The 57,671-nt window shown below is 40.3% G+C and carries 53 protein-coding genes, 1 tRNA gene and 1 other RNA gene (2 of these 55 cut by a window edge); 33 read left to right on the top strand and 22 right to left on the bottom strand.

All coding sequences use genetic code 11. The features are described 5' to 3' along the window. The 3 genes from LY624_RS05880 to LY624_RS05890 all read right to left on the bottom strand — a co-directional run. Positions 1-275 carry the 5' portion of a DUF3019 domain-containing protein gene (locus LY624_RS05880; protein ID WP_341804109.1) on the bottom strand. The gene continues 109 nt to the left of window position 1, outside the view, so the window shows 275 of its 384 coding nt (coding positions 1-275); its start codon is at positions 273-275; the stop codon falls past the left edge of the window. Continuing rightward, positions 265-1,104: a MipA/OmpV family protein gene (locus LY624_RS05885; RefSeq protein WP_341804110.1), complete on the bottom strand. Its 840-nt coding sequence runs from the start codon at positions 1,102-1,104 to the stop codon at positions 265-267. Before LY624_RS05885 ends, LY624_RS05880 begins: the two co-directional genes overlap by 11 nt. Before the next feature lie 177 nt (positions 1,105-1,281). After that, the gene (locus LY624_RS05890; protein WP_130151284.1) at positions 1,282-2,088 is read right to left on the bottom strand and encodes a hypothetical protein; all 807 of its coding nucleotides are present in this window, start codon (positions 2,086-2,088) and stop codon (positions 1,282-1,284) included. Positions 2,089-2,203: 115 nt separating this feature from the next. Between LY624_RS05890 and LY624_RS05895 the strand changes: the two genes are divergently transcribed. Then, positions 2,204-3,361, top strand: a complete 1,158-nt coding sequence (locus tag LY624_RS05895; protein ID WP_341804111.1) for a serine hydrolase domain-containing protein — start codon at positions 2,204-2,206, stop codon at positions 3,359-3,361. A 66-nt stretch (positions 3,362-3,427) separates the two neighbouring features. Here LY624_RS05895 and yhbY read toward each other — a convergent pair whose 3' ends face one another. Further along, the gene (gene yhbY / locus LY624_RS05900; RefSeq protein ID WP_062570568.1) at positions 3,428-3,724 is read right to left on the bottom strand and encodes a ribosome assembly RNA-binding protein YhbY; all 297 of its coding nucleotides are present in this window, start codon (positions 3,722-3,724) and stop codon (positions 3,428-3,430) included. Between the two features lie 89 nt (positions 3,725-3,813). Here yhbY and rlmE point away from each other — a divergent pair, with 89 nt between their 5' ends. From rlmE to LY624_RS05970, 14 genes are all read left to right on the top strand, one after another. After that, complete coding sequence (gene rlmE / locus LY624_RS05905; RefSeq protein WP_062570569.1) at positions 3,814-4,443, top strand: 23S rRNA (uridine(2552)-2'-O)-methyltransferase RlmE; 630 nt, start codon at positions 3,814-3,816, stop codon at positions 4,441-4,443. A 66-nt stretch (positions 4,444-4,509) separates the two neighbouring features. Beyond that, a complete protein-coding gene (gene ftsH, locus LY624_RS05910; protein WP_445936724.1) occupies positions 4,510-6,450 on the top strand; it encodes an ATP-dependent zinc metalloprotease FtsH in 1,941 nt (646 codons plus the stop codon). Positions 6,451-6,607: 157 nt separating this feature from the next. Further along, the gene (gene folP, locus LY624_RS05915; RefSeq protein WP_237119437.1) at positions 6,608-7,456 is read left to right on the top strand and encodes a dihydropteroate synthase; all 849 of its coding nucleotides are present in this window, start codon (positions 6,608-6,610) and stop codon (positions 7,454-7,456) included. After that, complete coding sequence (gene glmM / locus LY624_RS05920; protein WP_237119436.1) at positions 7,449-8,804, top strand: phosphoglucosamine mutase; 1,356 nt, start codon at positions 7,449-7,451, stop codon at positions 8,802-8,804. Before folP ends, glmM begins: the two co-directional genes overlap by 8 nt. 69 nt (positions 8,805-8,873) lie before the next feature. Then, positions 8,874-9,623, top strand: coding sequence for a triose-phosphate isomerase (gene tpiA, locus LY624_RS05925; RefSeq protein ID WP_341804113.1), 750 nt, complete (start codon positions 8,874-8,876; stop codon positions 9,621-9,623). Between the two features lies 1 nt (position 9,624). Then, positions 9,625-9,972 carry a preprotein translocase subunit SecG gene (gene secG / locus LY624_RS05930; protein ID WP_062570574.1) on the top strand — a complete coding sequence of 116 codons (348 nt, stop codon included), beginning with the start codon at positions 9,625-9,627 and terminating at the stop codon, positions 9,970-9,972. A gap of 76 nt (positions 9,973-10,048) precedes the next feature. Then, positions 10,049-10,133 (top strand) — tRNA-Leu (locus LY624_RS05935). 187 nt (positions 10,134-10,320) lie between these two features. After that, positions 10,321-11,265, top strand: coding sequence for a general glycosylation pathway protein (locus LY624_RS05940; RefSeq protein ID WP_341804114.1), 945 nt, complete (start codon positions 10,321-10,323; stop codon positions 11,263-11,265). Positions 11,266-11,624: 359 nt separating this feature from the next. Continuing rightward, positions 11,625-12,098, top strand: coding sequence for a hypothetical protein (locus tag LY624_RS05945; protein WP_237119432.1), 474 nt, complete (start codon positions 11,625-11,627; stop codon positions 12,096-12,098). Between the two features lie 46 nt (positions 12,099-12,144). Then, complete coding sequence (locus LY624_RS05950) at positions 12,145-12,621, top strand: hypothetical protein (protein ID WP_130151291.1); 477 nt, start codon at positions 12,145-12,147, stop codon at positions 12,619-12,621. Between the two features lie 51 nt (positions 12,622-12,672). After that, entirely contained in the window at positions 12,673-13,371 is a 699-nt protein-coding gene (locus LY624_RS05955; protein WP_237119430.1) for a fimbrial biogenesis chaperone, read from the top strand. Beyond that, entirely contained in the window at positions 13,371-14,069 is a 699-nt protein-coding gene (locus LY624_RS05960; protein ID WP_341804115.1) for a hypothetical protein, read from the top strand. The genes LY624_RS05955 and LY624_RS05960 overlap by 1 nt, the downstream gene beginning before the upstream one ends. Position 14,070: 1 nt before the next feature. After that, positions 14,071-16,479, top strand: coding sequence for a fimbria/pilus outer membrane usher protein (locus LY624_RS05965; protein WP_341804116.1), 2,409 nt, complete (start codon positions 14,071-14,073; stop codon positions 16,477-16,479). Then, the gene (locus LY624_RS05970; protein ID WP_130151295.1) at positions 16,469-17,317 is read left to right on the top strand and encodes a hypothetical protein; all 849 of its coding nucleotides are present in this window, start codon (positions 16,469-16,471) and stop codon (positions 17,315-17,317) included. The genes LY624_RS05965 and LY624_RS05970 overlap by 11 nt, the downstream gene beginning before the upstream one ends. Here LY624_RS05970 and LY624_RS05975 read toward each other — a convergent pair. Then, positions 17,298-17,888: a LuxR C-terminal-related transcriptional regulator gene (locus LY624_RS05975; RefSeq protein ID WP_130151296.1), complete on the bottom strand. Its 591-nt coding sequence runs from the start codon at positions 17,886-17,888 to the stop codon at positions 17,298-17,300. The genes LY624_RS05970 and LY624_RS05975 overlap by 20 nt on opposite strands. 512 nt (positions 17,889-18,400) lie before the next feature. On the opposite strand from LY624_RS05975, the gene LY624_RS05980 reads away from it, so the two are divergent. Further along, entirely contained in the window at positions 18,401-20,623 is a 2,223-nt protein-coding gene (locus LY624_RS05980; RefSeq protein ID WP_237119426.1) for a TonB-dependent receptor, read from the top strand. Between the two features lie 46 nt (positions 20,624-20,669). Here LY624_RS05980 and LY624_RS05985 read toward each other — a convergent pair whose 3' ends face one another. Further along, positions 20,670-21,038: a hypothetical protein gene (locus LY624_RS05985; protein WP_062570582.1), complete on the bottom strand. Its 369-nt coding sequence runs from the start codon at positions 21,036-21,038 to the stop codon at positions 20,670-20,672. A gap of 50 nt (positions 21,039-21,088) precedes the next feature. On the opposite strand from LY624_RS05985, the gene LY624_RS05990 reads away from it, so the two are divergent. Together LY624_RS05990 and ggt are read left to right on the top strand one after the other, a co-directional pair. Next, positions 21,089-21,652: a GNAT family N-acetyltransferase gene (locus LY624_RS05990; RefSeq protein WP_130151298.1), complete on the top strand. Its 564-nt coding sequence runs from the start codon at positions 21,089-21,091 to the stop codon at positions 21,650-21,652. Between the two features lie 100 nt (positions 21,653-21,752). Then, positions 21,753-23,366, top strand: a complete 1,614-nt coding sequence (ggt, locus tag LY624_RS05995) for a gamma-glutamyltransferase (RefSeq protein ID WP_240701249.1) — start codon at positions 21,753-21,755, stop codon at positions 23,364-23,366. Between the two features lie 68 nt (positions 23,367-23,434). On the opposite strand, the gene tyrP is transcribed toward ggt, so the two are convergent. Next, a complete protein-coding gene (tyrP, locus tag LY624_RS06000) occupies positions 23,435-24,637 on the bottom strand; it encodes a tyrosine transporter TyrP (protein WP_205989555.1) in 1,203 nt (400 codons plus the stop codon). Positions 24,638-25,036: 399 nt separating this feature from the next. Between tyrP and LY624_RS06005 the strand changes: the two genes are divergently transcribed. Then, on the top strand, positions 25,037-25,942 hold the full coding sequence (locus tag LY624_RS06005; protein ID WP_130151301.1) for a DMT family transporter: 906 nt from the start codon (positions 25,037-25,039) through the stop codon (positions 25,940-25,942). 25 nt (positions 25,943-25,967) lie between these two features. Here the strand turns inward: LY624_RS06005 and LY624_RS06010 are convergent, their stop codons facing one another. After that, complete coding sequence (locus tag LY624_RS06010; RefSeq protein ID WP_341804389.1) at positions 25,968-26,846, bottom strand: flagellar protein MotY; 879 nt, start codon at positions 26,844-26,846, stop codon at positions 25,968-25,970. A gap of 216 nt (positions 26,847-27,062) precedes the next feature. Here LY624_RS06010 and rnt point away from each other — a divergent pair, with 216 nt between their 5' ends. Further along, positions 27,063-27,734, top strand: a complete 672-nt coding sequence (gene rnt, locus LY624_RS06015; RefSeq protein ID WP_130151302.1) for a ribonuclease T — start codon at positions 27,063-27,065, stop codon at positions 27,732-27,734. Here the strand turns inward: rnt and LY624_RS06020 are convergent. Further along, positions 27,718-29,343, bottom strand: a complete 1,626-nt coding sequence (locus tag LY624_RS06020; RefSeq protein WP_130151303.1) for a DUF342 domain-containing protein — start codon at positions 29,341-29,343, stop codon at positions 27,718-27,720. The two genes, rnt and LY624_RS06020, sit on opposite strands and share 17 nt — an antisense overlap. 276 nt (positions 29,344-29,619) lie before the next feature. On the opposite strand from LY624_RS06020, the gene ssrA reads away from it, so the two are divergent. From ssrA to LY624_RS06035, 3 genes are all read left to right on the top strand, one after another. Further along, positions 29,620-29,977, top strand: a transfer-messenger RNA (tmRNA) gene (ssrA, locus tag LY624_RS06025). A 191-nt stretch (positions 29,978-30,168) separates the two neighbouring features. Continuing rightward, entirely contained in the window at positions 30,169-30,327 is a 159-nt protein-coding gene (locus LY624_RS06030; protein ID WP_165381491.1) for a phage integrase, read from the top strand. Between the two features lie 8 nt (positions 30,328-30,335). Then, complete coding sequence (locus tag LY624_RS06035) at positions 30,336-30,929, top strand: tyrosine-type recombinase/integrase (protein WP_130151304.1); 594 nt, start codon at positions 30,336-30,338, stop codon at positions 30,927-30,929. A gap of 37 nt (positions 30,930-30,966) precedes the next feature. On the opposite strand, the gene LY624_RS06040 is transcribed toward LY624_RS06035, so the two are convergent. The 3 genes from LY624_RS06040 to LY624_RS06050 are packed head-to-tail and all read right to left on the bottom strand — an operon-like array spanning position 30,967 to position 33,123. Further along, positions 30,967-31,746 (bottom strand): hypothetical protein, encoded by a 780-nt coding sequence (locus tag LY624_RS06040; protein ID WP_130151305.1) that lies wholly within the window; start codon positions 31,744-31,746, stop codon positions 30,967-30,969. After that, complete coding sequence (locus LY624_RS06045) at positions 31,746-32,150, bottom strand: hypothetical protein (RefSeq protein WP_130151306.1); 405 nt, start codon at positions 32,148-32,150, stop codon at positions 31,746-31,748. Before LY624_RS06045 ends, LY624_RS06040 begins: the two co-directional genes overlap by 1 nt. Beyond that, on the bottom strand, positions 32,128-33,123 hold the full coding sequence (locus tag LY624_RS06050; RefSeq protein ID WP_130151307.1) for a hypothetical protein: 996 nt from the start codon (positions 33,121-33,123) through the stop codon (positions 32,128-32,130). Before LY624_RS06050 ends, LY624_RS06045 begins: the two co-directional genes overlap by 23 nt. A gap of 452 nt (positions 33,124-33,575) precedes the next feature. Between LY624_RS06050 and LY624_RS21340 the strand changes: the two genes are divergently transcribed. After that, positions 33,576-33,986, top strand: coding sequence for a Tse2 family ADP-ribosyltransferase toxin (locus LY624_RS21340; RefSeq protein ID WP_445936735.1), 411 nt, complete (start codon positions 33,576-33,578; stop codon positions 33,984-33,986). A gap of 477 nt (positions 33,987-34,463) precedes the next feature. Beyond that, positions 34,464-35,069 carry a hypothetical protein gene (locus LY624_RS06055; RefSeq protein ID WP_130151308.1) on the top strand — a complete coding sequence of 202 codons (606 nt, stop codon included), beginning with the start codon at positions 34,464-34,466 and terminating at the stop codon, positions 35,067-35,069. Positions 35,070-35,269: 200 nt separating this feature from the next. Here the strand turns inward: LY624_RS06055 and LY624_RS06060 are convergent, their stop codons facing one another. Then, on the bottom strand, positions 35,270-35,986 hold the full coding sequence (locus LY624_RS06060; protein WP_130151309.1) for an enoyl-CoA hydratase/isomerase family protein: 717 nt from the start codon (positions 35,984-35,986) through the stop codon (positions 35,270-35,272). Between the two features lie 199 nt (positions 35,987-36,185). Here LY624_RS06060 and LY624_RS06065 point away from each other — a divergent pair, with 199 nt between their 5' ends. Then, on the top strand, positions 36,186-36,950 hold the full coding sequence (locus LY624_RS06065) for a sulfite exporter TauE/SafE family protein (RefSeq protein WP_130151330.1): 765 nt from the start codon (positions 36,186-36,188) through the stop codon (positions 36,948-36,950). Here LY624_RS06065 and LY624_RS06070 read toward each other — a convergent pair. Next, complete coding sequence (locus LY624_RS06070) at positions 36,943-37,581, bottom strand: SDR family oxidoreductase (protein ID WP_130151310.1); 639 nt, start codon at positions 37,579-37,581, stop codon at positions 36,943-36,945. The two genes, LY624_RS06065 and LY624_RS06070, sit on opposite strands and share 8 nt — an antisense overlap. Before the next feature lie 156 nt (positions 37,582-37,737). Here LY624_RS06070 and LY624_RS06075 point away from each other — a divergent pair, with 156 nt between their 5' ends. Further along, complete coding sequence (locus LY624_RS06075) at positions 37,738-39,195, top strand: OmpA family protein (protein ID WP_130151311.1); 1,458 nt, start codon at positions 37,738-37,740, stop codon at positions 39,193-39,195. 26 nt (positions 39,196-39,221) lie between these two features. Here the strand turns inward: LY624_RS06075 and mnmC are convergent, their stop codons facing one another. Beyond that, positions 39,222-41,255 carry a bifunctional tRNA (5-methylaminomethyl-2-thiouridine)(34)-methyltransferase MnmD/FAD-dependent 5-carboxymethylaminomethyl-2-thiouridine(34) oxidoreductase MnmC gene (mnmC, locus tag LY624_RS06080; RefSeq protein ID WP_130151312.1) on the bottom strand — a complete coding sequence of 678 codons (2,034 nt, stop codon included), beginning with the start codon at positions 41,253-41,255 and terminating at the stop codon, positions 39,222-39,224. A gap of 180 nt (positions 41,256-41,435) precedes the next feature. On the opposite strand from mnmC, the gene fabB reads away from it, so the two are divergent. The 4 genes from fabB (at position 41,436) to LY624_RS06100 (ending at position 49,473) form a co-directional block, all read left to right on the top strand. Beyond that, positions 41,436-42,650, top strand: coding sequence for a beta-ketoacyl-ACP synthase I (gene fabB, locus LY624_RS06085; RefSeq protein ID WP_062570633.1), 1,215 nt, complete (start codon positions 41,436-41,438; stop codon positions 42,648-42,650). Between the two features lie 161 nt (positions 42,651-42,811). After that, on the top strand, positions 42,812-43,933 hold the full coding sequence (locus LY624_RS06090; RefSeq protein WP_130151313.1) for a 4-phosphoerythronate dehydrogenase: 1,122 nt from the start codon (positions 42,812-42,814) through the stop codon (positions 43,931-43,933). A 31-nt stretch (positions 43,934-43,964) separates the two neighbouring features. Next, positions 43,965-44,981 carry an aspartate-semialdehyde dehydrogenase gene (locus tag LY624_RS06095; RefSeq protein WP_130151314.1) on the top strand — a complete coding sequence of 339 codons (1,017 nt, stop codon included), beginning with the start codon at positions 43,965-43,967 and terminating at the stop codon, positions 44,979-44,981. 322 nt (positions 44,982-45,303) lie between these two features. After that, entirely contained in the window at positions 45,304-49,473 is a 4,170-nt protein-coding gene (locus LY624_RS06100; protein WP_341804117.1) for a FimV/HubP family polar landmark protein, read from the top strand. Positions 49,474-49,941: 468 nt separating this feature from the next. On the opposite strand, the gene LY624_RS06105 is transcribed toward LY624_RS06100, so the two are convergent. After that, on the bottom strand, positions 49,942-51,561 hold the full coding sequence (locus LY624_RS06105) for a M28 family metallopeptidase (protein WP_130151331.1): 1,620 nt from the start codon (positions 51,559-51,561) through the stop codon (positions 49,942-49,944). Positions 51,562-51,688: 127 nt separating this feature from the next. After that, positions 51,689-52,768 (bottom strand): MBL fold metallo-hydrolase, encoded by a 1,080-nt coding sequence (locus LY624_RS06110; RefSeq protein ID WP_130151332.1) that lies wholly within the window; start codon positions 52,766-52,768, stop codon positions 51,689-51,691. A gap of 114 nt (positions 52,769-52,882) precedes the next feature. On the opposite strand from LY624_RS06110, the gene LY624_RS06115 reads away from it, so the two are divergent. Together LY624_RS06115 and LY624_RS06120 are read left to right on the top strand one after the other, a co-directional pair. After that, positions 52,883-53,476 (top strand): TetR/AcrR family transcriptional regulator, encoded by a 594-nt coding sequence (locus LY624_RS06115; RefSeq protein ID WP_130151333.1) that lies wholly within the window; start codon positions 52,883-52,885, stop codon positions 53,474-53,476. A 9-nt stretch (positions 53,477-53,485) separates the two neighbouring features. Next, positions 53,486-53,992, top strand: coding sequence for a YdcF family protein (locus LY624_RS06120; protein ID WP_130151334.1), 507 nt, complete (start codon positions 53,486-53,488; stop codon positions 53,990-53,992). Positions 53,993-54,029: 37 nt separating this feature from the next. Here LY624_RS06120 and lipA read toward each other — a convergent pair whose 3' ends face one another. The 5 genes from lipA to LY624_RS06145 form a co-directional block, all read right to left on the bottom strand. Further along, the gene (lipA, locus tag LY624_RS06125) at positions 54,030-54,995 is read right to left on the bottom strand and encodes a lipoyl synthase (RefSeq protein WP_130151335.1); all 966 of its coding nucleotides are present in this window, start codon (positions 54,993-54,995) and stop codon (positions 54,030-54,032) included. After that, entirely contained in the window at positions 54,992-55,645 is a 654-nt protein-coding gene (gene lipB, locus LY624_RS06130) for a lipoyl(octanoyl) transferase LipB (protein ID WP_130151336.1), read from the bottom strand. The genes lipA and lipB overlap by 4 nt, the downstream gene beginning before the upstream one ends. A 19-nt stretch (positions 55,646-55,664) precedes the next feature. Next, positions 55,665-55,943 carry a DUF493 family protein YbeD gene (gene ybeD, locus LY624_RS06135; protein ID WP_062570642.1) on the bottom strand — a complete coding sequence of 93 codons (279 nt, stop codon included), beginning with the start codon at positions 55,941-55,943 and terminating at the stop codon, positions 55,665-55,667. A 182-nt stretch (positions 55,944-56,125) separates the two neighbouring features. Further along, positions 56,126-57,286 (bottom strand): serine hydrolase, encoded by a 1,161-nt coding sequence (locus LY624_RS06140; RefSeq protein ID WP_062570808.1) that lies wholly within the window; start codon positions 57,284-57,286, stop codon positions 56,126-56,128. A 54-nt stretch (positions 57,287-57,340) separates the two neighbouring features. Further along, positions 57,341-57,671: the end of a septal ring lytic transglycosylase RlpA family protein gene (locus LY624_RS06145; protein WP_130151337.1), read on the bottom strand. The gene runs 437 nt beyond the window's last position; 331 of the gene's 768 nt are visible here — the last part of the coding sequence; its start codon lies off the right edge, out of view; it ends in the stop codon at positions 57,341-57,343.

The raw sequence follows: 57,671 nt of genomic DNA on the forward strand, positions 1-57,671 counted from the left end.
TTGACTGTTTCAGCAGAGTCAAACTGATAGCGAAAAAGGCCAGTTTGTTGCATAAGCCAACACTGCATAATATGTTTTGTGTGACCGTCGCGTAAGCAGTAATTACCCTTTGGTTGATGCCATGATACTTCTACATCGGCATAGCAATTACGTCCTTCACGCAGGGCAACACATGTGTCAGGCAGTGACACAAGGCTTGCCTCTTCATTGGGCTGCTCTTGCACTTTGACACTGACGATAGGGAGCGCTAATAAGAAATAGTATTTAAAAAACATAGCGCAGGCCTACCTTGGCTTTGTGCTGATATTCTTGGGAGACAATTGGGCTTTGATGAATATCATCAGAAAACCATGTTGATAGCCAGCCAGTTAAAAATACCCAGTTTTGGTTTATTGGGTACTCAGCATGAAACTCAAAGATAAGACTGTATGATGTGCTTGGGGTGTATACAGGTCTATTTGAATTGGCTTCAGAAGGAGTAATACCAAAATAATAGTTAGTAAAGTCTTCAGAATAAGCACTTAACCCGATACCCGAACGAAACTCCCAATTACGCCAAGGAATTATTTGACTAAAGAAACTGTTCATCACCCAGCCGTTGTGCGCGCCTGAAATATCATGCAAATACTCAAAAGAGATCTGTGAATTATCAAATCGTCTTGATAGGCGCAGTCCAACATCAAAGTCATAATTTCTGCTTTTAATACCAGCAAGCTCTTCGATTACATCTTCTTCGTAAAAGGCTAAGCCTGTTTCATCAAACCCAGATTGAATATTTGTACCAACTAGGTCCAGTCCCCATTCAAACTTATCAACTATGCTGTAGCCAATAGTTAATCCACCACTTAATTGGCTTTGATCATAATCAAGGTAAAAGTGGTCGTAGGAAAGGGCAAGATGAATGTCTGGCTCAAAGCCGTCATTGTAAGAGTCTATACCGACTAAATAAGAGTCTTCGATATAGTAACCAGCCCCAATTCCCCAATCCCATGCAAAACCTTGGCTGGGTTCTAACGTATTATCAGCGTAGTAACGGTTGCTTGCATGGGTCGATGTTGCCAATAAAGATAAGCAAAAAAATAGTATGGCGCGGCTGGTTTGCAAGTGTGTTATCCTTGTTACAAATAAGTGAAATCATCATTATATACGCAATTAGTATATTGTTAAGGAGTTCCCAAAATCTGTAAAAAAGTGTAGTCGAGTCGTAAAGGTGTTAGGGAAGTGTAGCTTAGAAGTAAGAAATAGGTGTTTGCACTTTTGCTAAGTGCAAACACCAACTTTTTATTGAACTTTAATTTTATCGATTAAGATACTTGTAAGGTAATACTGCATCATAGGCGTAAGAGCACTGATTTCAGTACGATTACATGGGCCTTGCTCTTTTGTTAAAGCACTCATGCGAGAAATTGTTTGATATTGAGGTATCACAATATCGGTATTGTTTATACGCGACATACGCGCTTGTTCCGTATTTTGCTCATTGACGAAGCTGGCAACTTCTAGTTCGTTCTTGATCAATTGCTGTTGCTCAAAGCTATAGATGAGTGGTTCACGGTGAAAGCTTGCACTGTCTATAGATGACTTCGCAAACCATACAACATCGCCTGTTTTTTTATGGGTTAGTCGCATACTCACCTGTGCTTGAATAGTAGCACATTGTTGAGTTGGGAATTGCTCTGCTACTTGATCAAAAAGTGGCAATGGTTTTTCAGGTGTCACTAATTGGTATTCGGTATCGTCAACAAGTTCTAAATCTAGCTGGTGGATTGACAATGTGTAATCTGCTTGTCCATTTTGTACAACTTTTAATTGTTTTTCATTTAATGCTTCTGTTATTTGCGCATATAAAGTATCTGTAACACTCGTTTTATCAGCAACAATTGAAACGGTTTGGTTTGTATTTACTGTATGCGCAGGTAGTTGTACCGATTTAACTTTTGGGGCTGCATGTTCAGTTTTATACTCAATTTGGAAACGTTGGCTTTTAAGCGACGGTTTTTCTGGCATCGCTAATAAAGGCGCCGGCTCTGGTTTTAGGGCGCAACCAGCTGATATAATTGTAAAAAGCAGTACTACAAGTAAGCGCATAAAGAAAAGTCTACCCATAAAAAAGTTAATATTGTGCGTATTGTACGTTAGTCGAAGCAAAAGTTCATGATATTATGTAATGAGAAACTTCCGAAACAGACTAAAACAATAACGAATGAAGTACACGCTCACTTTTATTATCTTTCTTTTTTCTTCTTTTTTTCTCCTTCTTTTCAGTGGGCATGCTGCAGGCAGTGACTCAAATTGGCAGCCCTTCGTTAGCGAGTACAATAAATATTTAAGAGGAAAATTAAGAGCTAAAGGAATTCCGGGTGGTTCTTTGGCTATTGTTAAAGTGGGTGAGGAAGACTTTATCCAAGGTATTGGTCGAACTAAAATATCAAAAGGGCGAAAAGTAGATAAACATACACGATTTCGCTTGGCTTCAGTTTCTAAAACATTTGCAGGGTCATTGACATCAAAGCTTGCGGCTCAGGGAGAGTTCAATATTGATGATCCGATCAGTAAGTTCATTCCTGAATTCAATAATACTGTCTATAAAGATGATTTAAAAATTTATCATATTCTGAGCCATTCAAGCGGTTTAGTGCCAAATGCCTACGACAATTTAATAGAATCAAGAATGAGTTACCCAGACATTGTTAAACAGCTTTTAACTGTCGAACCTATTTGCAAACCGGGTGAGTGCTATGGTTATCAGAATGTTATGTTCAGTCTCATTGATTCAATTATTTATAAAACAACTCAAATGGATTATGCCCATTGGATAGCTGAATATATTTTTGCACCATTAAAAATGACGGATGCGAGTGTAGGCTACGAAGGTATGGTGCGTGACAATAATTATGCTCACCCTCATGTAAGAGGAAGAAAGCGTTGGTACACCTCTCGCTTAAAAAAGAATTACTACAAGGTAGCGGCCGCTGCGGGGGTTAATGCCAGCGCTAGTGATATGGCTATTTGGTTAAATGCGCAGCTAGGCCAGTACCCTGATGTATTGCCGCTGGATGCACTTATAAAACAAACGCGACCATACACCCATACAAAAAAAGAAACACGGCGTCGCGTATGGCGAGGGCATGTAAAAGATGCCTACTACGGCCTTGGTTGGCGAGTATATGATTACGATGGTGAAGTACTCTATTACCATAGTGGTTGGGTACAAGGCTACCGCAGTGACTTAGTTGTTTTTCCACATTTAAATATTGGTTTTAGTTTAGTGCTTAATGCGGAAACCGGGTTGATTAATGAGCTAACAACAGAATTTATCAATCGCACACTGAAATATGCGCGAGAAAGTGAATCGAACTAGTTATATATTTCGGCTAGGCATTAAAAAAGCCAGCAAGCTGGCTTTTTATAGAATTGGCTTTCAATCTTAACCGCGAGGTAATTGAATCTTTTTCTCTTCACTTTGACGGTAAAGAACAATGGTATGGCCAATTGTTTGAAGTTTCACAGCACCGGTTTCGCGAACAATTGCATCGAAAATTAATACTTTTGTTTCACGTTCATCCGTTGGTACTTTTACTTTAATAAGCTCGTGGATATCTAGAGCGCTTTCAATTTCAACTAAAACGCCTTCGGTTAAACCGTTTGCGCCAAGTAATACCACAGGCTTTAAACTGTGTGCTTGACCTTTTAAAAACTGCTTTTGTTTGTTCGATAATTTCATGATGTTACAAATTTTGCTGAATATGGCTTGAATTAAGGGTATTCTAACGCCATCTAGAGAATATTACTAATTAGTTACGTATTAATTTTATGGCAAATAAAAAACATTCAGCTAGTTCTAAGCGATGGCTGAAGGAACATTTTGACGATCCTTATGTTCACGAAGCGCAGAAGAAAGGTTGGCGCTCTCGTGCGGTATTCAAATTAGATGAAATTCAAAATAAAGATAAATTAATTAAACCAGCCATGACTGTGGTTGATTTAGGTGCTGCTCCAGGAAGTTGGTCACAGTATCTTGCTGAAAAGGTGGGTGATAAAGGCCAAGTTGTTGCCTGTGATATCTTGCCAATGGATTCGTTAGCAGGCGTAGACTTTTTGCAAGGTGACTTTCGAGAAGAAGCGGTATTAGATGCGCTATTAACGCGCATTGATGGGAAAAATGTGGATGTTGTATTTTCTGACATGGCTCCCAATATGAGTGGTAATACATCGGTTGATCAGGCAGGAAGCATGTATCTAGTTGAGCTTGCATTAGATATGTGTCACCAAGTTTTGAAGAAAAATGGTGCTTTTTGTGTGAAAGTTTTCCAAGGTGAAGGGTTTGATCAATACTTACAGGACGTACGTAATAGCTTTAAAGCGGTCAAGATCAGAAAGCCTGATGCATCGCGTGCCCGTTCTCGGGAAGTTTATATAGTGGCGACGGGATACAAACTGTAGTACAGTTGTGCTGCGTTAAGTTGAATTTATATTAATTGGATACAAGAGGTTAACCCCTTGAGCGATATGGCGAAAAATCTAATACTCTGGCTGGTCATTGCAGTTGTGCTAATGTCAGTCTTTCAGAGCTTTAATGGTGGCGATCAGGCTGATCGCCAAACAAGTTATACCCAGTTTGTTAGCGATGCACGTAGTGGCGCTATTCAAGAGGTTTCTATTGAAAGTAGTTCAGGTACGATTACCGGCACCAAAACTAATGGTGAGCGCTTTCAAACTATCATGCCGATGTACGATAAAGATATTTTAAATGATCTTTTGAAAAGCAATGTGAATGTAAAGGGTGTAAAACCTGAAGAGCAATCTTTCCTCGCCAGCATTTTAATCTCTTGGTTCCCAATGCTGCTGCTAATTGGTGTGTGGATATTCTTCATGCGTCAAATGCAAGGTGGTGGCGGTAAAGGTGCGATGTCTTTCGGTAAGAGTAAAGCGCGCCTAATGAGCGAAGACCAAGTTAAAACAACCTTTGCTGATGTTGCTGGCTGTGATGAAGCAAAAGAGGACGTTACTGAGCTTGTTGATTTCTTACGTGATCCATCTAAATTCCAAAAATTAGGTGGTAGCATTCCAAAAGGTGTGCTCATGGTAGGTCCTCCAGGTACAGGTAAAACGTTACTAGCCAAAGCCGTTGCTGGTGAAGCAAAAGTGCCGTTTTTCACAATCTCAGGTTCTGATTTCGTAGAAATGTTCGTTGGTGTGGGTGCATCACGTGTACGTGACATGTTCGAGCAAGCTAAAAAAGCAGCGCCTTGTATCATCTTTATTGATGAAATCGATGCCGTTGGCCGTAAACGTGGCGCTGGCATGGGTGGTGGTCACGATGAGCGTGAGCAAACACTTAACCAAATGCTTGTAGAAATGGACGGCTTTGAAGGTAATGAAGGTATTATCGTTATTGCCGCAACTAACCGCCCTGATGTACTCGACCCTGCATTATTACGTCCTGGTCGTTTTGACCGTCAAGTTGTGGTTGGTTTACCTGATATTCGTGGTCGTGAGCAAATTCTTAAAGTGCATATGCGCAAAGTACCATTGGGTGACAACGTAGAAGCAGCAGTTATTGCACGCGGTACACCTGGTTTCTCGGGGGCTGACCTTGCTAACTTAGTAAACGAAGCAGCATTATATGCAGCGCGTGGTAACAAGCGTGTTGTCAGCATGGCGGAATTCGATGCCGCCAAAGATAAAATCATGATGGGCGCTGAACGCAAGACCATGGTGATGAGTGAGCAAGAGAAAGAAATGACTGCTTACCATGAAGCGGGTCACGCGATTGTTGGTCGTATGGTGCCTGAACACGATCCAGTCTATAAAGTGTCTATTATCCCTCGCGGTCGTGCATTGGGTGTAACAATGTACCTACCTGAGCAAGACCGTGTTAGCCACTCTAAAGAGCTTTTAGAGTCAATGATTTCGAGCTTGTATGGTGGTCGTATTGCTGAGGCACTTATATACGGTGAAGATAAAGTGACGACAGGTGCAAGTAACGATATCGAACGTGCTACTGACATCGCTCGTAAAATGGTGACTCAGTGGGGCTTGAGTGAAAAGCTTGGTCCATTACTTTATGCTGAAGACCAAAACGAAATGTACATGGGGGGTGGTGGAAGCCGCTCGATGAGCATGTCGGATGAAACAGCAAAAGTTATTGATAGTGAAGTGCGCTTGTTCTCTGACCGTAACTATGAACGTGCTGAACAAATCTTAAAAGACAATATTGATATCTTACATGCAATGAAAGATGCATTGATGAAATATGAAACCATCGATGCAGGTCAAATAGACGATCTTATGGAACGTAAGCCAGTTCGCGAACCTCGTGATATGCATGATCGCAGATCGGACGAGAAGAAAAGTACAGAAAAGCCGGCTGAGCCAGCCTCACAAGAGCCGAAAAATGATGATTCAGCCAAAAAGGATGAAACAAGCCTTGATGATAAAGCGGAATAATCGTTAAAATAGTATAAGCAAAAGCCCCGAATGCCGGGGCTTTTTTGTAGACAAATTTTAAGATACCGTCTTTGCAATAATATTTATTAGCGAAATAGCTATAACTGTTTACTCAAATGTATCTTAGCCATTGCTATACATGCCGTAAAGGTGATAAATGACCGTTCTTAACTTACCACGAGGTCGCACTTTACACCTCGACTCCCCAGTTGTGATGGGGATTTTAAATGTCACACCCGATTCATTTTCAGACGGCGGCAGCTATTGCCAATTAGACAGCGCTGTCAATCAGGCCAATACACTATTAGAACAAGGCGCCTTAATTATTGATATTGGTGGTGAGTCAACCCGTCCTGGCGCACCAGATGTTTCGTTAGAAGATGAATTAGCAAGAGTTATTCCTCTTGTAAAAGCGCTTCGTGAACACAGTGATTGTGTTATTTCAATTGATACCAGCAAAAGTGAAGTGATGCGCCAAGCTATAGAAGCAGGTGCAGATATTATAAATGATGTGCGAGCTCTTCAAGAGCCTGGTGCGATTGAGGTGCTTGCTCAGTACCCAGATGTGGCAGTGTGCTTAATGCACATGCAAGGGCAGCCTCGCACAATGCAAATGGCCCCGCAATACGATGATTTGTTTGCTGATATCAATAGCTTTTTTGCTGCGCGTATCGAAGCGTGTGAGCAAGCGGGTATTCAGCGAGAGCGAATTATACTAGACCCAGGTTTTGGGTTTGGAAAATCGTTGGCACATAACTATCAAATCCTCGACAAATTCGATGATTTTAATCAATTCAAACTACCTGTTTTGGCGGGCTTATCTCGAAAGTCTATGATAGGTAATTTACTAAATAGAGACACGAGTGAGCGCTTAGCTGGTAGCCTAGCCGGCGCACTTATTGCTGCACAAAATGGCGCAAAGATCATTCGTGTTCATGATGTATTAGAAACTGTTGATGCCTTAACCGTTTGGCAGGCGTGTAATAAAGGATTTTTAAATGAGTAAAACAAGAAAATATTTTGGCACGGATGGTGTTCGCGGTATGGTTGGGGAATACCCAATCACCCCTGAGTTTGCTTTAAAACTAGGTTGGGCTGCAGGACGAGTTTTATCAAAGATTGGCACTAAAAAAGTGATCATTGGTAAAGATACGCGCATCTCAGGCTATATGTTAGAAACGTCTCTTGAGGCAGGCTTAATTGCCGCAGGTATTGATGTGGTTTTACTCGGGCCTATGCCGACTCCAGCTGTTGCATACCTCACACAAACATTCCGTGCTGAAGCGGGTATTGTTATTAGCGCTTCTCATAACCCTTATCATGATAATGGTATTAAATTCTTTTCTAGCCGGGGTTTAAAACTCCCTGATAATGTTGAGCTAGAAATTGAAGCTATGATGGATGAGCCAATGACGTGTGTTGCATCCGATAAACTCGGAAAAGCACGCCGCTTAGAAACGGCCGATGGTCGCTATATTGAGTTCTGTAAGAGCCAGTTCCCGCAAGGATTATCACTTGAAGGGTTAAAAATAGTGCTCGATTGTGCCAACGGTGCTACCTACCACATTGCACCATCCGTGATGCGAGAACTAGGCGCAGAAGTAATTTGTCATGCATGCGAGCCGAATGGAGTAAATATTAACCTTGAGTGTGGTGCCACTCATGTTGAAACACTTAAACGCAAAGTGCTTGAACACAATGCTGATGTAGGTATTGCCTATGATGGTGATGGCGACCGTGTCATGATGGTTGATCACAATGGCCGTGTATTTGATGGTGATGATATTGTTTACATTATTGCTTGCCAAGCTGCAAACGATGACATGCTTGGTGGTGGTGTTGTAGGTACCGTCATGTCTAATATGGGACTTGAAAATGCGCTTAAATCACGCGGTATTGATTTTGCCAGAAGCAAAGTCGGTGACCGCTATGTAATGGAGCTACTACAAGAGAAAGGGTGGAAAATTGGTGGTGAAAGCTCAGGCCATGTATTAAACCTTGATCTAATTAGTACAGGCGATGGCATTATTTCGAGCTTACAAGTGCTTGCAGCAATGGTTGCACAAAATAAAACATTACAAGATCTAGGCGCGGGTTTCACAAAATACCCAATGAAAATGATTAATGTTCGTTATCCTCAAGGAACCGACCCTACACAAGCTCAGGCGGTGATTGACTGTGTGGCTGAGGTTGAAGAAAAACTTGGTAACACTGGGCGTGTATTACTTCGTAAATCAGGCACTGAACCCGTTGTGCGTGTAATGGTCGAAGCTGAGCAAGAGAAAATTGTACTCGATAATGCTCAGAAAATCGCTCAAGTTGTCGAATCTGTGAGCAAACAAACCGAAGCATAACAATAACCTCTTGTAACTTTGGGCAAGTCGAGTTAGTATCTTGCCCGCTTTCTAATGTGGAGTGGAATTATGGCAACACGTAAGCCAATGGTTGCAGGTAATTGGAAAATGAACGGCTCATTAGAGCTCGTTGAACAGTTATCTCAGGCAATTAAAAACGTTCAATCGGATGAACTGGATATTGTGGTTTTTCCACCATTCCCATTGATGAGTAGTTTGCTACAACGTGATGTGCTTGTTGGCTCACAGACTGTATCTGAGAATCAAGCAGGTGCATTTACGGGTGAAGTCGATGCGCAGCTTATAAAAGATTTAGGCGCCACATACACATTAGTTGGTCACTCAGAACGTCGAAGTATTTACGGTGAGTCAGACCAAAGTGTTGCAGAAAAATTCGCCCGTGCGCAAGAAGTAGGCTTAACACCTATCTTATGTGTTGGCGAAAGTGAGCAACAACGCGAAGCAAATGAAACCGAATTAGTGGTTGCAGCACAAATTGATGCTGTAATTGATAAATTAGGTGTAGCAGCACTAAAGAATTCTGTGGTAGCATACGAGCCCGTTTGGGCCATTGGCACAGGTAAAACTGCTTCACCTGAGCAAGCTCAAGCTGTGCACAAATTTATCCGCGAAAAAGTCGCTTCACTGGATAGCGATTTAGCCGCGCAGCTAACCATCTTATATGGTGGTAGCGTGAATGAAAAAAATAGCGAATTATTATTTGCACAACCAGATATAGATGGCGGCCTAATTGGCGGCGCAAGTCTAAAAGCAGACTCATTCACTGCAATCTGTGAGAGTGCAAAAGGGACCGTATAAGATGTACGAAATTTTATTAGTAGTTTATTTAATCGTTGCTTTAGCACTTGTTGGTATGGTTTTAATCCAGCAAGGTAAAGGCGCAGACATGGGCTCATCATTTGGTGCAGGTGCTTCTGCCACTGTGTTTGGTTCATCTGGTGCTGGTAACTTTATGACTAAAACAACGACAATTCTTGCCACAGTATTCTTTGTGTTAAGTATTGTTCTAGGTAACCTTACAGCTGGTCAAATTAAAAAGACTGACGAATGGGAAAATCTAGAAGCTGCGCCAGCTGTTGAAACAGTAACGCCAGCACAAGATGATGTGCCTGTTACTGAAGAGAAAAGCTCTGACGTACCAAACTAATTAGCGTTGCTAAATTAGGTTAAGCAGTTACTTTCCTCAAGTAATAATAACGCTTAACAACATACAAAAATTGTATGCGGATGTGGTGGAATTGGTAGACACGCCATCTTGAGGGGGTGGTGGCTTAGGCCGTGGGGGTTCAAGTCCCCCCATCCGCACCAAATTTGAAAAGCCGTTACTTAACAGTAACGGCTTTTTTCATTTTCTCCCCTCTTTGCACTAGTCTGGTGCTTTTACTTTAGAAAAAGCCTTTCTTATATTTCTAATATTCTGAAAAATAAATAAAATTAATCTTGGAGCTTTCCTTGCTTATATTACCTGTTATTACTTTATAGGCGAGTTTAGAGCATGGCGAGAATGAGTTATTTAAGTGCGATAGAGCGATATGAAGAGCATCAACATCTGATTCATGATTTGTTGCTGTCTATTTTAGCGAGTATTCAAACATCACTTAAAAATCAACAAAATTATCAGCAGCTAGTAGAGCAATATCCATTTCTAGAATTACAATATTGCTTAAATGGGCAAGGGATACAACAAGGTCATAATGTCTGTTTCAAGCGGCAGTATTATAGGGAATTAGCACATAAAGGTGCGGGGCAAGATTTGAGTACACGCCCTTATTTTTTGCTTGCAAGTAGCAACGAAGATGCACATTTTACCTCGCCATATATTTCAACTGCTACGAAACATTTGTGCATATCGGCCGTGAAGTTAATACAAACAGATAATCAAGATAACCACTATCTAGTTGTAGATGTGTGCCTAACTGAATTGATTGAGTTCATCTTAGGGGATACACAGCGCGCAAATATGACGCCTTATTTTAAAGCCGGTTATGGGTTAATTGTTAGTTGTTTATTCTGCCTAGTAATTTACTTACTCTTTAAGGTGTTTGATGGAATGTTTTCTCTTTTGCTAGGAAAACAAGGTCAATCAGATCCAATTCAGCCTTTCACTATCATTATCTTTGTCACCTTGGCTTTAGCTATTTTTGATTTGGGGAAAACTATTTTGGAGGAAGAGATCCTCATGCATAAAGATATTTTTCGCCACAGCTCAACCAGACGAACAATCACACGGTTTATCTCAACGATTTTGATTGCGGTCTCAATAGAGGCATTACTTACTATGTTTAAGGCTGCTCTAGGACAAGTTGAGTACGTAATACCTGCGGTTCTAATGATGTTCGCAGTTGTCGGTTTATTATTAGCATTGGCGGTCTATGTCTACTTAGGCGCAAAGGCAGAAGATGTATTAATGCAAGTTCAACGCCTCAAAACAAAGCAATAAGAGTGAAATTTTTGGTTGTAAACAGGCTTAGATACAGTCATTAATTGTTATGAAGTTTATTTTTGTTTATACAAAATAACTGATTTGTCGTGGTATTTGTTTAAAGCCTATTTATAGCCTTATTTCTAATAGAAGAAGCTGAATATTACCTGAATTTTGAGCTGAATGTTAACTGAATAAGGTGTTGGGCTTAGCCTCTGTGAGTATGAAATTAGCGTTTGTTTAGCCTGTATTGATAAACAGCCTCTGTCTATTTTTTTGGAGCTCATAAATAAGCTAAGCAAATAGCAACAACCTTTCTAGAAAAACTCCTTTACACTTCTTCCGTGTTAACAAACCTGCTCAAAGGATATGGGTGAATGATGAAAAAATGCATGTTATTTCTTTTCATTTTTAGCACTTCTTACAGTGTAGCCTCTGATGATGTGAGTTTAACATTGGAAGGATACATAAAAGCAAAGTGCGGTTTTACAATGCAAGAAAATGATTTGCAATTTCCACATAATGGTTTGATTAGCACTGAGTTAGTTATTAACTGTAACTCACCAATGAGGATGTCATTGCATTCTGAGCATGGCGGATTACTTCATTTACAGGGCAGGAAAGTCAACGGGTACAGGGTAAGCTTATCAGTAGCAGGGCTATCGCTAAGTGAATCATTCTTAGCGCGAAATCTTATTGATTCACATACTCTGAATATTGACCAAATCTTGTTTAAGAAAACGATGAATTTACAGTTAGAGTTAACAGAGCCACTAATATATGCAGGTGAGTATAAGGATATCTTGCGTATAGAGATGACGCCAGCCGCCAGTTCAGGTGGGATTTGGTAAGTCATTAAGAAACAATGCTTAAATAACATGGATAAGGAATAAACTAATGAAAAAATTAATCACACTTTCAGCAATCGCTGTTCTTACTTCTGGTACTGCTTTAGCGGAAAACCTAAACGTTGGTGGTGCAGTTGAGTCAATTTGTGAAGTTAGCAATGTAAACACAACAACATATTTTCCTGCATTAGCAAAAGATCAAACAAAAACAATTGGCTTTGAATTGCAGTGTAACGATGCTGACGGCGCAACAATGTCTTTAACGACAGCCGAAGGTCACTTACAAAACGCAGACCGCGAAGACCAAGGGGTAGGGTACACAGCTGAATTAAATGCGAACCCATTCGCTTTTACACTTGTTGCTGAAAATGGTCACAACGACCAAAGCGTTGAGCAAAGCCAGCCAGGTTCTTTTGCTCTAGCTGCAGGCGGTGTTGCAGGTACAATCGAGTTAACTATTACGCAAAACCCAGTTTTCTCTGGTACTTATGCTGATACGTTAATGTTAGCTATTACAGCTAACTAAACTTGATGAAAAAAAGAGCAGCTAATGCTGCTCTTTTTTATGGGAGATCATATGCGCTTTTTAATCATATTTTTGACTTGTTTTTGGTCATTACATAGCTATGCATTCCAAGTTCAGCCCATGGTTGCTGAGTTAAAGCCTTCAGGTTCAAATTCACAGCAAAGAATTAGGGTTATGAATAATTCAAATGAACCATTAACTATTGAACTCACAGCGTTTGATTTAGAAATCAACAAGGCGGGCGATGAAGAGCTGAAGCTTAACGAGGAAGATTTTTTGATTATTCCTATGACGACAATCGTTCAGCCTGGAAAAACACAATCTGTATTGGTCCGTTATATTGGTGATCCCGCTATATCAGTATCAAAGTCGTATCGTATAGCTGTTGATCAAGTTCCTGTCGATATTAATGAAATTAAACAATCTGGTGTTGGTATGTCGGTAAGTTTTAGAACGCTGTTTAATGTCGTACCAGAACAAGCAACTGCTAAGTTATTAGTAAAAGAAAAGCAGTTAGAACAAGCGGGTGTTTGGAAAATATTACTTGAAAATGAAGGTGACAAATTTATACGCCTTTCCCAAGCAAAGTGGCTTTTTAAAAATCAAGAAGAGCAGCTTTTATTAGAAGGTGAAGAGCTCAGTAAAGCCTTAAGCGGCAAGCTATTATTACCACACTCTGAGCGTGAGGTAACTATAGAAGTACCGGCTAAGTTTTCACCGCAAAATAGTCAGTTAGAGGTGCTATTTTAATGCGTTGGTGTTTGGTTGCTTATTTATTTATGTCGCTATCTTGTTTTGCTATAGAAGTCACCCCCATGGTGCTTACTTTAGATCCAACGATGACCTCGCAACCAGCATATAGCACGGTAAGAAATACGTTAAACCGTGATTTAGCGTTTGAAATAGAAGTGTACGAGGTTGACTTTTCAAAGAAGCTGCCTCAATTTCATTACCTTGACGAGCCACCGATCTGGGTGTTTCCACCCACGATTTACCTTACAAAAAATGAACAACAACGCATTCAGTTTCGCTGGAACGGTAATACCCCTAAAACAGATAAAACATATCAAGTTACTTTGGTTGAACAAGTTGTGTCTGGGCAAACAAGCGAGGTATCGCAGCTAACAATGTTATTAAACGTGAATATGATTGTGCACGTACATCAACAAGCGTTTGAGGCTAATTTAGTTGTTGAGAATATCAACTGTCTTGAAAAACAATGTAGTTTTGATGTTCGTAATTTTGGTGATGGGGCTTCACGTCTAAGTGAGTATGAAATAATTATTAGCTCCAAGGATAAGCCGCAACTAACTTTTGATAAACAGCAACTAAAAGCATTGGGCTACGATGTTTTCTTTGCGCCTTCTGCCATCTCTCATGTTTCTATTCCAATATTAAAAGAAGGACATGTTGATTTAACTTCTCCTACAGTCATTTTGAAAAAGTAACATGCGTGCCTATATTTGCTTTGTTTTCTTCGTTTTGGCTGCACCTATATATGGGCAGATCAATCCCACATCAGAGCCTATTGAATTAACGGTTGATACACGGATTAATAAAAACACGATTGGCAGCATTACTTTGATTGTTACACCAAAGGATAAATTAGTGCTGAAGTGGCCTGAGATTGAGCCGCATTTTGCGCCAATTTTATTCGCGCAAAGCCTAGAAAATATTGCCAAGCAAGCTAACTCACAACAGCAGCTTATTGATGTTGATAAGTTAGAAAAGATAGGCATTGAAGTAACGTTCTCTATGCTCGATTTTAGTTTAGATATAACTGTGCCACTTTCAATGACAAAGCCTAAAAGTCTAAGTGTTATATCGTACCGTCAAGGCTTAAAACCCACAAAACCAGCCTCCGTGAGCGGCTATTTAAATCTACGCTCTAGCTATTTGTATCAACTAGATAAAGAACGAGATTTAACGCAAAGGCAACTGACTGTAAGACCCGAAGGAGTTATAAACTTCCACAGTTGGGTATTAGAGAACGAAGCCGAATATGAGTCAAATGATAAAAAAAGTAACTTTAAACGTCTTGGGACACGTTTGATACATGATTTACCTGAGCAAGGGATGCGCGTTTCTGTTGGTGATAACTATAGTTCTGGAAGTTATTTTCAATCAACTACTAGAATGCTAGGGCTATCGCTTGCTCATGATTTCTCTCTTGTTTCTGACCGGCCGATTCGTCCAAGTGCATCACAAAGCTTTACGCTTGAGTCTCCCTCATCAGTTGAGGTGCTTGTTGATGATCGTTTAGTACAACGTTTGAATTTAGCAGCAGGTATTTACTCATTGAACGATATCCCGCTTGACGAAGGTAATAACAATATTGTGCTGCGAATAACGGATAGCGCAGGTGTGGTTCGATTGGTTAATTTTACAGTGACCACAGGTCTAGATTTGTTTGCACAAGGGCAGCTGGAATATGAGGTCCATTTAGGTTTTCCAAGCTCACTACGAGATAAATTAACTTATGCTTGGGAAAAACCACTACTGTCTTCGTATTTAGATTATGGTGTAACACCAAGTTGGACTATAGGTATGTCGGCACAAGGAAATGAAGATGCTCAGCAAGTTGGTTTAAAACAAATCTATGCCACACCACTAGGTCAATTAGCTTTTGAAAATACCTTGAGTTTTAGTGATAGCAATGGTTATGCCTATCGCCTAGTTTATAGCACGTTTAATGACCCATCATATAATGGCATAGACTTTACATTGGGCTATGAATACACAAATCGAGATTATCGTAGGCAAAGTTTTTCTGGATTACAAAGTGACGGGTTAAGCCAAAGAGAACATTTTATTCAAGCTAACCTCAATATTGTGTCCGAAACGAGAATGCAAACATCCTTGTACTCCACGTTTTCACGACGCCATGATCAAGCACAGTTTGATAAATCAGCAGGTCTTGTGCTCTCTTCAGAGCTATTTAACCATCAATGGCGTTATTCACTTGGAGGGCAGTGGGAAGATATAAATGCACAGTCGCAATGGGGGTTTAGTGCCTCTATTACTTATAAGTTTTCAAATACGCGACGGGTGAAGCTTAGTCATCAATCTAAACGTGATAAGACTCGCTTTGAGTTTAATCAAGATGGTAATCAACGATATGTAGGAGCATTGAGCGTTCGATCTGGACTTGAAAGGAATGAGCTAAACGAAGCTATTTTTGATCTAAATACCCAATATAATGCTAACCGTTTTCTAGCAAGTTTTGATCACGGAACTTATTACAAACAGTTAAACTCGCGTACAGCCTATCATCAAAGCCGCTTAAGTGGTGCTGCAAGTCTTGCATTTGCAAATACAAGTTGGACTGTTGGAAAGCCAATTGAAGATAGTTTTGCCTTAGTATCTGCTCATAGTAGTTTATCCGGCAAAAAGATCAGTTTAGGTAGAACAGAATCGCAATACAGAGCAAGTAATGCTGACTTTAATACAATATTACTCAGTGATATCAACGCTTACGATAATTCCACAGTGACACTTGATGTCGATGATTTAGCGCCTGGTTATGATATTGGGGCGGGTGCAATCACATTTTACCCTTCATACAAGAGCGGCCATGTTGTGACCGTTGGCACCGATGCAAATATTTCTATCATTGCAACGCTGAAAACAACTGAAAACGAGCCTTTGGCATTACAAGTGGGTACTGCAAAATGTATTGATGAAGAAGCGGCGGAGCCTCTTACATTCTTTACCAGTAAAAGCGGACGTTTTGCTTTAACAGGTCTTGAACCTTGTCAGTACCAGATTTCTTTGAAAAGCGTCACTCACAAAGCGCTTTTAATCGACGTTATAAAGGGTCAACAATTACAAAGAAAAGGAGTTATTTATGTTCAGTAAAATGCGTTTAGCTAAAAAAGTGATACTAATTTTCTATGTTATGCCCTTATGCAGTTGGGCAACATGTGATGCGACAATAGAAAGTATTCAGCAAGGTGTTGATAACCTCTCTGGGTATCATTCCTTACAACGAACGGACGCTGAAAAACAGCTCACACTTTATACGACAGCCACTGATGATTGCACACTTTATGTAGCTTTAAGTAGTGAAAATAACTTCCAATTTATCGGGCAGTATCAACATATTCCTTATCATATTGCCTCTTCAAGTTCGCTATTGAGTGGTCAAGTAAGCAGATTAGCCGTAGAAGACGGTCAAAGTAGCTTTGCGCTTAGTATAGCGGCTGGTACACCCGTCAAGGCAGGTCAGTATCGTGACCGGCTAACATTACAGTTAATGAATGAAAATTATGAGGTGTTGGATGATTATGAACTTAACGTTGATGTGAACATACCTGCCAATGTGTCCTTGTCATTGTTAGGTTTCAGTAGTTCACACAACGTTGTTAATCTTGGAGAGCTAATTGCGAATAAAGAATATACGATGTTACCCACACTGAAAGTGGTTACAAACGCAGATGTCGCTATAAAAGTTGATTCCGAGAATAAGGGGAAGTTAATACACACTCTCTATCAAAGTCGCTTTAAGATTGACTATTCATTGATAATGAATGAAAGAAATATCGATCTTAAACAGCGCTCAGTAAAAACATTTTCGTTTTCGGATCAAACTGTTTTCTTATTACCTCTAAAAATAAAATTGGCTCAGTTTCAGAACCAAGCTGCAGGGCATTATTCCGATACAATTAGGTTTCAAATTAGTCCGCTGAACTACTGAATTTACTTAAGTTTTTTTCGCACCATTGCAGAGCTTTTTGCTTATTTTTAACATTTATCTTTTGATAGATTTTATGTAAATGAACACGCACAGTTGCTTCACTGATGAACAGCGAATCTGCAATTTGTGGGGAGCTTGCGCCACTCCAAAGTAAATTAAGAACTTTAATCTCCTTAAAGGTGAGGTTATTAGATTGCAAAGTTGTTTTTTCTTCAGAGGCAAGTAATTCCCTCATCCATGTGTCAGACACTGTTCGTGGAAACCATAAATCTCCTTTTCCAATCGCTTCTAGGCCTTGCTTGAAAATATGCTCCTCAGTACCTTGGTAAAATAAGCCTTTTAATTTTGGCCATTCTTTAAGAGAGGTCACATCTGCATCGTAAGGAATATTAAAAATCACAAGATTAGTGTAACCCCGTGCGTTCATAAATTGAGCTATCATTTCTTGTGTTGTAAGTATATTAAGGGAATCAAAATTTATAAGTAATGTTTCACTTTCATCAGCAACACAATAAGATAGAGAACACACAGAGTAAGGCTTGTTGTTTTTTCTATTAACGAGATTATCCATATCCACACCAGTATTATTAATTATCGTAAAAATATAGTTTTAATGAATGGTTTTCAACTATTAGATTGAGACATTATGATAGTTAAAAAGTACTGGTGTTTAGCTGTTCTGACTATTTTTGTAATAAAAATATAAATTTTTTTCTGGATCAAGAGGTAAAATATTCCTTTTATTTCTGCAAATGATCTCTTAAAGCCTTGTACTGTTAAGCAATTACTCTATTATTAATTTTAGTGATGTTTTGTTTTATTAGTATTCATGAGGGATATTCATATAAGCGTTTATTTTAGTTTAGTTTTCTAATGCGTTATGTTTAGTTGCTTCATCTGAACATGAAACAAAAAGAGGTTTTTTTATACACTTTTTCATTAAATTTAAAAAAATTATACATGTTTTCACAAAACTGACATATAATATCCTTCCAGAGGAAAGATGCTTAATGCTAAGCATCTTTTTTTATGCCTAAATTTCACAGGCAAAAAAACACACACACGGTATCCTTTGGAGTTTTAATGAAATTACGTCATCTCTCACAAATAAGTGTTGCGATACTCGCAGCCTTATCTACATCAGCGTTTGCTGAGCAAGAAAAAACCACCGCTAAACAAGATGCTTTTGAAAAAATAGAAGTAACAGCACGTAAGCGTACCGAAAGTATTTTTGAATCACCAACAGCGGTTACGTCAATAGGTGAAAACCTTATTGATAAAGCGAATATGAGTAATTTGGAAGACATTGGTAAGTATGTGCCAAATTTGAATATTACGCGTTATGGCGTTGGTAATGCTGCACATGCATCTGTATTTATCCGTGGCATAGGTTTGCAAGATCATGTGATCACCACAGATCCTGGTGTCGGTGTTTACCTCGATGGTGTTTATTTAGGTCGTCAAATGGGCTCAAACCTATCACTACCTAATGTTGATCGTGTTGAAGTGTTACGTGGCCCACAAGGTACATTATATGGGCGCAACACACTTGGTGGCGCAGTAAACATTATTACTAAGCAACCAGGTGATGAAGGTATCGTTACAACCACAGCTAAAGTAGGTAGCCGCGGTCGTTTAGCAGGTGATGTTTATTTCAATAACAGCTTAACCGATACGCTTAGTATGTCGGCAAGTGTGTCATATAAACAGCGTGATGGTGTTGGTGAAGCTATTAATCTTGCCAATCCAGAAAAAGAGATCGGCGAAGAGCAAGAGTTAAGTGGCCGTATGGCACTTAAGTGGCAGGCTAGCAATGACTTATCGTTAACTTTCTCTTTAGATGGTGTTGATAACGAGTCAGGCCAATCACCTTACACTATTGAGCTTACAAGTCCGCTTGATGCAAGCGATCCATTTAACGGCGATTTCCCGTTATTGACAGCAGACATGCTACCAAGCGATCCAGATGATTTGGCAACGACTGTAGCAGGTATCGAGTCAACGGCTTATTCCGGTTGGGGTACGTCACTTATTGCTGATTGGGATATCAACAATACTTATACCGCTAAGTTTATTACAAGTTATCGTACGTCAGAGTACGAAGGGGGCCTTGATGATGACGCTGTCGCACTCAACTTATCAGAGTTTCCTGAAGAAGGTGGTGCAGATCAGTACTCATTTGAAATTCAGTTGAATGGTAGTTTCGACAATATGGACTTCGTTTCAGGTTTATATTTCTTTAATGAAGACGGCTTCACCAGCTCTGGTCCATTTGTATTTAGTCCATTTAACACGCCTAATGGGTTATTAAATGACGGTGTTACTCCATCATTTGGCGACTATGGCTTTTTTGATATTAACCAAGAAACAAACTCGTATGCAGCGTACATCAATGCAAGCTATGATCTGACTAATGAGCTGACAGTAGGGGGTGGTCTTCGTTATTCAAAAGATAAAAAAGAGGCTGATGCACTTTTCCCTTCATTCCCATCGCGTAAGTTCGTGAGCGCAGATTTTGATGCTGTAACATGGGATATCAACGCCTCGTATCAACTGTCAAATGACATGAACTTGTATGGTCAAATTCAAAAAGGCTATCAAACAGGCGGCTTTCCTCCTCGTCCATTTGGCGGCCCAGATCAATTTGTATCATTCGATGAAACTAAAGCAATTAACTATGAAGTGGGTCTAAAAGGACAAGTACACGAAAATATCTCAATGATGCTAGCTGTATTTGTAACTGATTACACTGATCTAGCGCTACCATTTTCAGATCCAACAGCTGGTGGCGGATTTGTCACGATTGTTGAGAATGCTGGTGAGTCTAAAGCACAGGGTATTGAACTAGAAACAACTATAGCCATCACTGACGATTTTACTCTGCGCAGTGCCATAGGTTACCTTGATTCAGAGATCACAGAAGTGGATGATGGCGTAATGGGGATCGGTAAAGGTGATTCTCCAGCTTTGACTCCTCGATGGACCGTGATGCTTGCACCTTCTTATTTCATGGATTTAAGTAATGGTGGCACATTGGCTATTAACGCGAACTACTCATATCGTAGCGATATGCAGGGTCAATCTGTGTTTAATCAAAGCGAACACATTGAGTCACGTGAACTTGTAGGTTTCAATATTTCTTACTTAAACCCATATGGTGACTTTGAAGTAACCTTGTATGGCGAAAACGTATTGAATGAAGTTTATGATGTGGGTCGATTGCAGCAATCGGGCTTTGTCGGTGTGATGCGTAGCAATGACCGTAGTGAGTTTGGTCTTAAATTCAAAAAAGACTTTGAACTATAGTCTAACCAGTAAAGTAAAAGGGTAAGCAGTTGCTTACCCTTTTCTATTAATTATTGCTTTCTTGTTCACGTTTTTCACGTGCTTCTCTAAGCTCTTCAGCAAGTTCTCTTGCTTTTTGCTTAGTTTTTTCTGATAGCTCGCCAGCAGCTTCTTTGCTCTCAATCCATGCATCAATGGCAATTTCTTTACCGTCATCATACATGTTTAAGCCCATCTTTTTACTTTCTTCCAAAAGCTCTTGTAAAGATTCATCATTAAACTCATTGGTGGTATCTTTTACTTCATCCCACGCATCGTTTAGTGCTTGTTTTACTTCTTCTTTAGCTTCGGCAGCGTCCTTTTTAGCTTCGTTGGCATCTTCGCAACCTGTTAAGGCTACACAACCTAATAAAACTAAGCTTGCTAATTTATTCATATTTTCCTCTAATGGTTCATGAACATTCAAATAAGTATAAGCAATTAAAAATGAACATAGCTAGAACAGAGCGTCTGAGTTTTAGGTTAATGGATGAAAATGATGTGCAGCTACTTTATGAGCTTGATAACGACCCTGATGTTATGAAGTATTTAACACGAGGCAAGACCTCTTCGTTGCAATCGATTAAAGACATATTTATTCCGCGTTTGAATGCCTATCGTAATGAACAAAAAGGATGGGGGTTGTGGCAAGTGAATATCACTCAAAGTAATACGTTTATAGGGTGGGTGCTAGTGAGACCCATGGGCTTTTTTGAACAGCCTGATTATAGTGACCTAGAGATTGGTTGGCGATTTAAACAAATAAGCTGGGGCAAAGGTTACGCATCAGAAGCTGCACTTGCTGTTGCACACTCAGTAAGCCAGTTTAAAGAGGTCAAATCCCTGTCTGCAACAGCATTAAAGGATAACGTAGGTTCAATAAACGTAATGAAAAAACTGGGCCTTAGTTTTGTAAAAGAATACCAACATAGTGATGAGCACGGCGAGTTACCCGCAGTGCTTTATTCATGCTCAAAAGAGCAATTAGCGCCTTTGAGCGCAACTCATTGATTTGCATGCTCTGGCATGTATTAATGCTTAAAATAAAATCAAAAAAGGAAGTGTCATGCCAAATTTAACTAAGTATGCGGCTGGGTTATGTGTAGCTACCATGTTGTTTTTTCACGCATCGTTGTTTGCTAAACAAGCAGCGGTTGCCATGCCTGACAGCTACAGCAGTGATACTGCACGAACCATTTTAGAGCAAGGGGGAAATGCCGTAGATGCCGCCATTGCTGCTCAGTTTGTACTAGCTGTTACTCTACCAGAGGCAGGAAATATTGGCGGCGGCGGCTTTATGCTGATCCAAAAAGAAGGCAAAGGGGACTTTATCGACTACCGTGAAACAGCACCGGCAGGGGCTCATCGCGATATGTATCTTGATGAAAAAGGTAATGTGATTGATAACATGTCTGTGTATGGTATTCATGCAAGTGGCGTTCCCGGTAGTGTGGCGGGTATGTGGTTAGCACACCAGAAGCATGGCACGCTAGAATGGAGGGCTTTAGTTGAGCCTGCACTAAAGCTCGCTGAAGACGGGTTTATTGTTCATCCAAAGCTTGCAGGGAGTATCGAGCGCTATATTGCACGCATGGCGAAAAAATCGGTTAAGGTTAATTTTGCTGATTATTTTGCCGATGCAAAAGCCGATAAGCTTTTTAAACAACCAGAATTAGCGGCAACCTTAAAGCGCATTCGTGACCAAGGTAAAGCCGGATTTTATGAGGGGGAAACGGCTAAAATTATTGCAAGCTTTATGAAGCAACATGGGGGGATCATTACCGAGCAAGATTTAAAAGCGTATCAAGCAAAGTCTCGCACACCTATAAAGGGCAAATGGCGTGACTTTGAAGTATTAACGTCGCCGCCACCAAGCTCTGGTGGTATTGCTATTTTGCAATGGTTGAAAATGTATGACCTTGCCAAACCTAAAGAGCCGCTTGCGCATAACTCAACCACTTATGTACACATACTTTCTGAGGTAGGTAAACGTGTGTTTGCTGACCGTGCAGAGTACTTAGGTGATCCAGACTTTTATGACGTACCAAAAACAGCTTTATTAGCCGATAGTTACCTTGCAAAACGTGCAAGTAACATTCGCCCTGATGCAATTTCCACGACCGAGAATATTAAACCTGGGCTTCATGAAAGTGAGCAAACCACGCATTTTTCTATTATGGACAAGTGGGGGAATGCGGTTGCGAATACTACGACAATAAATTTAAGTTTTGGTAGCGGAGTCGTTGTCTCTGGGGCTGGGTTTATTTTGAATGACGAAATGGACGACTTTAGCGCCAAGCCTGGAGTGATGAATGTGTTTGGTGCTCTAGGCGGAGAAGCAAACGAGATCCAGCCTCATAAACGCATGCTAAGCTCAATGACACCAACAATGCTATTAAAAAATAATAAAGTTAAAATGGTGACGGGCTCTCCTGGTGGTACAACTATTATTAGTTCAGTTTACGAGTCTATTTTAAATGCTGTTGAGTTTAATATGTCCGCAGAGCAAGTCGTAAATAGCCCGCGATTCCATCATCAATTATGGCCAAAGAATGTGATTAGGCATCATAGCGGTCTTGAGCCAAGTGTAGTAAAAGCGCTTGAGAAAATGGGCTATACACTCAATGAACGTCGCTTTGGTGATATGCATGTCATTATTAACACAGAAGGTAAGCTAGATGCTGCCTCTGAAGCATCTGGTCGTGGTAAGGCCATGGTGTTTTAGCTCGTTTCATGGTTTACAACAGACAGTAAAAAAGCACCCTCGGGTGCTTTTAGTTGAAATTGGCTTGTTTAACCAATAGCTGGAATAAGTCCCGCCATTTGCGCGCCTTGAGCACTGATAATCAACACACCAAATAATGCAGCTAATACTAAACCTATATTTCCGCCCTTAACTTGATAACCCGTATTAGAGTGACTGCGGCGTTGTTTATAAACCATAGCAACAGGTAAAAATACGGCTAAGATCACTAATGCAATGGCGGCATAGCCTAGCGCCATAATAAAACCTTGAGGATAAAATAAGGCAAACCCCAAAGGCGGTAAAAAGGTAATTAATGCGGTTTTAATTCTATCTTTACTGCCGTCACCTTTTTTGAAGGTGTCTGCAAAAAAATCAAATAGGCCTAAGCTTACCCCAAGAAAAGAGGTCGCCAGTGCTAAGTCTGCAAAAATGTTAACAGCCGTCGCTACGTGAGGGCTGTGTGCAATGCTTGCAACACTACTTACAAACCCAGGCAATCCCTGGCTTTGCAGTAAATCACTTTGACTCATCATTCCTTGGCTTAAAAGTTGCCAGAAAATATAAATAACAAGGGGCAGAGCAGCACCTGCAATCATTACTTTACGCAGTGTTTTAATATCTAAGCCCACGTATTTCACAATAGACGGAATAGAGCCATGAAAACCAAATGAGGTAAACACCACAGGAATAGCAGATAGAATCAGACCTTGCTCAAGCGGCATTTCGAGTAAATGCTGACCATGAACATAAGGCGTAAGCATATAAAACAAGCTCGCTAACACACATACTTTGATGGTAAACAGCACGCGATTAAGCTTATCGACCTTACTGGTGCCAAGCGTGACAACCGTGCCAATCACAATTGCTAATACTACCGAGCCAACTTGTGGTGCTAAAGACATTGATAGACCATTGTTGAGTTTCTCTTGTAGTTGCGCACCGCCTCCTGCGATATACGCGGCACATAACGCATAGAATAAAAACATAACTGAAAAATTAGCCACCCACTGTCCTCGCTTGCCCAGCCAAGACTTTGCGAGTGTGTTGAGTGTGGCGTCTCTGTCCGCATACTGATGCAACTCCAGCATAAGTAGTGCAGTGTAGGTCATTAAAGCCCATGTAATGAGTATGAGTGATAACGCTGTTGTGAAACCAAGCCCTGCGGAGGCGATGGGCAATGCCAGCATCCCTGCACCTATGGTGGTGCCAGCAACAATTAACATGCTGCCGATTGTTTTATTTTTAAGCACTTCTTGCCCCTTAAACTTCGTGAGAGGCAAGCAAGATATAACTTGTTTCATAAAACTTAAATAGTTTTGTTATAAATCAAAGAAATTAAATGTAACTTATGATTTACAAGTGCAAACCTAGTGTGAGTTGGTGGCTGAATTTTATTCAATAAAGTTTATCAACACGTATTGACAAAACCATCATTTAGTCGGATTCTTAATGTTCTTCAATTTACTTTTGATAATTATGATGCAGCTAAATAACCGACCAAATAATTGTAATTCGCGCCTGCTAACGTCAGTCGTGTGGTCAGTTATGTTCTGCGGTTAATAAAGTAAATATTACTAACCGCGTTCAAAGCGGTTGGTTATTCTCTCTAATTTTCTTCCGCTTTTTTCGCCTCTTAAAGGAATAAGCGTGTGCCTGTAAAAGCCTCATATTTTTTCATGGTGGTTATTTGGTCTACAACCCCATTGGGTATTGTTTGGAGTAGTGAAACTGTTGCTCCTACCTTAGCAGTACTATTACGTATGCTGGTGGGGTTAGTACTGGCTGCTTTCGTGGTTGCCGTGGCCAATATTCGTGTGCCTTGGCACCGTCGTGCGTTATTTTTGTACGGCTATTCGAGTATCGGTATTTTTGGCGGTATGCTACTTAGCTACATGGCAGCTAAAACTGTTCCATCAGGGTTAATTTCTTTGATGTTTGGTTTAGCGCCTATTTTATCTGGGCTACTAGCCCAAAAAATCCTTAACGAACCTAAATTCAGTGGCATAAAACTCGCCTCCTTAGGGTGTGCATTAATAGGGCTGTTTTTAGTCAGTCAGCGTCATATTCAGGGGGGCGTAGAGCAGTTAAGTGGTCTGTTATATGTTTTTATGGCGGTATGCTTTTTTAGCTTGAGTGGTGTAATGATCAAGCGGGTTAAAATAGCGATTCATCCGATGGCGACAACGTTTGGTGCTTTAGTTTTTGTAACCCCTTTGTTTTTTATTACATGGTTAGTTGTTGATGGGCAGTTTAATAGCCATATGTGGAGCGCAAAATCGTTGTATTCAATTATTTATTTGGGTGTCTTTGGGTCGCTCATTGGCGCATTAGCTTATTTTCATGTATTGCAAAAGTTAAACGCTAGTACGGTGGCACTAACTACCCTTATTACGCCTAGCTTTGCAATTGCCATTGGTGGAATACTTAATAATGAAACAATAGATCACGCACTTATTGTCGGTGCAACCATTATTATGTTGAGCCTTGCTTGTTTTCAGTTTGGAGATAAGTGGCTAAAACGCATTAAGCGTGTAAAGCCAGTAGGCTTGGGGTAGGGGAGTGATAGCCGAGTAATGGCTATCACATTTTTGCGATTTGAATAACTAAACGACGGTTTTTATTACGGTCTAAAATGTTGTCATTGCTCGCAACATGACGTTTTTCGCCATAGCCTTCGGTATCGACTTTGCTTTCATCGATACCCAAAGCAACAATGTACTCTTTAATCGCTTTGGCACGCTTTTTAGACAGCTCAAGGTTGTTCCAACGACCGCCGTAACTGTCTGTGTATGATGAAATTGAAATAGAAGCAATGCCAGTATCGTGTTTTAGGTACTCGGCAATTTTCTCTAATCGTTTTTGTGAGGCTTTAGTTAGCTTACTGGTATTTGGTTCGTAGTTCATAACCGTGAACGAAATATCTTCAAAGCTGTATGGCAACATAGAATCGCGGCATTGTAAAAACGCCCAATAAGCTTGCTTAAAGTTAACACTTGATAGGCCAACGGCAATTTTGTCGGCAGTATTTTGCCAATCTTGGTAGTAAAAGGTAGGTTGGTAGCCTTTTTCAAGCTCTGTAAGCATTTCCCATGCTGTTTTATTTCCGAGCTCGCCATCAAACTTACGCAACAGCTTCATATTTGCAATATCGCGGGCGGGCAATCCTGCTCGCCAACGAGGCGGAACCGCTTTTAAACCTGCAATACTATAATTATCTGGGCGTACCACCATATCAAGATTAAAATTTACATCTTTACTTTTACTGGCAGCTGTACTGAAAATGGCTTCGCCATAATAGGGAACTTCATGATTTAGTTGGCATTCAAGACGCGACGTTTTAACCATTTGCCAGTTTGAGGTATCGGCAGTTGCTGCATACTCACGCATGGCACCAGTAGCATGCACACTGGTGAGCAAGGTTAAAAGGCCTAAATTTAAAGAAAGTAGTGAAGGCTTCATCACAGGTATTCTCCAACTGATCATTAATGCCAACTATTTGGCATTTTATTGCTTTAACACCCCAAAAGCTGAGTTAATGAGGGGAGTCGATAAATATAAAGCAAGTACTGTGCCTAAAAACGCAGTGAGAATCTGCTATTTCATCATATTTGCTCTAGCAGAGCCCCCTTGGTTTTTGACATAATAACCAGCTTACACAGGCAAACCAAGAAGACTATGGAAAATACTGAACAAACTCTTTTCGCAAAACGCTTTCGTGGCTTTTTTCCCGTTGTTATCGATGTTGAAACGGCAGGTTTTAATAAAGACACCGATGCGCTATTAGAAATCGCCGCCTCGATTTTAAAGATGGATGACGATGGCGTATTAAGTATTGACCATACCTTACACTTTCATGTTGCGCCTTTTGAAGGAGCAAACATTGAACAAGCTGCTATCGAATTTAATGGTATTGAGCCATTCTCTGCATTACGTGGTGCTGTGCCTGAAGAAGAAGCAATAAAAGAAATTTGTAAAGCTGTTCGCAAGGCGCAAAAGGCCGCGGGTTGCCAGCGTTCAGTTGTTGTTGCACATAATGCGGCATTTGACCATGGCTTTTTAAATGCTGCGATTGAGCGATGTAAAATTAAGCGCACCCCATTTCATCCATTTGTGAGCTTTGATACGACCTCATTGGCAGGGTTAGCACTGGGTCAAACTGTGTTAGCGAAAGCATGCCGCGCAGCGGGTATTGAGTTTGACAATAAACAAGCTCACTCAGCCCTTTACGATACAGAGCGTACCGCAGAATTATTTTGTTTAATCGTCAATCGCTGGCAGCAATTAGGTGGTTGGCCGTTACCAGAGCAAGCCGATACGGCCGAACAAGAGACTAAAACGTCTGAGTAATTTTACCTTCTAAATAGCGCATCAAACTAGGTGGGTAAATACGTGAAAACTGTTTACTCTCCTGGGCTATTTTTAGCTCGACACCAGGGTGCATAAGCTCATTGACCTTTAAACGACTTGTGGCCAGTAAGCGGGCAATTTTAAGCTTTACCAATTGTTTCTTTTTCTTTGTATTAGCCGTCTTTATTTTAATTTGTTGCTCACTTGCCGTTATTTTATTGATGTAGTGTTCGCGTTGAGCGGCATCAGGGATTTTGTTGGCTTTTTTACGAGCTTGTTGAAGGGCACTGGCCTTAGTTGCCAGTAACTTTTCAAAATCACTGATTTGTTGCTGTTTTTGCCTTAAGTCATGCCAATACTGAGCGATGAAAACACGGGTTTTTGTACCCGAGGGCGCGCCCAGTTCACCTGTTTCAATACGCATTGCATCTAAAATGTTACCACCAATAATTTTACCGCGCGGGTTATTTGCCTTACCAACACGAATGAGCCTGCGAGCACTTAAATCGCAATGTAATGCTTGGCGTTCGATAAACAGATCTTGAGAACTTTTTATATGACAATATTGCGCGTAACCAATTGAAATTGTGCGTACAGCCTCAATATTGCACGTGAAGGCTTCGTTATTTTCGCGCTTGCGACCTATTGCCCCTAACATAATAGTGATTTCGCTTTTACTCTCAATGGTGGCTGACTCCACAAAGCCCAATACGGTGATATCGCCCGTTGCTTTAACACGCATACCATCTTTAACGTCACCACTTATGATGACGCTGCCATCAAAATCAACGTGACCTGTGCTAACATCAACATGATGAAAACATAAAACGTCATCGACGCGCATACCACGAGGAAGCGCAACAGGCACACCTTTAGAGTCAGCAATCAACATATTACTGTTGATAGGGTCAATACGGGTGCCTTCAAAGGGTTCAAGGGGGAAGTCTTTACCCGCAGAGGCTGGTAACACATCACCACAAACAGTGAAACCATTCTCTCCAGCTGTCGCTGGAATACGCTGCATAAGCGGCGTACCTGGGTTTACAGTAATAATGGCGCCTAAATCACGCATATCGACCTTTCCACCAGACTTAGCTTGTGGGCTCAATACTCTATCTTGTGCGGTAGGGCATAACCGAACGAATTTTGCATCGTTGCCATCTTTAGGCATACGACCGTGGGCAACAATTGCACTGTAATGCGCACCTGCAGGTTGCTTAAATTGCTGCCCTAAAAAGGTATCAAGAGCACGCAGACTTACCCCTTTTTCTACACCTGCATCGGCCAAAGCTGCTTGGGCATCATCCATGCTGATTATTTTTCCACCTTTGGCCGTTGTTAAACTGGCTTCTGCAACCATATTCTTTTCATCAACACTTATTGCTATTGACGCGTCTACCGCTTTGGCAATGACAAGTGAGTGAGTATTATGTTGGCTACTTGGTGTGAATAATTTGCCTATATTTGCGTCTATTAGCTCAAACTCAGCATAAGAAGATTGTTCGAACAGCTCTAAAAGCTGCGAACTGGTCACCGGAAAACCAGCATCACGCGGGTGCTCAAGCAAAGAGACATATCCACTTTGCTCATCGAACGTAAACATCGACATTTGGGGAGTCCTGAAAAAAGGCCTGTTATTATTATTGTTCGTTGCTACGGAATTATTTTTTATATGAGGTAACAACAGGCCTATTTGAGCACAACTTTAGTATTATGTTAAGAACTTGTATGCGTCAAATGTGAAATTTTGTATAAAAACTGACTTTTCCTGCTGGATTTTTCATCATTCAAAGTTACCTAGCAAAAATATCCTGATTAATGCCTTGAGTATAAACAGATTACTCAGTTATACTGCACCTACACTCTGAATGAGATATCAAATTCAGGGGCTGATTAGGATTCGACGGAATTCAAGACGCCCGAGGTGCATGTCGAGGTGCGGTTGGCCTCGTAAAAAAGCCGCAATCTAAAGTAATCGCAAACGACGATAACTACGCTCTAGCGGCATAATAGCCCGCTAGCACTTCTCCGGCGCATTCTTGTGGGCCCGGTTCTGAAGTGTCACCCTACACAAGATCGCGATGGAAACCCTGGCCGGGGTTGAAGCGCTAAAACTAAGCGGCCTCGCCTTTTCAGATCGTGTTCGTCCGAGCTGTAAAGGTTAACTAAAAGACGATACTAAGCATGTAGTACCAAAGGTCGAGGCTTTTCGGACGGGGGTTCAAATCCCCCCAGCTCCACCACTTTAAAGTGATATAAAACAGCCAGTTAGAGCATTATGCTTTAACTGGCTTTTTTGTTCCTGATATATTTGTCCACTTAGTGCCCACATTGGTTTTATCAAAGTATTAAACATAAAGATCTAAGGTAGAATTATTTAAAAATAAGGCTCTATTAGGCTTTGTGTTTAAATTCCGTTTCCCCCTATAAGTGCATGCAGCGCGCTTTAGCTAAATTAGAAATGATTTGTGAAGCGCTGAATAATCCAATTGCTATGAATTTACAGGCTAAAGATTTTGTTAAATGGCGTGGTGAACGTATGTCGGGTGAAACGCCAATAGGCCAAAAACAAAGAACAACGACCTTGTTTTAATTAAGAGTATGTTCAATAAATTAATTGAAGTAGGGGAGTTAAAATACCCAAATCCTTTAGCTGAAATTAAACCGTTCAAACTACAGCAAACCGAACTTTCATTTTTAATGGAAGACGAAATTATCACTCTGCTGAATGAATTAAAGCGCTCTACTAACCCGCATATTTTAATCGTGTCTAAAATCTGTTTAGCAACTGGTTGTAGGATAAGTGAAGCATGTAACTTAAAAGGTTCTCAGGTTATTAAATCAGGCGATAGCTACCGTATCACCTTTATTAATACCAAGGGTAAAAAGAACAGAACAGTACCAATTAGTGAAAAGCTTTTTAATGAGATCCCTAAAAAGTCAGGGCCACTATTTGCAGACTGTAGAAAGGCGTTTGAAAGGGCTGTGAATAAAACGGATATTAACTTACTAAAAGGGCAGTGTAGTTGTGTTTTAAGGCATACTTTTGCGAGTCATTTTATGATGAACGGAGGTAATATTCTGGTACTACAGGAGATACTAGGGCATGCAAAGATTGAGCAAACTATGGTTTACTTGCATTTTTCACCAAGTCACTTAGAGGATGCTATTAAGTTTGGACCTCATATAAATTAATTGAAAATATAATTTTCAACTCAAATTAGAAGTTTAATCATTCATCAAACTTGAAATATTTTTGTAATAACGGTATGAATTGCTGTGTTCCTAGGTTGGGGTCTTTTTTGTACTCAAAAAAAGCTGTCATTAAAGCAAGTCTAGCGTTTTTAATTTGTATAGATTCCGATTGTCTTCCACTTTTATCTAGCGGAATAAATGAAAAATCAGCCCAAAAAATATTTATTATAAGTGGAGAACCACACAACTTCTTAACCTTGATGGTATATGGTGTTTTATCATAAGTTACATCATCTGGTATTTCTACTTGATCAAAACAGGCCTCAATTTCGTCTATATGATCTTCAAAACCCTTACGGCTTACCCACTCTTTTGAAGTTAAAAAGTTATGAAAAGACTTTATCGATGGCAAAAGAGATTTTTTTTGATGATATATAAAAAATGCAACTCGGTCTTGATTCTTAGCATAGCGGGTTGTCAGCTGCAAGAGCCCTTCAAACAAGTTAAGATTTCCATAATTTCGCTTGGCTTCGCATATCCATTTAAAGCCATTAAATTCAATGTGAATATCTACGGACCCGACTTCTTTTGTTTGCTCTTGAACATTGGTCCACCCAGCTTCATAAAGTCTACCAACGATTTCAGTAGTAATATCATCTTCTTTTTCAACAAAGTATTTATCAGATGAAGATTCCATTCTTCTTATTATTCTGCATAAATCTTCATGTAAAAGCTTCTCAAAATCGTCGAAATTAGATATTTGTTCTTTTTCAGTAATCTTTTCTAATTTATGAAGTTGCTCAGCAGTAAATTTCATTAGCTAAAATCCAAATTACAATAAAATGAGAAATTAGATGAATCAAAGTCTTCAACTTCTAAACCACTTTCGCGATATACGGGTAAGCCAGTACCTTTCTGATAATGTAATACTGACTCTTTATCTAAATCTTTTTCTTCGCAACCGTCATCATAAATGTATTCAACGGATAGGATTTCAGAAAAGAAACATACAAGAGAGATGATAGAATCAAGGTCATCGTAGCCACTCGCCTCTCTTAATTTATATATTGGGAAGTATAATTGTTCAGGTGAGCTCTCTATGTAATCGATAAATTTAATTACATTCTCTATATCAAGTTCTTGGAAAGAATGGCCATATTTGGACACTTTTTCTCTATAAGCTTGAATACAGTTAGCTTTATATTGATCTTGCAATGACATTATCTAAAAGCCTGCTAACATGAGTAACAGAAAGAGGGTGCTTTAATGATATTGAATTGCATGAATTTTGCTCCCAATGTAATTTTTTAGGTGCAATAGTTAGCGTTGTTTTGTAATCTTTATCATCTTTACTTTTCCAATCAATAACGATTGCCCGACAAATATATTTTTCTAAATTTCCATCTAAATTAGAAACTTCCATGCTTCTTGCACACATACTCTTATTGCGACTAGTATTAAGAGTAGCATCTTTCCCCGTGTATTCCCCAACTTTTATTACAGAATCTGCTCTGCCAGAGCCTTGGTCATTATAGAAGTTTAAAATTGACTTAAAAAAGCAAATATTATTACTACGTGTTAATATTATGCTGAAACGCATACCAACTTCATCAGTGAAACAATTCATTACTTCTTTCTTGACGTAATCATGGTCTTTTTTAGGGATGTTTGCAGAAACCCTGATTTCAAACCTATCTTTTTTTAATGGCTTGAATACGCTGCAATAGTTTACTTTCTTTTCAGTAGCTGATTGGGTGGTAGCGGTAGATATGTATGCAATACTAAAAACTAACCCTTCTTTTATTCGTGAAAAGCCAATAAAGCGTACACCATTTCTTAATTGATGAATAGTGTCGCTATTTTGGATATAAAGAGTGGGTTCAACATCATCATTAGTGATTTTATCTAACTCTTGGGACAAGTTAGAGTCTAGCTCAACGACTGAGATTGTTGAATTCTGACAAACTAAAATTGATGAATAAATAGCTAATAAATTTAAACTTGTTGCTTCTGGAGCTAATTGTGAAGGTTTTTCTAATTGTTCAATTATGTTTGAGGCTGTCTTTTTTAAAGAATAAGACGTATTAAACTTAAACGGCTTAGCTAGCATTTTAAATAATTTTAAATCATCGAAACACTCTAGTGCTGAGAAATATGCCTCTGTGTCAAACTTTACTGCCTTGCTCGTTTTCAATAGTTGCTCCTTAACTTAAATTAGTGGGCTAAATTATAATTGCTTGTCCTTATTTTGCCCATATTGGTGAGATAAGGCAAGACTTCAAGAGATACCATAAGAAGCTAAGTTTCTGATTAAAAAGTAAGTTGTTGTTTTTATTGGTTACCTATTACAATCGAGGCTTTTCGGAGGGGGGCAAATCCCCTCAGCTACACCAAATATGAAAAGGCTACTTTCAGAGCAGCCTTTTATTGCCAAAATTTTCAGTCATAGCTTTCATGGTTTCAAATTGAATTCTCTGTATTTAAATTATGAATATCTTTTTATCGTAAAAGCTTTTATTCATTTTTCTAGCTTCGTTACCATCAGCCATAAGGAAATGGAATTAGAATAAGGGAATTATGATTACATTGTAACAAGTTATAATCAGTGGGGGCTATATTGAAAAAATCTATCGAGCAGAAAAAAAGCTGACGCTTTGGCGAGGGCTTCATAACTCTGAGGTCGACAATAAGCTTAATCCTTTATACCCCGATTTTTACAGTAAACAGCTGCCTAATGGCGATATTAGAGCACCTGATGTTACTATTATTAAAGATAGAGCGAAGGAAGTAGTACTTTCAGAGGAAGGAGTAGGCACATCTCTGGTAGACAAAGAAGGTATTTTTGGCTACAAAAACTGGGAGTATTTTGTAATCCCTAAAGGAACCCATATCCCCTCAGAATTAATAATCACCAAAGATCATTATATGGCAAGGAAAAAGTATTGGCATTACTCAATATCTCCGAACTTTGAAATGTCGTTAGATAGATTCATTGAAGCTCTTGATAAGCTCGTGTATAACGCTGGAATTAAAATAAAAGGAGCAAAGCATGCCTAGCATTGAGATAAGAACTCTATCAGTCTTTTATCCAAGCTTTACAGGCTGCAATTAAGCATAATGATTTTGTATCTCAGTCTGAGACCGTAGATAAAGATGACTATGAAGAAAGTTCGTACATGTATGAATTGGAGTTAGTGAAATTAATAAAATTGTATAAAAAAGCAGAAGAAAATGGAGTTCCAATTCCACTAAAAGATCTGCTCAAACCTCCTTTCGATGAGCTGGGCTAAAATGATAGGGTAAGCTCAGCATATTTTGTGGCTTACTCGCTCTTTCCAAATATGTTACCAATGATCTAAATTGGCAACAGTAGCCATAATTAAGTCATATGCCATTTATTATTTAGTAGCGATAAAGCTATTTGTGGCAAAGTTAAAAATTCTACTTTTATAATGCTTTAAAAATTAATGAGAAGTATTTCCAACAGGTCATAGGGCACTTTAGATGTAAAAAAATGCGCTCATTCAAACAACAATGCATGAAGATCAAACTCATGAGATTTTAACAGTCATGAAAGTATACAGAATTAATAGTAAGAATGACCAAGGGGATATATTAGATTTTGACCCTTATTCAATGTATCAATCATTAAAAGGCTATACAGACATTGCCGAAGCAGAGTTTATGATTAAAATTTTTGATTTACATGCTAACAATGACAGTATTTTTAATATCTGGCCAGATGTGATGTCTATAAAGCCATTATCTGGTGATTATGAAAAAGTTGATATGTATATCCAAGGTGGATTCTTAATACTATCAAAGGAAGCTTATGATTACTTACACCAATTTTTAAATGAGTATGGTGAGTTCCTTAAAATAGAAGTAAATGGCTTGGAAATGATGCTTTTTAACCTCCGTGTTTTTGGGAAAGAAGATCCTGACAAATGTATTGAGGATTACTCTAAAGGCTTGAGAAGTGGTTTTAAAAGTTTTGCATTTATTAATGCAGACATAAAAAATAAATTGATATTTAAATCTAAATTATTAGATGGAATAGGGGTGTTTTGCGGTGAAGAATTTAAGCAATTAATTGAACTAAAAAGTTTCAGTGGTGTTGAATTTAATGAACTTAGCTAAATTTCTCTTTTATTCTACGAGCTTTACTTGAATCATAATAGTGATAATTGGCAACTTATAATCCAGCATCACTAACACTGACAAACTCTTTCATAGCATAGCAATTAAGGTTGTAACAGCTGGCTTTTAAGTGTCTTATTCAGCCCTCCCGAACATAAAAACCTCTAAACTTAATGGTTTAGAGGCTCTACTCTTAAACATCACACAACTAACTGCACAGCATCTATGATGGGTTTATTTTCAATATCAATGGTGTCGATTATTTGTTTGTGTAGGCGCTTTTTGTGCTCGGCAAAAATAGCGCGTTTTTTATCGAATTGGCTGGCAAATTCAAGGGCGGTGTTAAATAAGCTGTCGCTGTCTGCACAGGCTTGTTCGATTATATGATCTTTTGCAAGTTCGCCTGCGGTTACTCGGCGGCCTGTGAGCATCATTTCGTTAAAGCGATAGTGTGGAATGGCTTTTTTAATAAAGGCGAGCATGCCTGGTAAAAACGGAATTGATAAATCAACTTCCGGAAAGCAGAAAAACCCACGGCTGCTTTGCATAAATCTAAAATCACACGCGCAGGCTAAAATAGCGCCGTTGCCAAACGCATGCCCATTGATGGCGGCAATTACTGGCATCGGAAATAGTAATAAACGCTTAAATACTGCGTCCATTGCGTGCATAAAACCGCTCACTTCGTCTAGCTTTTGTGCTTTTAGAGCGGGCATTAGCCAGTCTGTGTCTATGCCTAGGCTCCATGATTTCTCATCATTTGAAGTAATAACCAGTGCTTTGTGTGCAGGGTTGGCTTCAATGTCATTTAGGCAGTTTAAAAATGCCTCTGCAAAAGCAGGGTTGTGACGATTTTCACCTGCGGTCATGGTGAGTATGGCCACAGAACCTTGTGTTTTTACGTTCATTAATTCCATGCAGGATACTTTCTATTTTATCTTTGAGTGTGCTTAGTTATATACCATCAGCAGATGAAAATAAACCTCTAGTCCGACCAGTTGTATGTATTTAAACTGATTACCTTTTAGTCTAGGTAGGTATTTAAACAGTCGTTTAACTTAGTCGAGCATGTTAGTTTTGAATCAAATAACATAATAAAGCGACGTAATGGAATTAATGAGTTGGGAATTATTAGGTGGTGAGTTATTAAGTCCGATCAGCACAATTGTATTGATTGTTGTAGCCGGCTTTACATCGATGATCTCCGCTGCGTTTGGTGCGGGTGGTGGGTTAATGTTGCTAGTGATTATGGCGTCAATGCTACCTATGGGGGTGGTGATCCCTGTACATGGTTTAGTGCAGCTAGGTTCTAATGCGAATCGCTTTTTATTTACCTTTAAACATATTGATGCAGCGATGTTTATATACTTTTCATTAGGCGGTGTATTGGGCGCGTTAGTGGCATCGTCTATTGTGACATCGATCCCGCTAGAGCTAATGAAGATTGTTGTGGCTGTGTTTGTGTTGTATTTACTTTGGGGCGTAACCCCAAAACTGAGAGAAACATCAAAACTATGGCGAGTGTTTGCAGGGCTTTGGACAAGTTTTACTTCGATGTTTGTGGGAGCAAGTGGCCCACTGGTTGGTAGTTGTTTATACGTGAATAATTACGATAAGCTTAAGTTTACAGCCACTTTTTCAAGCTGTATGACGGTTCAGCACACGCTAAAAGCGATTTTATACGGTGCGGTAGGCTTTGCATTTTGGCAATGGCTACCTTTGGTGATATTAATGATTTTAAGCGGTGCAATAGGCACATGGCTTGGCTTAAAATTATTGCACCGCATTTCATCCGACAAATTTAAAAAGATTTTTCGTTTAGTGTTAACTGTGCTTTCCCTGCAACTTGCTTGGCAAGGAATAAGCTACACACTTAATTAAAAGCAGGTAATTCACTTAATGATTTATCGCCATTAAATAACTCAAAAACCTGTGAGCTTTTAGACTCTTTAGTCGCGATATAGACTAACGCATCGGCAACGTCCTCACGATTAATAACAGCATCTTGACGTGTCGCTGGTCGGGTTGTTGTGAACACTCCTGTGGCCTTATCATCTAGCAACGTACCTGGTCTTATAATGGTGTGATTTAGCCCACTTTGTATGAGGTGTTGATCAGCCATGTGTTTAGCTACTAAATAGGGCTTAATGCTGCTTTCGATGTTGTCTGGTGCATCTGCGCCAATTGAGCTCACCATAATAAAATGATTCACTTTGGCATCCACTGCATAATTTATAGCTTTAACTGCGGCCCATAAATCAATGAGTAGTGTTTTGTCTGCACCCGTTGCGCCACCTGAACCCGCACTAAAAATCACTTGCTCTATTCCCTCAAATGCACGACTAAAGTCGTTTTCAAGGTCTTGCTCAACAATGGTTAAATTATTGTGGTCAATATTGGCTAGCTTGTTTTTATCACGAACCAGTGCCACCACATCATTGCCTTCGCTCAGCATTTTTTGGGTGGTCATTTTACCGATTTGCCCACTAGCACCTATGATTAAGGTTTTCATTTCAAACTCCTTCTATCTATTGGGTAAGTTTCGTCGTTAACTAAAGACCTTGGGGTATCTATTTATTTTTAAAGGGGGTAAATCAAACTTTGAATTAAAAAGTAAATTTTGGCATAGTCTAAATCAGGTACATGGATATTTTAAAAAGGACTCTAAGTGAAAACATTCTCAAAAGCCTTAGTATTACTAACGGCCATTTTTAGCTATTCAATCTCGGCAAAGCCCCTTATTTCACCTTACCCAAACAGTGAACTTGAAAGCTCAATCAATTTAGCAGGCGAGCAAACTAAATTGGTGAGCCAATTTGATATGACCCAAAAAACAGCAAATCGCTTTAGTTATACTGAGCATATTGGTGATGTTAGTCATAATTTATATGAAATTAAGAATGTGGCTACCCTTAAAGTGATTGAAAACTATAAAGCAGCGCTCAAAGCTGATGGCTTTAAAATAGCTTACTCATGTGAACTTGAATCATGTGGTACAAGCAGTGATTTTGCTGACACAGTGAGCTATTTCAATCCATATAATTACCACCGTAAACCTTATTATGTTTATGCAACGAAAGGTGAAGCACCAGACTTTGCAGTGGCGGTTTTTGCTGGTCAATATCAGAATAAAACCCGTGTTATGGTTTCTTCCGTGGCAGTAAAAGAGATTGAAACAGGGTTAATTAAAGCGGATGCAGCTGGCTTTGCAAAACAGCAAAATAACAACGTAGCTAAAGCAGCAAAAGATGATGAAAGAGGCTCTAAAGACCACCCATTATTAAGCCGTTACCCTGGTAGTTATATCGAATCATATGAACAGATTGACTATGAAGAGTTTTCGTTGCCAGTTGGTGCATTCGATACAAACACTAAACAATTACCTGTTGAAAAAGTGACAGGGGACATTACCCGCATTACCTATGTAATTAGGCAAGTATCAACACTTAAAATTTACCACAATTATGTGTCAGCATTGACGAAAGAAGGCTTTGAAACGGTGTTTAGTTGTGAGCACCAAACCTGTGGCAAGGACAGAAAAGCAATACAAGCGCTCGGCGATCATATAGCAATAAAGCAGGTGTACAACTATCACCGACAGCCTCGCTATCAGCTGATGAAAAGTACAGTCGAGAACCAAACAACGTATGTCGGTTTTTTTGTTGGTAATTACCAAGGTAACACGCGTGTTCAACTTGTTGTTATTCGAACTGAGCCATTACAAGAGGGCCTAGTTAAAACAAACCCCGATCAGGTATTAAAGCAGCTAGAGCAAAAAGGGAAAGCGGCTATTTATGGTATTTTCTTTGATTACGACAAAGCAGATATCAAGCCTGAGTCAGCGGAATCATTAAAAGTGATTGCTGATGTTTTAAATAAAAATAAACGTTTAAACCTGTACGTGGTTGGCCACACCGATGATAAAGGTAGCCCTGAGTATAACTTAACGCTGTCATCCAAGCGTGCCAAAGCCGTTGTTAAAGCACTTGTGGCTCAATACGGTATCAAAGAAGCGCGTTTAACAAGCTATGGAGTAGGGCCCTATGCACCTGCCGCAACCAACAAAAACGACTTAGGTCGTCAGCTTAATAGGCGAGTAGAACTTGTTGAACGGTTAACTAATTAAACATGGTGAGGGCTTGCAAGCCCCTGTTAAATTTTATTGCGAATAAGATCACGCACTATAAAGCGGGCAGGGTGAATCGCTTGGCTCACTCGCTCGCTAAATGGCCTTGGTTCATTATTCAAGCAGGCAATTAAATGCTCGGCACACAAAGGAGCGCTACAGAGTCCTCTCGCCCCAAATCCTGTAAGTATATGCAGCCCTTGTAGAGGTTTTTCTAAGGTTTGGTATTGGTAGCGTTTACCTAGTCTTAAATTAGCAAATGCGCTGGTATAATCACTTTGCTCTGCCCATTCACCAGCCATGGGCAGATGATCGATAAAGGTACATCTAACCGCGGCTTTTGCTGAAGTTATCTCACCTAGGGTGTTGGCAAACTCGCTGTTTGGGTAAAAGCTAAGTAGTTGCTCGCGGTTTGTTTGGTTGTCCTGCTGTTTTACTTCGCGGCTTTTCGAGTTTTTTTCAAATGTCGCTCCCATGCAGTGATGGCCTTGATACTCAGGCGTAAAATAACCTTTGTGACAGAGCACGGTCTTTAAGCGCTTTGAGGATGCGCTTGCTTGAACATGTGAAACTTGCCCTCGAACGCCTACAACGGGTAATGCTTGAGTTTGGCTAAATTGGTCGCAGTGCTCACCTGCACAATTAATCACATCACTAAATGGGCCAAATGTTTGCTCTTGTGTATGTAAAAGCCAACCTGCGGCGGTTTTTTCGAGCTGTTTAATATGGCAATTAAAATGACTATTAATCGTGCTTAGTGAGTTGGCTGCATTAAACAGTGCCGTTACAAGTGCGGGTGGGTTCACCCAGCCGCCTTTTTCAAAAAATACACCTGAATAGCCTGTGTCAACACCAGCAATTTCATCACCTTCGCAGGCGCTAACATTACGCATTAGTTCTGTTGGCCAGAGCTCTTTATTGGCAAGGTTTTGATGCTTATCGGCAAGGCCTTGTTTTACTGCATGTTGTAACACACCACACCATTGGTGAGGGTAGTCAAAGCCAGCATCAAGTAATTGCTGATAAAGGCGCATAGCATATAAAAAACTATGGGCAAACATTTCGCTATGCGGTGAGTTTTTGGCTTGTAGGTGCGGGTAAACAGCGCCCTGAACATTATGTGAAGCGCCCATAGCAAGTGCTTCATCTTGACAAAATAATGAGGTAGTAATCCCTCTTTTAGCCAGTGAGTACAGTACGCTGCTACCGGCTATACCGCCGCCAATCACAGCCACATTGTTTAACTTGCTCGTCTGGTGGGAAAAATAAGCAGGGGCAGATTGTTGCTCATTTGACTCTGCTAATTCGCCAATGAGCATTTCACGTTTTTTACCATAGCCCTTCGCTTTGCCTATTATAAAGCCAGCCTCTATTAAACCACGTCTTACAAATCCTGCTGCGGTGAAGGTAGCAAGGGTGGCTTTACTGCGCGAAATAGTACGCATTTTATTAAATAGGCTCTGTTGCCACATATCGGGGTTTTTACTAGGGGCAAAGCCATCGAGATACCAAGCATCAATGATACCTTCACTTGAATAGCTCATAGCATCAATGCTGTCTTGTACATCACCAAAGTAGAGATCAAGCACAACACGGCCATTAGCGAACTCGAGCCTGTGACATCCCGCTAAATTGATAGGGTAGTTTGCAATAAGTTGTTCACTATAAAGGGCAAGCGTAGGCCATGCCTTGAGTGCGAGAATAAGATCATCACGTTTTATTGGGTATTTTTCAAAAGAGATAAAGTGCAGGCGGCTAACACTTTTTTTACCACTATGGTCGTGTTGATTTTGAACTTCTCGCTCTGCATGCTGCCTATCAAGGTGAGCTGTAAAATGCTGCCATGTGTTTAAAAAGTTAAGCCCTGTACCAAAGCCCGTTTCGGCAATCACAAAGTGGTTGCGGTCATGATTTTGTAATCGTTGCGAGATATTGTTTTGTTGATAAAACACATAATGCGATTCAGCTAAGCCATCGTCATTGGAGAAATAAACATCGCCAAATTCATCGGCGACGGGTGTACCAAGGTGATTAAAATGAATATTTGCGTTTTTGATCATGACTTAACTAAATAACAACGAACTTTTTTTCATTATTTTACGTGTTTTCTTTGAAATAGTCTGGCGTTATTTATAAGCTACACATTCAGAGTACATGTGTACGCTAGAAAGCTGACCACTTCGAGAGTAATTTCAGCGTAAAATAGAACATAATTTAGTATATAGCTAAGGTAATTACCCATGAGAAGAGCCGTTATTACGGGCATCGGTGTTGTATCAAGCATCGGTAACAACAAAGAAGAAGTATTAGAATCATTAAAACAGGGTCGCAGTGGTATTGCGTTCAACCAAGAATTTGCTGATTACAACCTACGTAGTAACGTATCTGGCAAAATCGATATTGATGTTAAAGAATTTGTTGATCGTAAAGCAATGCGTTTTATGGGCGATGCGGCTGCATATGCCTATATCTCTATGGCACAAGCAATTGCAGATGCAGGCCTTAACGAAGAGCAAGTTTCGAACGAACGCACAGGTTTATTAGTGGGTTCAGGTGGTGGTTCATCTAAATGGCAAGTAGAAGCCGCAGACATCCTACGTGAAAAAGGTGTAAAACGTGTAGGCCCGTACATGGTTCCACGTACAATGGCGAGCACGACCTCTGCGTGTCTCGCAACACCATTTAAAATTAAAGGTGTTAATTATTCAATTAGCTCTGCATGTGCGACATCTGCACACTGTATTGGTCATGCGGTTGAGCAAATTCAATTAGGTAAGCAAGACGTTATTTTTGCAGGTGGCGGTGAAGAACTGCACTGGACACTGGCAATGGAATTCGATGCAATGGGTGCATTGTCAACGAAATACAACGAAACACCAGAAAAAGCATCGCGTACGTACGATGCAAACCGTGATGGCTTTGTTATCTCTGGCGGTGGCGGTATTGTTGTTGTTGAAGAACTTGAACATGCGCTTGCTCGTGGTGCGCACATTTATGCAGAGATCACAGGCTATGGCGCAACGTCTGATGGTTACGACATGGTAGCACCATCAGGTGAAGGTGCTGTACGTTGTATGAAGCAAGCGATGCAAGGTATTGAAGGTGGTATTGATTATTTAAATACACACGGTACTTCAACACCTGTAGGTGATGTAAAAGAGTTAGGCGCAATCCAAGAAGTATTTGGTGGTAACTCGCCAATGATCAGTGCAACCAAAGCTATGACTGGTCACGCATTAGGTGCGGCCGGTGTTCATGAAGCGATTTTCTCACTACTTATGCTTGAAAATAACTTTGTAGCACCTTCAATTAATATTGATGAGTTAGATGAACAAGCACAAGGTTTAAACATCGTGACAGAGCGTCAAGATGTAGAATTAAATACTGTTATGTCTAACAGTTTTGGTTTTGGTGGAACGAACGCCACGCTTGTTATGAGCAAATACAAAGGTTAATTTTATCTTGTTTGTATGAAAGCCGAGCTTTGCTCGGCTTTTTTGTTTTTAAGCACGTCAGTTTTTTTATAGATAACGGCAAAATCCTCAGAGCTGTTAACTATCCGAAAGCTGATTATTTAGTTACAATAGCGCCACTTTTCTGCTTCTCGGACACACAGATGAAAATTCTTGCAGATCAAAATATGCCATTGGTTGAGCAGTACTTTGCTGATTTTGGTGATGTTGAGCGATTTGATGGCCGTAACCTAAAGCCTGAGCAACTTAAAGGGGTTGATATACTTTTAACGCGTTCTGTTACAAACGTAGATAAAGCCTTATTAACTCAAGCAGATAAACTAAAATTTGTGGGTACAGCAACGATAGGTGTTGATCACATTGATACCGATTTACTTGCTGAGCGAAATATTGCCTTTAGCAGTGCACCTGGTTGTAATGCCGTGGCGGTTGCAGAGTACGTAATTAGTAGCCTATATGCTCTAAGCCAAGAAAATGCCAGCTCTTTGCAAGGTAAAACGCTTGGAATTGTAGGTGTTGGCAGTATTGGTAGTTGTTTACGCGATAAGCTAAGTCAGTTAGGAATGACACTATTATTATGTGATCCGCCAAAGCATGAAGCAGGTGAGCTACCCAACCATACTGATTTAGACACTCTATTGGCTGATGCCGATATTGTTACTTTTCATGTTCCTTTAGTGAAACACGGCCCGCATAAAACGTTGCATATGCTAGATAAAACACGCTTGAGCGCACTTAAGCCAGGTATGACCATTATTAATGCAAGCCGTGGCGATGTGATTGATAATCAGGCGTTACTTGATGTGTTCGAGCAAGGTGCACAATTAGACTGTGTGCTTGATGTATGGGAAAACGAACCCACTATATTGACCCCACTGCTTGATTACGTACGCTTTGCCAGCGTACACATTGCAGGGCATACACAGGAAGGAAAAGCGCGCGGTACGCAAATGCTTTACCAAAAAGTCTGTGAACTAGAAGGGGTTGCAGCGCTTAAATCGTTAGAAGATTTTCTACCAGAACCTATTTGCCATGCAGTCACACTAGGCGAAACATTTAGCTTGGATGATATCGGCCGACTGGTGCATCTAATATATGATGTGCGTCGTGATGATGGGATCTTGCGTAGCAAGCTTAGTAGTGAGGGTTTTGATAGTTTACGTAAAAATTATCCGCCCCGACGTGAGTTTAATACTTTGTCGGTGGCCGCAAACAGTGCGTGTGAAGCTACATTAGCTGCACTGGGATTTAGAATTAATGAATAGAGCATTTGCTTTATTCTCATGAGGAAAACACATGTCGCAAAAATTTAATGTTGCAGTTTTAGGTGCCACAGGTTTAGTGGGTCGCCAAATTATCGATACGTTAGAAGATCGTAAGTTCCCAGTTGACCAATTATTTTTACTTGCAAGCAGCCGTAGCGCAGGTGAAGAAATTCAATTTCGCGGTGAAGCGATTGAAGTCCTTGATGTAGAAGAATTTGACTTTAGCCAAGCACATATTGGTTTATTCTCAGCTGGTGGCAGTGTCTCTGAAAAGTACGCACCAATAGCCGCAGAAGCAGGGTGTGTTGTTATCGATAACACCTCGCACTTTAGAAACGATTTTGATGTACCACTTGTTATTCCTGAAGTGAACGCATCAAGCTTAGCTGATTTTAGAAACCGTAATATTATTGCCAACCCAAATTGCTCGACCATTCAAATGTTAGTGGCATTGAAACCAATTTATGATGCCTACGGTATTGACCGTATTAATGTGTCTACCTACCAAGCCGTGTCAGGTGCAGGTAAAGAGGCGGTTGATGAGCTTGCAAAACAAACAGCAAACTTAATGAATGCACGTCCTATGGATAATGCTGTTTTTCCTAAACAGATTGCGTTTAACGTTATTCCTCAAATCGATAGCTTTGAAGACAATGGCTACACACGTGAAGAAATGAAAATGGTAAACGAAACACAGAAAATCCTTGGTGATAGCAGTGTTGTTGTTAACCCTACATGTGTGCGTGTGCCAGTATTTTTTGGCCACAGTGAAGCAATTAACATTGAAACACGTATGCCGGTTGATTTAGAGCATGTAAAACAGTTACTAAATGATGCCGAAGGGGTTGAGCTTATTGATGATTTAGCCGATTACCCAACAGCGGTATCTGATGCAAGCGGCAACGATACTGTTTACGTAGGTCGTCTGCGTGCAGATATTTCTCATCCACACGGACTAAACATGTGGGTTGTGAGTGATAACACTCGTAAAGGCGCAGCCACAAATAGTGTGCAAATTGCAGAAGAGCTAATTGCAAACTATCTTTAAATCTGATGATTTAGGCTGAATTAAAAACGGAGAAAGCGGCGAGTTGCCGCTTTTTTTGTGAATTCACTGCCAAATTATTGCCGCATACGCCGTAAAAGCGTATAAACTTAACCATAACAATAAAAATATATCTCAGCCGCGATTATTTAAGCTATTTACTATCAATGTGTTGCAATAGATATTGTAGCCCAACTGGTTTATAGTTTGCAGCTGGAATAGAGTTTGCAAGAAAACACAATTAAGAATTCAATTCTGCAAGAATTACTCAATGTTTAAGCAACGACAGTTGCTGCGTTAACATTTAAAACACGAAAGGATCAGCATGCGCGGTTTAGCTACACTCTTTTTATTAGCGTCTGCATTGGTGATAACACCAACTTACTCTAATGAAGGCACCACTCTTAAAGGCCCCAAAGGTGTCGATTATGGTGCGCAGGGGCGCTCAATTGGTCCAATTAAGCCGACCGATACTTTATGGCGTATTGCGGCTAAAGTTCGCCCTGATAACTCAGTGAGTATCTATCAAGTCATGCAGGCTCTGTATGAGAAAAATCCATCGTCGTTTCTTGATCAAAACCTGAATCACATGCGTGATGGCGCTTATCTTAAAATCCCTACAATTGCTGAAATGCGAGCTGTCAACGCAACGCTTGCAAAAGCACGGTCTGAGCAAGACGATGAATTATGGGAAAGAAAGAAAAACGGCACGTTAACGACAGCACAAATTAATGAATCTCAAAAGAAAGTAACGCAAGCCCGTAAAGTTGATGTTGATGAAGCTAAACAAGAGTTAAAGCAAGAAATTAACACCATTAAGGCTGAGCAGGGTACGCAACTGGTTGAGTTGCAAAAGCAATTTAAGTCGTCTGTAGAAAATGTTGAAGAGATTTTAGAAGAAAACAATAAGCTAAAAAACCAACTTACGGGTATTTCTAAAGAGCTTGAAACTGTTCGTAATCAGCTAGGCCAAGATAGCGAAATTCAAAAGCAGCTTAAAGAACTGATTGATAAACAAAACGAAATTATTGAGCAGCAAAGAGCAAAAAAGATTGAACAGGACAGTGGGGTTAACTTTTCATCACTTTTGAGCAACCCATTTGTTCTGGGCGCGTTAATGTTTATACCTGCATTACTGGTTATTGGCGGCGTGATTATGTTTTTAAAAAAACGCAACCGTAATGAACCAGAGTCGACAGATGACGATGAGTTTTTACCGCAGAGCCCAAGCTTCTCTTCAGAAGAAGAGCTAGACCCTATAATTGACTCTGATCCGCTTGTGCCTGAGCCTGAACAAGATAGCGATGATCTTAGTGTTCGTTTAGACGATGACGATTTAGAACAAGACATGCTGCCTGATGATGACATTATTTTTGATGACAGCATTGATGATGGCTTTGATGAAGACGATGACAATGTTTTAAATCAAGACGAGCTTGAAGGACTTTTGAGTGACGATATTGTCTTTAATGATGATACGCCAGAACAAGCGATTGAAGATGATGAACTTGATTCATTCTTACAGCAAGACTTTGACCAATCTGATGATGACGGCTTAGGTGATGAAATTGATTTAGATAGTGAGCCATCTGCTGCAGACACTTCTGGTGATATTTTAAGTGCCGATGATATTGATAATTTATTTGAAAACGATGACAGCCTTGATGATTCGCTTGAATCAAGCTCTTCAAATGATGAAATGGCCGCCTTAAGTGAAGAACTTGCTGAAGAAGACTTTGATATCGATAGCTTGATTGATGAGCAACAAGATGCAGCAGAGGATACACATGCAAGTATTGATAACGATGATATTGATGATCTACTTGACGAACCGTCAAATGAGCCTGATGCAGAACTGATCGATGAAGACGATTTCGATATAGATAGTCTAATCGATGAAGCACAAACAGACGAGTCTGAACTAGCACCTGTTGAAGAAGGTGATCTTGTTGATGAAGATGAAGCAGATGATGCCTTTGACCTAGATGATATCGACTCACTCATTGATGAAGCCGCACAAGATCAAAACGATGCGCCAGCTCAAGTTGAACCAGACGCGGATGCACTTGTTGATGAAGACGAGATTGATGATGCACTCGATATCGATGACATCGACTCACTTATCGACGAAGCCGCGCAAGATCAAAACGATGAGCCAGCTCAAGTTGAACCAGACGCGGATGCACTTGTTGATGAAGATGAGATTGATGATGCACTCGATATCGATGACATTGACTCACTTATCGACGAAGCCGCAGAAGAGCAATCGGATGAGCCAGCTGAAGTTGAGCCAGATGCGGATGCACTTGTTGATGAAGACGAGATTGATGATGCACTCGATATCGATGACATTGACTCACTTATCGACGAAGCCGCAGAAGAGCAATCGGATGAGCCAGCTCAAGTTGAGCCAGATGCGGATGCACTTGTTGATGAAGACGAGATTGATGATGCACTCGATATCGATGACATTGACTCACTTATCGACGAAGCCGCAGAAGAGCAATCGGATGAGCCAGCTCAAGTTGAGCTAGACGCGGATGCACTTGTTGATGAAGACGACATTGATGATGCACTTGATGTCGATGACATTGACGCACTTATCGACGAAGCCGCAGAAGAGCAAGCAAATGAGCCAACACAGGTTGAGCCAGACGCGGATGCACTTGTTGATGAAGACGACATTGATGATGCACTCGATGTCGATGATATTGACGCACTTATCGACGAAGCCGCAGAAGAGCCAGCACACGTTGAACCAGATGCGGATGCACTTGTTGATGAAGACGAGATTGATGATGCACTCGATATCGATGACATTGACGCACTTTTCGACGAAGCCGCAGAAGAGCAAGCGGGTGAGCCAGCACAGGTTGAGCCAGATGCGGATGCACTTGTTGATGAAGACGAGATTGATGATGCACTTGATGTCGATGACATTGACTCACTTATCGACGAAGCCGCAGAAGAGCCAGCACACGTTGAACCAGATGCGGACGCACTTGTTGATGAAGACGAGATTGAAGATACACTCGACGTTGATGATATTGACTCGCTTACCGATGAGGATGAATTAGATGATTCACTCAATGGTGATGACGAATTAGCGCTTGATGATATTGATGAGCTAATACAAGAGGCAAATGAATTAAAGCAAGATACGCAGGCACAAATTTCAGAACTCTCTGATTCAGAGCCCTCATCTGAGCATGATGAAAATCTCACTGATTCACTCGAAGATCTTGCTGATGCAGAACAAGCAATTGATGATACTCGCGTAGAAGAGCTTGCATCGGAGTTAAACGATGATGCAGACATTGACGAAGTTGATATTGATGAAGCTATCAATACTGACTTTAGTGAAAACAGTGATGACTTGCTAGATGATGACGACAGTTTAGATGAATATGATGATCCATCATTAAAGAGTGTTGATGAGCTTCTTAGCGAAATTGGGGAAGAGGAAGAGTATGTCGCTGCACCAGACTGGTCAATAGATGAGCCAAATGAAGATTTTGAAGAAGTAGAAATCGATCTTGGCGATGATCCGCTCGCTGAAGAAGAGCGTGTCGATGACGTTGATTTAGACGCTGAAGATGAGCCATTATCACAAGATATGGTTACCCCAAGCCAAGAGTTGGAAGAGTATCCAGAGCTTGAATTTGATGAGTTAGAAGCAGGCGAGGTTGTTGACGAAACAACCAATGAAACAGAGTTAACACCGAGTCAAGCGGAGCAAGACTTAGCAGACTCTCTTGCTGCGGCGGGTGTCGATCAGCTAGATGATGACTTTGACGATGAGATTCTCATCGACAATGAGTTTACAGAAGATGACTTAATTGACTCTGATGAAGAGAACACACAAGAAGGTGATAACCTACTTGATTTAGGTACTGAGCACGAACAGGAGCAGACACTAGCTGATAAAGAGCCAGCTTCAACGGATGACTTCAGTGATATTTCAGATGATGATATCGACGATGATTTCATGGCTGATCTTACGCAAACAGACTTTGATGCGTTATTAAATGAACTTGCAGAACCTGATGATAGCCATGTTGCCGATGCCAGCGAATTTGATGTTGATTTTAATGCGCTTCTAAATGAAGACCTACAAATTGACGACTCAAATAGTGACGAGTTAGAAACCACAGAGCCTAACAGCACTTCACCAGATACCTCGGCCAGTGATGAGTTTGTGGATATTGATTCATTGCTCGAACAAAGTGATGATGAAGCGCTTGATTACGAGCCTTATGACGATGTGGATATGGATGTCGGCTTAAGTGACTTTGATGACTTACTAGCAGGTGATAACCCAACAGACGTTGATGCAGAGAGCGGTGGTTATTCTGCCAAGCTTGATTTAGCAAGAGCATATATTGAAATTGACGATTTTGATTCAGCTTTACAGGCTATTGAAGATGTCATCAACAACGGCCCAGATGAAGTGCAAGCAGAGGCACAGTCGCTAAAGGCGAAGCTTAACGGGTAAGGTCATTTTAGACTAGAAAACCGAGCTATTTGAAGTGACCCCCACTAGTTGGATAATCCAATTACTGGGGGTCTTTTTATGTCCTAAAATCACCGTGCTTCATATGGTGAAAAAATTGACTCTTGCCTAGTTCATCACTTGCTTCTTACAGTACACAATCTAATTATCATTAATAAATAATGCAGCTAACTTGTTAAAATTAAAAAGTGAGCGCTATTTTTGGGTTTTATGTAATTGGAAATTTGGCTTAGTGTTATGACGTAAGCTTGGTATTCATTTAATGACACATACCGACAGGTAAGCAGAATGAAAAAACAAGTAGGAAGTTGTATTAAGGAAGAGGAATGAAATACCTAATAACTCTCATATTATCTCTGTCGATGAATAAGGCAAAAATTCGAACAATCAAATTCAATTTCATTCATCGAATCTGATTGTTCGAGTTAGCGTCATTCAGCGAATGCTTAATTATTTCCTATCTTCTAAACGGCGAGCTTTGAAGTCAGAATCAGCTTTCCACTTTGGCCAATCACCGTTATTGGCAAGCTTGGCAGCAATATCAACAATGAGTTCAATATCTTGCTCAACGCCACCCATTGACCATTGTGGCGAATAGTCATCTGCTTCTTTATGGTATTTATGAGCAATGTAGTCTGGGTCGGTATCACCTAGGCTCATAAACAACAAGCTAGGCACACCTTGTTTAGCTAAAGAGAAGTGGTCTGAGCGGAAAAACAGGCCGTTTTGAGGACGAGGGTCCATTTTAACGTGGCGGCCTTGTGCTTTGGCTGCATCAGCTAGGTAGTCTTCCATTTCAGACATGCCTTTTCCATATTGTAAAATGTAATCAACGCCATCAAGCACATTCATGCCATCAATGTTTAGTAGTGCCACCATGTGTTTTGTAGGCACAATCTCACCGGTAGCAAATTGCTCAGAGCCAATTAAGCCAGTTTCTTCTGCGGTGAAGTTGGCGAAGATAATAGAGCGTTTAAATGGTTTTTTCTTGTGCATTTCACTAAGAATGCGAGCAATTTCAACTGTCGCTGCGCTCCCAGATGCATTATCAACAGCACCATTGTAAATCTTCAGCCCATCATCAGTTTGCTTGGTACCAAAATGATCCCAATGTGCACCAATGACAATGTACTCATCAGGGGTTTCACTACCAGTAAGCGTTGCAACCACATTATGAGATTTTGCTTGTGAAATATCACTTTTAAGCGTCAGTTCGGCCTTAGCTTTTAAATCAACTGGTCGAAAGTCTGCTTTTAATGCGTTGGCTTTTTCAGTTTGATAATCAAAACCTGCTTGCGCGAATATTTCATTGGCAGCTTGTTCATCAATCCAACCCATAACAGGGATGTCTGAGGCATTGTTAGCTTGGTCAATTAAGGTATATTTACTGCCCGTGTTAGAGCTTTCTACAACGCCCCAAGGGTAAGCAGCAGGGGCTGTTTCGTGGACGATGAAAACAGCTTTGGCACCCTGACGTGCGCCTTCTTCGTATTTGTAAGTCCAACGACCGTAATAGGTCATCGCATTACCAGTGAATAGCGTCTCATCTTGAGTAGCAAAACCTGGATCATTAACAAGTACTATGATTGTTTTGTCTTTGACATCAATATCGGCAAAGTCATTCCAATTATATTCAGGTGCATTAATACCGTAGCCAACAAACACAACATCAGAACCATCAATATTAATTTCTGGATTAATTTGTTGAGTGCGAGCAGTAAAGTCACTGCCTGCATTGAAACTTAGATCACCGACTTTCAATGTCATGTTTTGATCAGGCGTGAGTTTCGCCATAGTAACAGGTTGCAAAAACTCGCCTTTGTAGCTGCCTGTTAGGCCAAGTTTTTTATATTCATTTGCTAGGTAGTTAATTGTTAGTGTTTCGCCTTCCGTTAGCGGTCCACGACCTAAAAATTCATCAGAAGCAAGTGTTTTAATATGTGAGCGTATATTATCAATGCTCACAGTTTCATTGTTTATTACGCTTTCACTAGTATTTGATGCAGGCTCTGAGCAGCCCGCTAAACCAACTGCAAAGGCTAGGCTTGCGTATTTTAAGTAGGTTATCATTATTTTTTCTGGTTTGTTGAACAGAGTCTCACTATATTGGTAGGAAGTGAGACTGTCTAGAAAGACGCTTTCAATAACTAATTATTCAAGATGAAAGGATAGTCATGCACTTCGCATCCTTTCAATTTTACCACCATGCTTTATCGATAACAGAATCTTGAATTCTGAATATCTCACCAACTAGCGGTGTGCTGAGCGAAACTTGCTCTTGTGCGGCTTTTTTTGCAACGCGCCTTAGTGGGTCATACCATGCATGAAAGGCTAAGTCGAAAGTACCATTGTGAACAGGCACCATCACATCGCCTTTGAGGTCTAAATGGGCTTGTACAGACTGCTCGGGTGTCATGTGAATATCAGCCCAATCTTTATCATAGGCACCTGTTTCTATAAAAGTAATATCAAATGGTCCATAGCGGTCGCCAATTTCTTTAAAACCTGCAAAGTAACCCGAATCTCCACTGAAGTAAAAGCGCTTATTGTTGACCTTAATTGCCCATGAACCCCATAGTGTTTTGTTGCCATCAGTTAAACCACGGCCAGAGAAGTGCTGTGTTGGTGTAAAAATAATTTGGCTATTTGCCGTATTTTGCTCTTGCCACCAATCAAAACTATGCACTTTTTGTTCATCAACGCCCCATTTTTTAAGGTCGTTTTCGACACCAAGCGGCACATAAAAAGACGCCGTTTTATCGACTAGTTGTTTAATTGCCGCTTTATCTAAGTGGTCATAATGGTTGTGTGAAATAAACACTTTCGCGATGTTTGGTAACTCTTCAATGCTGATCGGTGTTGGCTGAAAGCGTTTTGGACCCATGAATGTAAAAGGCGAAGCGCGCTCTGAAAACACCGGATCAAATAGCCAGTATTCGCCATACACTTTCGCTAAAATAGATGAATGACCTAACTTTACAAAATGCACTGTGTCATTTGATAAACGCTCAAGTTGTGCATTAGAAACAGAGTGCATTGGAAGCTCGCCTTTAGGCTCAGCATCAATTTTCTTTTCAGTAATGAATCGTTTGAAGATACCTAGTGTTTTCTTAAAGCTAGGTCTTTCAACTTGAGCGCTATTGTGAAACTTGCCGTCTGTTAATTGTGCTGAGTGGCTGTTGTTACTCACACCTTCAGCAACTAATTGATTATTCATAATAAACACTCCCATCACGATGCATAGAGCGGCGATTGCTAGCCATTTAAGAAATTTCATATTGTCACCACAAGTAAACTACACAGTGTAGTTTTTCATGGTTTACATTAAAAGTAAACTATATAGTGCAATTTTTGTTTTTGCGTTACACTAGCTAGGTAATCGGAGGGGTCGATGAAATTATCACAAAGAAAGCGATTAGATATTTTAAATGCTGCAGAAACTCTTTTCTTTCAGCAAGGGTTTGAGCATACCAGTATGGATCAGGTAGCGAGTTTAGCAGGGGTTTCGAAGCGAACGGTTTACAACCACTTTGAGAATAAGGATGTGTTGTTTCAGGCTATTTTAGTCTTTATGTTTGAAAAGGTACGTAAAGATAATGCTGTGCTTTTTAATAGCGATAAACCCGTCAATGAGCAGCTTACACAAATAGCTGAACAAGAAGTTGCTTTATTAACGTCTAAGGAGTTTTTAAAAGTAGCAAAAGTTGCTTTTATGCAGATGTTACAGCAGCCTGACTTGGCCAAATCACTTGCTAACAATAGTATGGGATGTATGCAAGATTTAGTGGCGTTTTTAGAACAAGCTACGCTCGCTCAGAAATTACAAGTTGAAGATGCAGAGTTTGCAGCTAAACAGTTTGTCTACCAATTAAAGTCATTAATTTTTTATCCGTTACTTTATGGTTTTGAGCAACAAGACAGTAAAGCTAACGCAGAGATTATTAGGCAAACGGTTAAAATGTTTTTAGCCCGATACCAAGTTTAAGGACTGCAAATGAAAACAGGGATTGTCGTACTCGGCGCACCTAATGAGGCGGATGGCAGCTTATCGGTAATTGCAAAAAGTCGTTGTGATAAAGCATTCGAGGTGTATTTAAATAACCCAGGTAGCTATATTTTATGTACTGGGGGTTACGGTAGTTTTAATCTCAGTGCTCACCCACATGGTTATTTAACGCAACGATATTTAATGAGCTTAGGTGTTGCTGAAAAAGTTTTTTTAGATAATGCACCCAGCCGGTTTACGTTAGAAGATGCGACACTTGCAAAACCTATTTTAGAAGCAGCGGGCATTCAAAAGTTAATTTTAGTCAGTTCAGAATTTCACATTGAACGTGTTGGGTATGTTTTTAAGCACGTGTTTCCCTCTATGATTTTGCAGAGTGTGTCGGCTATAACGCCCATCTCTGAAGCTGAACTTGTGAAACTATACGCTCATGAGCAGTTTGCAATGCTCAGAGAAGAAGAGAATATTAATCAACTAAAAAGCCGCGAATTATAAAATATCGCGGCCTTTTTTAGTTTTATATACTGGCGTATTATTTTACTTCTTTACCAGCTGCTTGTTGGTCAGCATGATAGCTTGAGCGAACAAACGGGCCGCAGGCAGCATGCGTAAAGCCAATCTCATCTGCATAGTCTTTTAAAGCATCAAACTCTGCTGGTGGCACGTAACGCTTTACTGCTAGATGGTGTTTAGACGGTTGCAGGTATTGACCTACAGTTAGCATATCAACGTTATTTTCGCGAAGGTCGCGTAGCACTTCTTCAATCTCGCTAATTTCTTCACCTAAACCTACCATCAAGCCAGACTTTGTTTTCACATTAGGGTGTGCTTCTTTAAAACGGCGTAATAGCTCAAGCGACCATTTATAGTCAGCTCCTGGACGAGCTAGCTTGTATAAACGTGGTGCAGTCTCGAGGTTATGGTTGAATACATCAGGTGGTGTTTCAATTAAGATATCAAGAGCACGGTCCATACGGCCACGGAAATCAGGCACAAGGATTTCAATCGTGATCTTAGGGTTATGCTTACGAATCTCGCGAATACAATCAGCAAAGTGTTGTGCACCACCGTCGCGTAAATCATCGCGATCAACCGATGTGATTACAACGTAGCTTAGCTTCATATCTTTGATAGTCAGTGCCAGTTTCTCTGGCTCTGCTGCATCAGGCTTTAATGGACGGCCGTGTGCAACATCACAGAATGGACAGCGACGTGTACAAATTGCACCTAGAATCATAAAGGTCGCAGTACCGTGGTTGAAACATTCAGATAGGTTAGGGCACGATGCTTCTTCACATACTGAGTGTAAACCATGCTTACGCATAGCTTGTTTAATGCCATCAATACGTTCGGTTGATTTTGGTAAGCGAATTTTTAGCCATTCTGGCTTACGCAACATCTCGTTTTTTTCAGTTGGTAAAACTTTAACTGGGATCAGCGCCATTTTCTCTGCATCACGCAGTTTTACGCCTGGTTCCATTTTGACTGGTTTATTCATTCGTTTTCAAACCCTTCAGTGTGCTTAACCACAGTAGCATTAAGCTTTTTAATCATGTGTTTTACAAGCCCTGCACCTGCTTGCTCGAGGTTTTGTGGGCCATGTAAGTCGGTTGTTTGCACCATGTTCATACCTGCATAGCCGCATGGATTGATCCGTAAAAAAGGCGCTAAATCCATGTTTACATTCAGTGCTAAACCGTGGAAAGAGCAGCCGCGACGAACGCGAAGGCCAAGTGAGGCCACTTTACTATCGTTTACGTAGACACCCGGTGCATCGGCTTTGGCGTAAGCATCAATATCATAATCTTTAAGCGTATCTATAATACACTCTTCTAACCAAGTGACGAGTTCACGCACACCAATATTTAAACGACGTAAATTAAACAGCACGTACATCATTTGTTGGCCTGGACCGTGATAGGTAACTTGGCCACCACGATCCACTTGAATAACTTCAATATCACCCGTGTTTAGCAAGTGTTCTGCTTTACCTGCTTGGCCTTGTGTAAATACAGGTTCGTGTTCTACTAACCAGATTTCATCCGCGGTATGTTCATCACGAGTATCAGTAAAAGATTGCATTTTTTGCCAAATAGGCATGTAACGCTGACGACCTAACTGACGAACGATTAATTCTCTTTCGCTCACGACTTACTCCGTAATCAGCCTATAGCATATGACGTACGTCATCGATGTTGCTGATCACGTTATAGATTTCTTCAATGTGCTCTTTGCTTGTGACCGTTGCAACAAGCGTTACTGATTCGTAATTACCTTTGCTGCTTGGCTTTACTTTAGGTGCGTAATCACCTGGTGCAATAGGTTGCAGCTTTTCTAAGACTTGATCTGTCAAGTTTACATTTGCTAAGCCCATGATTTTAAATGTAAATGGGCAAGGGAAGTCTAAATACTCATCAAACTTAGTATTTTTAACAGGTTGAACCACGACGGTGACTCCTCAAACAGTGAGTGTGCTTAATAGAGATTTTCTCGGCCATTTCTTGGCGTTAAGCAAACTAGGTTATGACGCACTCGACCCAGCGCGACTGATATGGGGCGCATTCTATCATTTTTCAGGCAAAAAAAAACGCCTTGCGATGCAAGGCGTTTATAATCTTTTATTCGTTATTACATTATTTGTAAACGTAGGTAATCATAAATTTTGCTAAAGAAGCTACCTTCTGCTACTTCCTCTAGTGTAACTAGTGGATATTGCGCGATTTCTTCACCTTCAAGCTGTAAAAATAAAGTACCTACTTTTGTCCCTTTTTCAAGCGGTGCTTCTAAGGTTTTATCAAGCTCAAAGTTTGCTTTTAAATTTTTACGTTGACCACGAGGGATCGTAATCGGTGTATCTTCTAAAATACCCAAAGATACATTTTCTTTGTTACCCATCCAAATACGTTGCTCAGCGAAGCTATCGCCAGCTTTGTACGGTGTAATTGTTTCGAAAAAGCGAAAACCGTAGTTAAGTAATTTTTTACTTTCAACTTTACGTGCGCGCTCACTTTCTGCGCCCATAATGACAGCAATTAAACGCATATCGTCTTTAGTCGCAGAGCTCACTAAGCTATAACCCGCTTCTGATGTGTGGCCAGTTTTGATGCCATCAACATTCATGCTCTCATCCCATAACAATGAGTTACGGTTATATTGTTTAATGCCATTATAAGTGAATGATTTTTTAGCATACACTTCGTATTCATCAGGTACGTCACGAATAAGTGCAGCGCCCAGTGTCGCCATATCGCGTGGAGTTGTGAAATGCTCAGTTGTATCTAAACCATGGCTGTTGATAAAGTGGCTGTTAGTCATACCTAATTTTTCAGCATGAGCATTCATTAAATCAGCAAATGCACTTTCACTACCAGCAATATGCTCGGCCATTGCTACACAGGCATCGTTACCAGATTGAATGATGATGCCATGGTTAAGATCGTCAACACTGATCTGTTTACCAACTTCGATAAACATTTTTGATGATTCAGGGAAATTCTTTGCCCACGCTTTTTCACTTACAGTAACCATATCTGTAGGTGATATGTTACCTGCTTTAATTTCAGTACCAATTACATAACTGGTCATCATTTTGGTTAAACTTGCAGGCGCCAATTTGGTATCGGCTTCGCCTTCTGCGATCACTTTACCGGTGGTGAAATCAACCAAGAAGTAACCTTTCGCATTAACTTGAGGTGGGGCAGGGATGATTTGGGCTGTTGCAGAGAAAACGCTAGCAGTGCAAACAAGGCCACAAACGCCACTTAAGATTTTATATTTTATAGATTTCATCATACTCATTAATGGTTAAAGTTAAACATGTCGCGTTAACCTATTCTAAAGGTCTTACTCACTGTAAAGCAAGAACGCGTTCTGAAATTGGTTTTGTTTTAATTTGTTCAAGACAGTTTGTGCTTCCGCAGCATCTTTGATTGGACCGAGTCGCAAACGATAAATTCCGTCTTTTTCAACAATATTTGTTGGTACATGGTATTGCTGACGCAATTGAAACGCGAGAGCTTCGACGTTAGCAAGTGTACTGCCTGCAGCAACCTGTATGTAACTTAGACGTGGGGCAGAATCGGCAAGTGTAATTGCTTCAACCTTAACACGCGCTGTACCTTTTGTGTAATAGCCTAGCTTGTAAGCGGCTGAATAGGACAGGTCAATTAACCTG

It is taken from the genome of Pseudoalteromonas sp. N1230-9 (genome assembly GCF_032716425.1).
Classification (GTDB): Bacteria; Pseudomonadota; Gammaproteobacteria; order Enterobacterales; family Alteromonadaceae; genus Pseudoalteromonas.

Bases quoted from the DNA above. Each gene is read 5' to 3' on its own strand.
- LY624_RS05890 (WP_130151284.1), bottom strand. From the start codon at position 2,088: ATGCGCTTACTTGTAGTACTGCTTTTTACAATTATATCAGCTGGTTGC.
- LY624_RS05895 (WP_341804111.1), top strand. From the start codon at position 2,204: ATGAAGTACACGCTCACTTTTATTATCTTTCTTTTTTCTTCTTTTTTT.
- yhbY (WP_062570568.1), bottom strand. From the start codon at position 3,724: ATGAAATTATCGAACAAACAAAAGCAGTTTTTAAAAGGTCAAGCACAC.
- rlmE (WP_062570569.1), top strand. From the start codon at position 3,814: ATGGCAAATAAAAAACATTCAGCTAGTTCTAAGCGATGGCTGAAGGAA.
- ftsH (WP_445936724.1), top strand. From the start codon at position 4,510: ATGGCGAAAAATCTAATACTCTGGCTGGTCATTGCAGTTGTGCTAATG.
- folP (WP_237119437.1), top strand. From the start codon at position 6,608: ATGACCGTTCTTAACTTACCACGAGGTCGCACTTTACACCTCGACTCC.
- glmM (WP_237119436.1), top strand. From the start codon at position 7,449: ATGAGTAAAACAAGAAAATATTTTGGCACGGATGGTGTTCGCGGTATG.
- tpiA (WP_341804113.1), top strand. From the start codon at position 8,874: ATGGCAACACGTAAGCCAATGGTTGCAGGTAATTGGAAAATGAACGGC.
- secG (WP_062570574.1), top strand. From the start codon at position 9,625: ATGTACGAAATTTTATTAGTAGTTTATTTAATCGTTGCTTTAGCACTT.
- LY624_RS05940 (WP_341804114.1), top strand. From the start codon at position 10,321: ATGGCGAGAATGAGTTATTTAAGTGCGATAGAGCGATATGAAGAGCAT.
- LY624_RS05945 (WP_237119432.1), top strand. From the start codon at position 11,625: ATGATGAAAAAATGCATGTTATTTCTTTTCATTTTTAGCACTTCTTAC.
- LY624_RS05950 (WP_130151291.1), top strand. From the start codon at position 12,145: ATGAAAAAATTAATCACACTTTCAGCAATCGCTGTTCTTACTTCTGGT.
- LY624_RS05955 (WP_237119430.1), top strand. From the start codon at position 12,673: ATGCGCTTTTTAATCATATTTTTGACTTGTTTTTGGTCATTACATAGC.
- LY624_RS05960 (WP_341804115.1), top strand. From the start codon at position 13,371: ATGCGTTGGTGTTTGGTTGCTTATTTATTTATGTCGCTATCTTGTTTT.
- LY624_RS05965 (WP_341804116.1), top strand. From the start codon at position 14,071: ATGCGTGCCTATATTTGCTTTGTTTTCTTCGTTTTGGCTGCACCTATA.
- LY624_RS05970 (WP_130151295.1), top strand. From the start codon at position 16,469: ATGTTCAGTAAAATGCGTTTAGCTAAAAAAGTGATACTAATTTTCTAT.
- LY624_RS05975 (WP_130151296.1), bottom strand. From the start codon at position 17,888: ATGGATAATCTCGTTAATAGAAAAAACAACAAGCCTTACTCTGTGTGT.
- LY624_RS05980 (WP_237119426.1), top strand. From the start codon at position 18,401: ATGAAATTACGTCATCTCTCACAAATAAGTGTTGCGATACTCGCAGCC.
- LY624_RS05985 (WP_062570582.1), bottom strand. From the start codon at position 21,038: ATGAATAAATTAGCAAGCTTAGTTTTATTAGGTTGTGTAGCCTTAACA.
- LY624_RS05990 (WP_130151298.1), top strand. From the start codon at position 21,089: ATGAACATAGCTAGAACAGAGCGTCTGAGTTTTAGGTTAATGGATGAA.
- ggt (WP_240701249.1), top strand. From the start codon at position 21,753: ATGTTGTTTTTTCACGCATCGTTGTTTGCTAAACAAGCAGCGGTTGCC.
- LY624_RS06010 (WP_341804389.1), bottom strand. From the start codon at position 26,846: ATGAAGCCTTCACTACTTTCTTTAAATTTAGGCCTTTTAACCTTGCTC.
- rnt (WP_130151302.1), top strand. From the start codon at position 27,063: ATGGAAAATACTGAACAAACTCTTTTCGCAAAACGCTTTCGTGGCTTT.
- LY624_RS06020 (WP_130151303.1), bottom strand. From the start codon at position 29,343: ATGTCGATGTTTACGTTCGATGAGCAAAGTGGATATGTCTCTTTGCTT.
- LY624_RS06030 (WP_165381491.1), top strand. From the start codon at position 30,169: ATGCAGCGCGCTTTAGCTAAATTAGAAATGATTTGTGAAGCGCTGAAT.
- LY624_RS06035 (WP_130151304.1), top strand. From the start codon at position 30,336: ATGTTCAATAAATTAATTGAAGTAGGGGAGTTAAAATACCCAAATCCT.
- LY624_RS06040 (WP_130151305.1), bottom strand. From the start codon at position 31,746: ATGAAATTTACTGCTGAGCAACTTCATAAATTAGAAAAGATTACTGAA.
- LY624_RS06045 (WP_130151306.1), bottom strand. From the start codon at position 32,150: ATGTCATTGCAAGATCAATATAAAGCTAACTGTATTCAAGCTTATAGA.
- LY624_RS06055 (WP_130151308.1), top strand. From the start codon at position 34,464: ATGCATGAAGATCAAACTCATGAGATTTTAACAGTCATGAAAGTATAC.
- LY624_RS06060 (WP_130151309.1), bottom strand. From the start codon at position 35,986: ATGGAATTAATGAACGTAAAAACACAAGGTTCTGTGGCCATACTCACC.
- LY624_RS06065 (WP_130151330.1), top strand. From the start codon at position 36,186: ATGAGTTGGGAATTATTAGGTGGTGAGTTATTAAGTCCGATCAGCACA.
- LY624_RS06070 (WP_130151310.1), bottom strand. From the start codon at position 37,581: ATGAAAACCTTAATCATAGGTGCTAGTGGGCAAATCGGTAAAATGACC.
- mnmC (WP_130151312.1), bottom strand. From the start codon at position 41,255: ATGATCAAAAACGCAAATATTCATTTTAATCACCTTGGTACACCCGTC.
- fabB (WP_062570633.1), top strand. From the start codon at position 41,436: ATGAGAAGAGCCGTTATTACGGGCATCGGTGTTGTATCAAGCATCGGT.
- LY624_RS06090 (WP_130151313.1), top strand. From the start codon at position 42,812: ATGAAAATTCTTGCAGATCAAAATATGCCATTGGTTGAGCAGTACTTT.
- LY624_RS06095 (WP_130151314.1), top strand. From the start codon at position 43,965: ATGTCGCAAAAATTTAATGTTGCAGTTTTAGGTGCCACAGGTTTAGTG.
- LY624_RS06100 (WP_341804117.1), top strand. From the start codon at position 45,304: ATGCGCGGTTTAGCTACACTCTTTTTATTAGCGTCTGCATTGGTGATA.
- LY624_RS06105 (WP_130151331.1), bottom strand. From the start codon at position 51,561: ATGATAACCTACTTAAAATACGCAAGCCTAGCCTTTGCAGTTGGTTTA.
- LY624_RS06110 (WP_130151332.1), bottom strand. From the start codon at position 52,768: ATGAAATTTCTTAAATGGCTAGCAATCGCCGCTCTATGCATCGTGATG.
- LY624_RS06115 (WP_130151333.1), top strand. From the start codon at position 52,883: ATGAAATTATCACAAAGAAAGCGATTAGATATTTTAAATGCTGCAGAA.
- LY624_RS06120 (WP_130151334.1), top strand. From the start codon at position 53,486: ATGAAAACAGGGATTGTCGTACTCGGCGCACCTAATGAGGCGGATGGC.
- lipA (WP_130151335.1), bottom strand. From the start codon at position 54,995: ATGAATAAACCAGTCAAAATGGAACCAGGCGTAAAACTGCGTGATGCA.
- LY624_RS06140 (WP_062570808.1), bottom strand. From the start codon at position 57,286: ATGAAATCTATAAAATATAAAATCTTAAGTGGCGTTTGTGGCCTTGTT.